This is a genomic window from Streptomyces sp. NPDC059092 (genome assembly GCF_042756365.1).
In the GTDB taxonomy this organism is placed as follows: domain Bacteria; phylum Actinomycetota; class Actinomycetes; order Streptomycetales; family Streptomycetaceae; genus Streptomyces.
In genome coordinates this window covers 1-55,820 of the sequence record NZ_JBHZEJ010000056.1, presented here as the reverse complement: position 1 = coordinate 55,820, position 55,820 = coordinate 1, and the positions used below count along the sequence as shown (strand labels likewise).

At 71.8% G+C, this 55,820-nt stretch carries 44 protein-coding genes; 24 read left to right on the top strand and 20 right to left on the bottom strand.

Going from position 1 to position 55,820, the window contains the following annotated elements; all coding sequences use genetic code 11:
- Positions 1-62: 62 nt before the first annotated feature.
- The gene (locus tag ACFXPL_RS27105) at positions 63-1,469 is read right to left on the bottom strand and encodes a hydrolase (RefSeq protein WP_384924423.1); all 1,407 of its coding nucleotides are present in this window, start codon (positions 1,467-1,469) and stop codon (positions 63-65) included.
- A gap of 281 nt (positions 1,470-1,750) precedes the next feature.
- On the opposite strand from ACFXPL_RS27105, the gene ACFXPL_RS27100 reads away from it, so the two are divergent.
- Positions 1,751-1,933 (top strand): hypothetical protein, encoded by a 183-nt coding sequence (locus tag ACFXPL_RS27100; RefSeq protein WP_384924421.1) that lies wholly within the window; start codon positions 1,751-1,753, stop codon positions 1,931-1,933.
- A gap of 100 nt (positions 1,934-2,033) precedes the next feature.
- On the opposite strand, the gene ACFXPL_RS27095 is transcribed toward ACFXPL_RS27100, so the two are convergent.
- Positions 2,034-2,837 carry a site-2 protease family protein gene (locus ACFXPL_RS27095; RefSeq protein ID WP_384924419.1) on the bottom strand — a complete coding sequence of 268 codons (804 nt, stop codon included), beginning with the start codon at positions 2,835-2,837 and terminating at the stop codon, positions 2,034-2,036.
- Between the two features lie 394 nt (positions 2,838-3,231).
- On the opposite strand from ACFXPL_RS27095, the gene ACFXPL_RS27090 reads away from it, so the two are divergent.
- The gene (locus ACFXPL_RS27090; RefSeq protein ID WP_384924431.1) at positions 3,232-6,780 is read left to right on the top strand and encodes a BTAD domain-containing putative transcriptional regulator; all 3,549 of its coding nucleotides are present in this window, start codon (positions 3,232-3,234) and stop codon (positions 6,778-6,780) included.
- An 18-nt stretch (positions 6,781-6,798) separates the two neighbouring features.
- Here the strand turns inward: ACFXPL_RS27090 and ACFXPL_RS27085 are convergent, their stop codons facing one another.
- From ACFXPL_RS27085 to panB, 3 genes are all read right to left on the bottom strand, one after another.
- Positions 6,799-7,710, bottom strand: coding sequence for an ABC transporter permease (locus tag ACFXPL_RS27085; RefSeq protein WP_384924417.1), 912 nt, complete (start codon positions 7,708-7,710; stop codon positions 6,799-6,801).
- Positions 7,707-8,750 (bottom strand): ATP-binding cassette domain-containing protein, encoded by a 1,044-nt coding sequence (locus tag ACFXPL_RS27080; RefSeq protein WP_384924415.1) that lies wholly within the window; start codon positions 8,748-8,750, stop codon positions 7,707-7,709. The genes ACFXPL_RS27085 and ACFXPL_RS27080 overlap by 4 nt, the downstream gene beginning before the upstream one ends.
- 177 nt (positions 8,751-8,927) lie before the next feature.
- Positions 8,928-9,782 carry a 3-methyl-2-oxobutanoate hydroxymethyltransferase gene (gene panB, locus ACFXPL_RS27075; RefSeq protein ID WP_384924413.1) on the bottom strand — a complete coding sequence of 285 codons (855 nt, stop codon included), beginning with the start codon at positions 9,780-9,782 and terminating at the stop codon, positions 8,928-8,930.
- Between the two features lie 175 nt (positions 9,783-9,957).
- On the opposite strand from panB, the gene ACFXPL_RS27070 reads away from it, so the two are divergent.
- The 4 genes from ACFXPL_RS27070 (at position 9,958) to ACFXPL_RS27055 (ending at position 15,261) form a co-directional block, all read left to right on the top strand.
- A complete protein-coding gene (locus ACFXPL_RS27070; RefSeq protein ID WP_384924411.1) occupies positions 9,958-11,598 on the top strand; it encodes an MFS transporter in 1,641 nt (546 codons plus the stop codon).
- A 97-nt stretch (positions 11,599-11,695) separates the two neighbouring features.
- On the top strand, positions 11,696-12,493 hold the full coding sequence (locus tag ACFXPL_RS27065) for a TetR/AcrR family transcriptional regulator (protein ID WP_384924429.1): 798 nt from the start codon (positions 11,696-11,698) through the stop codon (positions 12,491-12,493).
- Between the two features lie 232 nt (positions 12,494-12,725).
- On the top strand, positions 12,726-13,751 hold the full coding sequence (locus ACFXPL_RS27060; protein ID WP_384924409.1) for an endonuclease/exonuclease/phosphatase family protein: 1,026 nt from the start codon (positions 12,726-12,728) through the stop codon (positions 13,749-13,751).
- 259 nt (positions 13,752-14,010) lie between these two features.
- The gene (locus ACFXPL_RS27055; protein ID WP_384924407.1) at positions 14,011-15,261 is read left to right on the top strand and encodes an MFS transporter; all 1,251 of its coding nucleotides are present in this window, start codon (positions 14,011-14,013) and stop codon (positions 15,259-15,261) included.
- Between the two features lie 82 nt (positions 15,262-15,343).
- Here the strand turns inward: ACFXPL_RS27055 and ACFXPL_RS27050 are convergent, their stop codons facing one another.
- From ACFXPL_RS27050 to ACFXPL_RS27030, 5 genes are all read right to left on the bottom strand, one after another.
- The gene (locus ACFXPL_RS27050; RefSeq protein WP_384924405.1) at positions 15,344-17,098 is read right to left on the bottom strand and encodes an NAD+ synthase; all 1,755 of its coding nucleotides are present in this window, start codon (positions 17,096-17,098) and stop codon (positions 15,344-15,346) included.
- A 147-nt stretch (positions 17,099-17,245) separates the two neighbouring features.
- A complete protein-coding gene (locus ACFXPL_RS27045) occupies positions 17,246-17,665 on the bottom strand; it encodes a CBS domain-containing protein (protein WP_384924403.1) in 420 nt (139 codons plus the stop codon).
- Positions 17,666-17,847: 182 nt separating this feature from the next.
- Positions 17,848-18,534, bottom strand: a complete 687-nt coding sequence (locus tag ACFXPL_RS27040; RefSeq protein ID WP_384924401.1) for a DUF305 domain-containing protein — start codon at positions 18,532-18,534, stop codon at positions 17,848-17,850.
- 35 nt (positions 18,535-18,569) lie between these two features.
- On the bottom strand, positions 18,570-19,217 hold the full coding sequence (locus ACFXPL_RS27035; protein WP_384924399.1) for a DUF3105 domain-containing protein: 648 nt from the start codon (positions 19,215-19,217) through the stop codon (positions 18,570-18,572).
- Positions 19,218-19,310: 93 nt separating this feature from the next.
- Entirely contained in the window at positions 19,311-19,739 is a 429-nt protein-coding gene (locus tag ACFXPL_RS27030; RefSeq protein ID WP_384924397.1) for a hypothetical protein, read from the bottom strand.
- 157 nt (positions 19,740-19,896) lie between these two features.
- On the opposite strand from ACFXPL_RS27030, the gene ACFXPL_RS27025 reads away from it, so the two are divergent.
- The 4 genes from ACFXPL_RS27025 to ACFXPL_RS27010 all read left to right on the top strand — a co-directional run bounded on the left by ACFXPL_RS27025 (position 19,897) and on the right by ACFXPL_RS27010 (position 25,724).
- Positions 19,897-20,505, top strand: coding sequence for a MarR family winged helix-turn-helix transcriptional regulator (locus ACFXPL_RS27025; protein WP_384924395.1), 609 nt, complete (start codon positions 19,897-19,899; stop codon positions 20,503-20,505).
- A 260-nt stretch (positions 20,506-20,765) separates the two neighbouring features.
- On the top strand, positions 20,766-22,127 hold the full coding sequence (locus ACFXPL_RS27020; RefSeq protein ID WP_382888499.1) for a glutamine synthetase family protein: 1,362 nt from the start codon (positions 20,766-20,768) through the stop codon (positions 22,125-22,127).
- A 142-nt stretch (positions 22,128-22,269) separates the two neighbouring features.
- Positions 22,270-22,431, top strand: a complete 162-nt coding sequence (locus ACFXPL_RS27015; protein WP_384924392.1) for a hypothetical protein — start codon at positions 22,270-22,272, stop codon at positions 22,429-22,431.
- 191 nt (positions 22,432-22,622) lie between these two features.
- Positions 22,623-25,724, top strand: a complete 3,102-nt coding sequence (locus ACFXPL_RS27010; protein ID WP_384924390.1) for a bifunctional [glutamine synthetase] adenylyltransferase/[glutamine synthetase]-adenylyl-L-tyrosine phosphorylase — start codon at positions 22,623-22,625, stop codon at positions 25,722-25,724.
- Between the two features lie 96 nt (positions 25,725-25,820).
- Here ACFXPL_RS27010 and ACFXPL_RS27005 read toward each other — a convergent pair whose 3' ends face one another.
- On the bottom strand, positions 25,821-26,840 hold the full coding sequence (locus tag ACFXPL_RS27005) for a phosphatase PAP2 family protein (protein ID WP_384924388.1): 1,020 nt from the start codon (positions 26,838-26,840) through the stop codon (positions 25,821-25,823).
- Positions 26,841-26,915: 75 nt separating this feature from the next.
- The gene (locus tag ACFXPL_RS27000) at positions 26,916-27,971 is read right to left on the bottom strand and encodes a LacI family DNA-binding transcriptional regulator (RefSeq protein ID WP_384924386.1); all 1,056 of its coding nucleotides are present in this window, start codon (positions 27,969-27,971) and stop codon (positions 26,916-26,918) included.
- 324 nt (positions 27,972-28,295) lie between these two features.
- On the opposite strand from ACFXPL_RS27000, the gene ACFXPL_RS26995 reads away from it, so the two are divergent.
- The 8 genes from ACFXPL_RS26995 to ACFXPL_RS26960 all read left to right on the top strand — a co-directional run bounded on the left by ACFXPL_RS26995 (position 28,296) and on the right by ACFXPL_RS26960 (position 41,048).
- Positions 28,296-29,570, top strand: a complete 1,275-nt coding sequence (locus tag ACFXPL_RS26995) for an extracellular solute-binding protein (RefSeq protein WP_384924384.1) — start codon at positions 28,296-28,298, stop codon at positions 29,568-29,570.
- 20 nt (positions 29,571-29,590) lie between these two features.
- Positions 29,591-30,637, top strand: coding sequence for a carbohydrate ABC transporter permease (locus ACFXPL_RS26990; protein ID WP_384924382.1), 1,047 nt, complete (start codon positions 29,591-29,593; stop codon positions 30,635-30,637).
- Positions 30,638-30,720: 83 nt separating this feature from the next.
- Positions 30,721-31,548, top strand: a complete 828-nt coding sequence (locus tag ACFXPL_RS26985) for a sugar ABC transporter permease (protein WP_384924427.1) — start codon at positions 30,721-30,723, stop codon at positions 31,546-31,548.
- A gap of 101 nt (positions 31,549-31,649) precedes the next feature.
- A complete protein-coding gene (locus ACFXPL_RS26980; RefSeq protein WP_384924380.1) occupies positions 31,650-33,344 on the top strand; it encodes a glycoside hydrolase family 13 protein in 1,695 nt (564 codons plus the stop codon).
- Between the two features lie 148 nt (positions 33,345-33,492).
- Positions 33,493-35,205: a carbohydrate-binding module family 20 domain-containing protein gene (locus tag ACFXPL_RS26975; protein ID WP_384924378.1), complete on the top strand. Its 1,713-nt coding sequence runs from the start codon at positions 33,493-33,495 to the stop codon at positions 35,203-35,205.
- Between the two features lie 153 nt (positions 35,206-35,358).
- Positions 35,359-38,034, top strand: coding sequence for a pullulanase-type alpha-1,6-glucosidase (gene pulA / locus ACFXPL_RS26970; RefSeq protein WP_384924425.1), 2,676 nt, complete (start codon positions 35,359-35,361; stop codon positions 38,032-38,034).
- 143 nt (positions 38,035-38,177) lie between these two features.
- Positions 38,178-40,235, top strand: coding sequence for an ATP-binding protein (locus ACFXPL_RS26965; RefSeq protein ID WP_384924376.1), 2,058 nt, complete (start codon positions 38,178-38,180; stop codon positions 40,233-40,235).
- 90 nt (positions 40,236-40,325) lie between these two features.
- On the top strand, positions 40,326-41,048 hold the full coding sequence (locus tag ACFXPL_RS26960; protein WP_384924374.1) for a DUF4230 domain-containing protein: 723 nt from the start codon (positions 40,326-40,328) through the stop codon (positions 41,046-41,048).
- Here the strand turns inward: ACFXPL_RS26960 and ACFXPL_RS26955 are convergent.
- Positions 41,039-41,767 carry a TetR/AcrR family transcriptional regulator gene (locus tag ACFXPL_RS26955; RefSeq protein ID WP_384924372.1) on the bottom strand — a complete coding sequence of 243 codons (729 nt, stop codon included), beginning with the start codon at positions 41,765-41,767 and terminating at the stop codon, positions 41,039-41,041. The two genes, ACFXPL_RS26960 and ACFXPL_RS26955, sit on opposite strands and share 10 nt — an antisense overlap.
- 52 nt (positions 41,768-41,819) lie before the next feature.
- Between ACFXPL_RS26955 and ACFXPL_RS26950 the strand changes: the two genes are divergently transcribed.
- Positions 41,820-42,161 carry a hypothetical protein gene (locus ACFXPL_RS26950; RefSeq protein ID WP_384924370.1) on the top strand — a complete coding sequence of 114 codons (342 nt, stop codon included), beginning with the start codon at positions 41,820-41,822 and terminating at the stop codon, positions 42,159-42,161.
- 14 nt (positions 42,162-42,175) lie between these two features.
- Here ACFXPL_RS26950 and ACFXPL_RS26945 read toward each other — a convergent pair whose 3' ends face one another.
- Positions 42,176-44,278: a hypothetical protein gene (locus ACFXPL_RS26945; RefSeq protein WP_384924368.1), complete on the bottom strand. Its 2,103-nt coding sequence runs from the start codon at positions 44,276-44,278 to the stop codon at positions 42,176-42,178.
- A gap of 103 nt (positions 44,279-44,381) precedes the next feature.
- Here ACFXPL_RS26945 and ACFXPL_RS26940 point away from each other — a divergent pair, with 103 nt between their 5' ends.
- Positions 44,382-44,840 (top strand): hypothetical protein, encoded by a 459-nt coding sequence (locus tag ACFXPL_RS26940; protein WP_384924366.1) that lies wholly within the window; start codon positions 44,382-44,384, stop codon positions 44,838-44,840.
- Between the two features lie 145 nt (positions 44,841-44,985).
- Here ACFXPL_RS26940 and ACFXPL_RS26935 read toward each other — a convergent pair whose 3' ends face one another.
- The 3 genes from ACFXPL_RS26935 to ACFXPL_RS26925 form a co-directional block, all read right to left on the bottom strand.
- Positions 44,986-46,590 (bottom strand): DUF1996 domain-containing protein, encoded by a 1,605-nt coding sequence (locus ACFXPL_RS26935; protein ID WP_384924364.1) that lies wholly within the window; start codon positions 46,588-46,590, stop codon positions 44,986-44,988.
- A gap of 149 nt (positions 46,591-46,739) precedes the next feature.
- Positions 46,740-47,399, bottom strand: coding sequence for a LuxR C-terminal-related transcriptional regulator (locus ACFXPL_RS26930; protein WP_384924362.1), 660 nt, complete (start codon positions 47,397-47,399; stop codon positions 46,740-46,742).
- Positions 47,384-48,697 carry a sensor histidine kinase gene (locus ACFXPL_RS26925; protein WP_384924360.1) on the bottom strand — a complete coding sequence of 438 codons (1,314 nt, stop codon included), beginning with the start codon at positions 48,695-48,697 and terminating at the stop codon, positions 47,384-47,386. The genes ACFXPL_RS26930 and ACFXPL_RS26925 overlap by 16 nt, the downstream gene beginning before the upstream one ends.
- A 280-nt stretch (positions 48,698-48,977) precedes the next feature.
- Between ACFXPL_RS26925 and ACFXPL_RS26920 the strand changes: the two genes are divergently transcribed.
- Both ACFXPL_RS26920 and ACFXPL_RS26915 read left to right on the top strand, forming a co-directional pair.
- Complete coding sequence (locus ACFXPL_RS26920) at positions 48,978-49,802, top strand: hypothetical protein (RefSeq protein ID WP_384924358.1); 825 nt, start codon at positions 48,978-48,980, stop codon at positions 49,800-49,802.
- Between the two features lie 74 nt (positions 49,803-49,876).
- On the top strand, positions 49,877-51,388 hold the full coding sequence (locus ACFXPL_RS26915) for a PepSY-associated TM helix domain-containing protein (protein WP_384924356.1): 1,512 nt from the start codon (positions 49,877-49,879) through the stop codon (positions 51,386-51,388).
- Between the two features lie 105 nt (positions 51,389-51,493).
- Here the strand turns inward: ACFXPL_RS26915 and ACFXPL_RS26910 are convergent, their stop codons facing one another.
- Together ACFXPL_RS26910 and glnII are read right to left on the bottom strand one after the other, a co-directional pair.
- On the bottom strand, positions 51,494-52,096 hold the full coding sequence (locus ACFXPL_RS26910; RefSeq protein ID WP_384924354.1) for a winged helix-turn-helix domain-containing protein: 603 nt from the start codon (positions 52,094-52,096) through the stop codon (positions 51,494-51,496).
- 394 nt (positions 52,097-52,490) lie between these two features.
- Complete coding sequence (gene glnII / locus ACFXPL_RS26905) at positions 52,491-53,510, bottom strand: glutamine synthetase (RefSeq protein WP_384924352.1); 1,020 nt, start codon at positions 53,508-53,510, stop codon at positions 52,491-52,493.
- Positions 53,511-53,864: 354 nt separating this feature from the next.
- Between glnII and ACFXPL_RS26900 the strand changes: the two genes are divergently transcribed.
- Complete coding sequence (locus ACFXPL_RS26900) at positions 53,865-54,776, top strand: Gfo/Idh/MocA family protein (protein WP_384924350.1); 912 nt, start codon at positions 53,865-53,867, stop codon at positions 54,774-54,776.
- Positions 54,777-54,908: 132 nt separating this feature from the next.
- On the opposite strand, the gene ACFXPL_RS26895 is transcribed toward ACFXPL_RS26900, so the two are convergent.
- Entirely contained in the window at positions 54,909-55,268 is a 360-nt protein-coding gene (locus ACFXPL_RS26895; RefSeq protein WP_384924348.1) for an arsenate reductase family protein, read from the bottom strand.
- A gap of 143 nt (positions 55,269-55,411) precedes the next feature.
- On the opposite strand from ACFXPL_RS26895, the gene ACFXPL_RS26890 reads away from it, so the two are divergent.
- Complete coding sequence (locus ACFXPL_RS26890; RefSeq protein WP_384924346.1) at positions 55,412-55,768, top strand: hypothetical protein; 357 nt, start codon at positions 55,412-55,414, stop codon at positions 55,766-55,768.
- Positions 55,769-55,820: the final 52 nt, after the last annotated feature.

The following is a 55,820-nucleotide window of genomic DNA, read 5'->3' as shown; positions in this document are numbered from 1 at the left end:
GGGCCGGGCACCAGGCCCTCGGTTCTCGGTTCAGGCGGAGCGCCGGCGCCGGCTCCCCGCCGTCACACGATGAGCTTCAACGCCTCCAGCGCCAGATCCTTGCTCAGGGTCCCGCCGAACTTGTAGCTGCCGGGCTCGGAGCAGGCCTTCTCCTGCCACTCCTGGCTGTGGACCCGCGCGGTCACACAAACACTGCCCTCACCGACGCTGACCCCCAGCCCCCGCATGAACGCGTCTTTGTCCGGGGTGCCGATGTACAGGTCCTTCAGGTTCTCGACGCTCTTCCACGCCGGTTCCCAGTCCGTGTTCTCGATGAACCCGTTGGCGCTCACCCGTTCCGTGCCGGACACGGCGATGTTGATGCTCTCGATGGGCCGGTCCTGGCCTTCCGTACCCGAGGTGAGGCCGTCGCAGACCGGGTCCTGCCAGCCGGTGCCCCGTACGTAGGCCCGGTAGCAGATGTGCCGGCCCGGGGTCTGTTCGTTCAGCTTGGTCACGGCGACCGCCGCGGTGTTCTCCACCGGCTCGGTCTCCTCCTTCTCCTTCTCCTTCTCCTTGTCGCCGCCCGACCCCCCGGCGTCCTCCTCCGCGGGCCCGGCCGGCGGCGCCTCGGGCGTGCTGGGCGCGGGGGCGGGCGGTTCGGCCGAGGGCAGGCTCGGCGGCTTCGACGGCTCCGCGTCGGGTATCGCACGGGCCGCGACCGACGGGGCCTGCTCCCGGGCGAGGCTGCGCAGCCCGGGCTGATACGCGAACCAGAGCACGGCGAAGGTGATCGCCAGTGCGAGGAGGACGCTCGTCAGGGTGGCGAGCCACAGGGGCAGGAAGCCCCGCTGCACATAGGTCCCCTCCGTGTCGAGCTGAGCCGTTCCCGAGCGCTGGAGAGCCAGTGAGTACGGCCGTTCCTGCTTCTGGCCGAGCCAGATGATCTGCCGGGGCTTGAGCTTCGCGTCCACGAACGCGGCGCGGCCCGGCTCGATCCGCACACTGGCGGGTGCCACCTCGTAGGAGAGCGCGTCGCTGGTGTCGCTGCCGGAGAGGGAAGCGGTGAGGGGGGTGTTACCGAGGTTGTCGATGGCCAGCTTGGGCCGGCCGCGGAACCGTCCCTTCACGGTCGGCGGGACCAGTTCGGTCCGTACCTCCGTGAACGGGGTGAAGTTGATGTTGCCCTCGGCGACCGTGGTGGAGTCGGACTGCTCGGTCGGGACGACCTGCACCCCGTACGGATGCGGCCCGGCGGTCGCGTCCGGGGTACGGGGCGGCGCGAAGGTGAGCTGAAGGGTGCCCGTGGTCCCTGGGAAGAGGCGGATGGATGAGGGTTCGACGGTGACGTACGGGGCAACATCACCGACGGGAACGAAGTGGTATTCGTCGACGACATCACCGGTGTTGCGTATGCGCAACCGCACGGTGGTCGTGTCGCCAGGGGCCACCGTGGTGGACGCGGGCTCAAGAGAAGTCCAGAGGCTCACGCGCTGACGTTAGCGGGCGCGCGGGCGCCCGTCAGGTAGCGCACGGGCGAAGTATTCTGCCCCGGCGACCAAGGACTATGCCTTCCGTTCCCTGTCGTGCTGGGGTCGACAGCACCCGTACTCGTGAGTAGCCGCGCCGGTGGGCGGCCGGCGCGCGGACGGTGAGCGGCGGTACGGGTGGGGGTGTCCGTGCGCCGGCCGACGGCTCTGGGGGAGACTGGGACCGTACGACGCCCCCGGCCCCACCCGGCCGGGAAAGCCCCCGACAGGAGCCGACCCGCATGCCCCGCCTCGCTCTCTACGCCCTCGCCGTCTGCGTCCTGACCACGGCAGCGGCCGTGGTCTCCTTCGTCCAGGGCCAGTGGCTCGGTGTCGTGTGGGTGCTGCTCGCGGGGCTCTCGTCCAACATGGCCTGGTACTACGCCCGCAAGGCGAAGGCGGACCGGGCGGCGGCCCAGCCGTAGGGCCTGACGCCGTGGTGCTGCGACGCCGTGGCCGGTGGCAGTGTGGCCGGCGGTTTGCCGTTCTGTCGTTGCCCGACGGTCCCGTCGTCGGGCGGCGCCGCTATCCGGCGGTCCCGCAGACGAATTCCTGGCGGCTCGTCCAGAAGCTGTAGAGGTTCCGGCCGCAGTACGTCTCCAGCTCCGAGACGCCCAGCGTGCGCAGCAGTGCGTCGATGCCGTTGAAGAACGCGACGTTCACCTCGGGGATGAAGAGGATGACGAAGACGGCGAGCAGCCCGAACGGCGCGAACGGCTCCACCTGGCGGCGGACCTTGTGCGACAGCCAGGGCTCGATGATCCCGTACCCGTCCAGGCCCGGCACCGGCAGGAAGTTCAGCAGCGCCGCCGTCACCTGGAGCAGGGCGAGGAAGCCGAGCGCGTAACGGAAGCCCAGGGGGACGCCGGACAAGGCGTCCAGCCAGAACGGCGCCGTGCAGACGATCGCGAACAGCACGTTCGTCAGCGGCCCTGCCGCCGAGATCAGGCTGTGCTTCCAGCGCCCCTGGATCCGGCCCCGCTCGATGAAGACCGCCCCGCCCGGCAGCCCGATCCCGCCCATGATCACGAAGATGACGGGCAGCACGATGCTCAGCAGCGCGTGCGTGTACTTGAGCGGGTTGAGCGTCAGATAGCCCTTCGCGCCGATCGAGATGTCGCCGCTGTGCAGCGCGGTGCGGGCGTGCGCGTACTCGTGCAGGCAGAGCGAGGTGATCCAGGCGCCCGTGACGAAGAGGAAGACGCCGACCCTGAGGTCCGTCGCGAAGTCCGTCCACACCGCCCAGCCGGAGACCGCCGTGACGGCGACGATGCCCAGGAAGACGGGGGAGATCCGGCGGTCGCTGTGGCGGGAAGTGACGCTGCTCATAGGTGGGGCTCCGTGTCGTAGGTGGGGCTCCCCGGGAGGACGGGCTCGGCGGGCCGGGTGCGGCAGGACCGTACGGCCGGAGGCCTCCCCGACCGTACCGCCGACCTTCCCCGAACGTCCGACACGCGGAAAACGTCTCGCCCCCGGGCACGGTTCCGGGGAGGCTGGGCGCATGGCGCTGTGGACGATCCCGTACGACGACGGGCGACAGGACGAGCCGGGGGCAGAGGCCGGGGCGAAGGCCAAGGGCAAGGGAGACGGCAACGGCAACGGTGACGGTACGTGCGCGGCCGGTCGCCCGCCGCCGACGACCCGGGCCGCCCTCCGCCCTCCGCCTCCCGGCGCCACCGGATGCGAGGCGGTCCCGCTGAGCGCCGTCCCTGACAATGGGCCCATGCGCCCGCGCTACCGCATCCTCGGCCCCACCCTCGCCCAGCACGCCGACGGCACCCCCGCCGCGCTCGGCGGGGCCCGGCTGCGCGCGCTGCTGACCGTGCTGGCGTTGCGGCCCGGCCGTACCGTCCCGGTCGGTGTGCTCGTCGCGGAGGTCTGGGACGGCGATCCGCCCGCCGACGCGGTCGGCGCGCTCCAGGCGCTGGTCGGGCGGTTGCGACGGACCCTCGGGGCCCCGGCCGTGGCCTCGGAGAACGGCGGCTACCGGCTCTGCGCCCACGAGGACGACGTGGACCTCCACCGCTTCGGCGCTCTCGCCCGCGAGGGCGCGCAGGCGCTGGAGGCGGGCGACGCGGCCAAGGCCGCCGGTCTGCTGGACGACGCGCTCGCGCTCTGGCGGGGGCCCGCGCTGGCCGACCTCCCCGACCGCACGACGGAGGCGGCCCGCTGGGAGACCCGCCGCATGGAGGCCCGCAGGATCCGGCTGACGGCCGCGCTCGCGCTGGGCCTCGCGGAGGAGGCCCTGCCCGAACTGGTCGCGCTCTGCGGTGAGTTCCCGCTCGACGAACCCCTCCAGGCGCTACGGATCCGGGCGCTGCGCGACGCGTCGCGACCGGCGGCGGCGCTGGCGGCGTACGAGGAGGTGCGCCGCGCCCTCGCGGACCGGCTGGGCACCGACCCGGGCCCGGAGCTGCGCGCCCTGCACGGGGAGCTGCTGCGCGGCGGGAGTGGTGAGGCGAGCCGCGCCGGGGACGGCCCGCCGTCCGCGAACGGTGCGTGGGTGAACGGTGTACCGGCGAACGGCGCACCGGTGCCGGGGTACGCGGCCCCGCGCGCCCCGGAGATACCCACCGGCGCCGGACTCCCTGCCGCCGCCGGCGCCCGCACCCCCGGGCCCCGGCCCGGCAGCCCCGCTCCGCCGCACGCGCCCCGGCCCGCGCGCCCGGGGAACCTCCGCGCCCGGCTGACCAGCTTCGTCGGGCGCGAGGCCGACATCGAGGCGATACGGGGCGACCTCCGCGGCGCCCGGCTCGTCACCCTGCTCGGGGCCGGCGGGGCCGGGAAGACCCGGCTCTCGCAGGAGGCCGCCGAGCTGATGACCGGGGACTGGCCCGACGGCGTCTGGCTCGCCGAGCTGGCCCCCGTGGACGATCCGACGACGGTCCCCGAGGCCGTCCTCACCGCCCTCGGCGCGCGCGGGACCGTCCTGCGCGGCGCCGGGGCCGAGGAACTGCGCGCCGCCGACCGGCACGCCGGCGACCCGCTCGTCCGGCTGACCGAGCACTGCGCGCGCCGCCGCATGCTGCTCCTGCTCGACAACTGCGAGCACGTGATCGGCGCGGCGGCCTCGCTCGCGCACGAACTCCTCGCGCACTGCCCCGGGCTGACCGTCCTGGCGACCAGCCGGGAGGCGCTGGGGGTGCCGGGAGAGGTGGTGCGTCCGGTGGAGCCGCTGCCGCCGGACCCCGCGCACCGGCTGTTCGCGGAGCGCGGGCGCGCGGCGCGGCCGGCGTTCGACCCGGCGGACGACCCGGGGGCGGTGGCGGAGATCTGCCGCCGGCTGGACGGGCTGCCGCTGGCGATCGAGCTGGCGGCGGCGCGACTGCGCATGCTGACCCCGCGCCAGATAGCCGACCGGCTCGACGACCGCTTCCGTCTGCTGACGAGCGGGAGCAGGACCGTACTCCCGCGCCAGCAGACCCTGCGCGCCGTCGTGGACTGGTCCTGGGACCTGCTGGACGCGCGGGAACGCGCTGTGCTGCGACGGCTGTCCGTCTTCGCGGGCGGCTGCGGCCTCACGGCCGCCGAGGCGGTCTGCTCCGACGGCACCGGCACGGAAGCCGGCCTCGGGGCCCGCCCGTCGGTGCCCGCCGTCGACGCCCGGGACGTCGCCGGGCTGCTCGGCTCCCTCATCGACAAGTCCCTCGTCGTCGCCGGCCCCGCGCCGGACGGCACCATGCGGTACCGGCTGCTGGAGACCGTCGCGGAGTACACCGCGGAACGCCTCGACGAGGCCGACCGGTCCTGCGACGGCGGAGCGTCCGAGGGGCCCCGTGGCGGCGAGCGCGCGGCCACCGAGCGCCGTCATCTCGTCCACTTCCGGGAACTGGCCCGTACCACCGACAACGCGCTGCGCGGCCCCGGCCAGGGCACCGCGATCCGGCTGTTCCAGCAGGAGTACGAGAACCTGCGCACCGCCCTGCGCCGCGCCGTGGCCGGCGCCGACGAGCAGGAGACGCTCTGCCTCGTACTCTCCCTCGCCTGGTTCTGGCAGATGCTGGATCTGCGTTCCGACGCCCGCCAGTGGACGGAGGCCGCGGCGGCCCTCGGGCCCGATCCGTTCGCCCCGCCCGGGGAGCCGGCCCCGCCGGTCCTGTCGCGCTGCACGGACGCGCCGCCGCCGATGTCCCCCGACCTGCTCCAGGAGGCGCGGCGCCAGGTGCGGTTGATCGAGACGGTCAGCATGGACCACGACAAGGGCGACTGGCTCTCCCCGGAACGGCTCGCCTGGCTCGGCGTGGTGTCCACCGTCTACCGGCCGGGACTCCCGCAGACCTGCCGCTTCCCCGCCAACCTGTGGTTCTTCGCGATCATGCTCACCGGGAACGCCGAGAGCCTGCCGGTGGTGCTGAACGAGACCGTGCGCGCGTGCGAGGAGTTCGGTTACGAGTGGGAGCTGGCCGGCGCGCTCCAGATGCGGGCCAACGTGCTCGCCAACCGCGCCGAATGGGCGGGCGACGCGCGCGAGGACGCCGACCGCAGCCTGGAGATCTACGACCGGTTGGGTGACCGCTGGGGCGCCGCCGAGGCCCTGTCCGCCCGGGGCGAGGCCAGGGAGAAGCGCGGCGAGTTCGCCCTCGCCGCCGAGGACTACGCGGCGGCCGTCGGCCACGCCGAGGGGCTCGGCGCGCTCAGCCAGGTGACCCTGCTGCGCTCCCGGCTGGCGGGGACGCTGTTCGAGACGGGCCAGGGCGACGAGGGCGAGCGCATCCTCCGCGAGGTGCTGCTCGACGAGCGGGACGGCGGGCAGGAGTCGATGGCCGCCGCCCGGATCTTCCTCGCGCTGCGGCTGGGCCGTACCGGACGCCGCGACGAGGCCAGAGAACACATGCGTGTGCTGCTCGGCGTGTTCCGCAACGAGTCCCTGGACACGTTCGAGGGCTTCGTACGGAGCGGCCTGGCCTGGCTGGACTGTCAGGACGGCCGGTTCGCCGAGGCGCTGGAGGGCGTGCGCGCGGCCCTGGCGACGGCGCAGACCCCGCTGTCGCTGATGATCGCGCCCGAGATGGCCGTGGGGCATCTGCTGACGGCTGCCTGGGCGGTGGGCGGACTCCCCGGCGCCGAAGGGGGCCGGGGCAGGGACGCCGCCCGGCTGCTCGGCGCGTACGAGGCACTGCTCCCCGCCGCGCACTTCCGGAACTCCCTGGAGCGGGAGCAGTTCGCCGCCGCCGAGGCCGCCATCCGGGCCGTTCTCGACGGTCCCGCGTTCGACGCGGCGCGGGCCGAGGGCGCCGGCCTCTCCCTGGAGGAGGCCGCCGCCCTCGTCTGATCCGTGCCGCACCTCAGGTCACGACTTCTTACGGAACTTGGCCACCGCCAGGGGAGCCGTCACCGCCGTGATCGCCGCCGCCCACGCCAGCGTCATCCACACGGAGTGCGCCACCGGGCCCCCGTTGATCAGGTTGCGCGCGGCGTCCGCGAGGTTGGAGAGCGGGTTGTAGTCGGTGAACGCCTGGAGCCAGCCGGGCATCGTCGACGGCGGGGCGAAGATCGACGAACCGAACTGCATCGGCATCAGGACGAGCATGGCCACCCCCTGAACGGCCTGCGCCGTCTTCATGGTGAGTCCCAGCAGGATGAAGATCCACATCAGTGAGGCGCCGAACGCCAGGGAGAGACCGATGGCGGCGCCCAGGTCGAGCACCGACGTCTTGATCTCCATCCCGAGCAGGAAGCCCATGCCGAGCAGGATCGCTATGGCGACCAGCATGCGGCCGATCTCCACGACTATCTTCGCGATCAGTACGGAGGAGCGGGCGATCGGCATCGTACGGAACCGGTCCATGACCCCCTTGCGGAAGTCGTCGTTCACCCCCGAGCCGACGGCCATGGAGATGTTCATGCCCATCATCGCCATCAGACCGGGGACCACGTAGTTCACGTAGTCCTCGCGGCTGCCGCCGAGGCTCGCTCCCACCGAGCCGCCGAAGACGTACACGAACAGCAGCGTGAAGATGATCGGCATCAGCAGGACGTCGAACATCGACTCGGGGTCCTGCTTGATCTGCAGGGCGTTGCGGCGCACCAGCGCGCCGATGTGGCGCAGATTGGCGCGCAGCCCGATCCTGCCCTCGTCCGTGCCGGCGGCCGGAACGGCCCGGGAACCGGGGCCGCCGGAGGACGCGGAGGGTGCCGGGGCGCTCTTCGTGAGCCCGGGTCCGGAAGTGGGCGGTGTGGTGGCGGTGTTGGTCGTGCTCATGCCGCGACCTCCTCGGGCGTGGTGTCGGACGGGGTCGCGGAAGAGGACTTCTGGCCGGTGATGGCCAGGAACACCTCGTCCAGGCTGGGCAGATGGGTCCCTATGTGGGCGATGGCGAAGCCGCGCTCGGCCAGCAGGCCGATGACCGCGGTCAGTTGGCCGTCGCTCAGGATCGGCACGTACAGCAGCCCCTCGTCGGAGACGGACTGCGCGCCGGCTATCCCGTCGAGGCCGCTCTCGGTGACCGCCCGCGCCATGGCGGGGAGCTGGGCCGGATCCGCCGGCCTGATCTGGAGCGTACGGCCGCCGACCTTCGCCTTCAGCTCGTCCACCCCGCCGTTGGCGATGATCCGGCCGCGGTCGATGACCGTCAGCTCGTCGGCGAGCTGCTCGGCCTCCTCCATGTACTGGGTGGTGAGCAGGACGGTGGCCCCCTCGTCGACCATCCGCCGCACCTCGTCCCAGACCTCGTTACGCGTACGGGGGTCGAGCCCCGTCGTCGGCTCGTCCAGGTAGAGCACCGACGGCCGGCCGATCATCGACGCCGCCAGGTCGAGCCGGCGCCGCATCCCGCCCGAGTACTGCATCGCGGGCTTCTTCGCCGCCTCGGTGAGCGAGAAGCGCTCCAGCAGCTCGTCGGCGCGGCGCCGGGCGTCGGACCGGGAGAGGTCGAGCAGCCGCCCGATCATGTACAGGTTCTCCCAGCCGGAGAGCTTCTCGTCGACCGAGGCGTACTGGCCGGTGAGGCCGATCCTGCGGCGCAACTGGCGCGGCTGGCGCAGCACGTCGTACCCGGCGACCATGGCCGTGCCCGCGTCGGGCTCGACCAGCGTGGAGAGGATGCGGACGAGGGTGGTCTTGCCCGCGCCGTTGGGCCCGAGCACGCCGAGCACGGTGCCCTCGCGCACATCGAGGTCGACGCCGTCGAGAGCCCGGGTGCCCTGCGGTCCGCCGTACTGCTTGACCAGCCCCCGTACCTCGACGGCGTTGCCGGCCCGGCCGCCGTTGGGGTTCTTGCCGTATTTCGTCATGTGCCCCATCAGACCAGCTGCCACCGACAACCCGCCGACAGCCTGTGGATAACTCGTCGACAACCAGGTGGCGAGCGCTCGACAGCCCGCCGACGGGGGAAGATCGGCGGGCTGTCGTCGTGCGGGCAGTGGTCTTGGGGCCGTGCTCTCGGGCGCGGGGCCAGGACCGGGTCGGTCCTGGCCGGTCTAGTGGAAGGTGTGCTCCTCCTGAGGGAACGTTCCTCCGACGACCTCTTCGGCAAACTCCTTCGCCGCGTCCCCGAGGGCCTTCCGCAGGTTCGCGTACTGCTTCGAGAAGCGCGGCATCTTCCCGCTCGTCAGTCCGGCCATGTCGGTGTAGACGAGGACCTGCGCGTCCGTCTCCGCCCCGGCGCCGATCCCGATCGTCGGGATGTGCAGGACCCGTGTGACCTCGGCGGCCAGCTCGGCCGGCACCAGCTCCAGCACGACCGCGAAGGCGCCCGCGTCCTGCACGGCCTTCGCGTCGCGCAGCAACTGCTGCGCGGCCTCCTCGCCGCGTCCCTGGACCCGGTAGCCCAGGGTGTTCACGGACTGCGGGGTGAGCCCGATGTGTCCCATCACCGGGATGCCCGACCGCACCATCAGCTCGATCTGGCCGTGCGAGCGCTCGCCGCCCTCCAGCTTGACCGCGCCGACCCCGGCGTCCTTCACCAGCCGGGTGGCGCTGCGCAGCGCCTGTACGGGGCCTTCCTGGTACGAGCCGAACGGGAGGTCGCCGACGATCAGGGCGCGCTTGGTGCCCCGTACGACGGCGGCGGAGAGCATCGTCATCTCGTCGAGGGTGACGGGCACGGTGGTCTCGTACCCGAGGTGGCAGTTGCCCATCGAGTCGCCGACGAGCATGACCGGGATACCGGCCTCGTCGAAGACGGACGCGGTCGTCGCGTCGTAGGCGGTGAGCATGGGCCACTTCTCGCCGCGTTCCTTGGAAGCGGTGATGTCGTGGACGGAGATACGGCGGGAGATCTTGCCGCCGTAGAGCGCCAGTTGAGAACTCATGGCCGAAGGCCCTTTCGTCATCTCGAGGCACCCTGACGGTGTCCCCGGACCGCCTCCATGGTGGCATCCCCGGACCCGCACGGGAAGTGCGGCCCCATGGCGGCGGCCCGGGAGGGGCGGTCCCATGGTGCGGCTCTCGGTAAAAAGTTTCCAATACGAGACGGTCTCGTATCGAAACGCGTTTACGCTGTGCCCCATGTCCACACCGTCCGGCGCCCCAGGCGCCGCCTCCCGCATGCCCGCACACCGTGTACCCGAGGACATCCACCGCCGCCGGTGGGCCATCCTCGGTGTTCTGATGTTCAGCCTGCTCATCGTCGTGCTGGACAACTCGATCCTGAACGTGGCGGTCAGGACCATCGCGGCCCCCGCGCCCACCGGGCTCGGCGCCACCCAGAGCGAGCTGGAGTGGGCGATCAACTCCTACACGCTCGTCTTCGCCGGGCTCCTCTTCACCTCCGGCCTGCTCGGCGACCGGATCGGCCGCAAGAAGGTACTGCTCTTCGGGATCACCGTCTTCGGTCTCGGCTCCGCGCTCGCCGCGCTCTCCGGATCGCCCGCCGAACTCATCGGCTACCGCGCCCTGATGGGCTTCGGCGCCGCGTTCGTGATGCCCGCCACCCTCGCCGTACTGATGAACGTCTTCGAGCGGGACGAGCAGCCCAAGGCCATAGGCATATGGGCGGGCAGCGTGGGCCTCGGCATCGCGATCGGCCCGATCACCGGCGGCCTGCTCCTCGAACACTTCTGGTGGGGCTCGATCTTCCTGGTCAACGTCCCGGTCGCGGTCGTCGGGCTGATCGCGATGGTCCTGCTCGTACCGGACTCCAAGGACCCGGCGCCGGGCCGCGTCGACCCGCTGGGCGTCGTGCTCTCCATCGTCGGACTCGTCCTGCTGGTGTTCGGCATCATCCGCGGCGGCGAACTCGCCGACTTCACCGACACCACGGTGCTCATCTCGCTGCTCGGCGGGCTGGCCGTGCTCACCGCGTTCGTCCTGCACGAGAAGCGCAGCAGCCATCCGTCTATCGACATCGCGTATTTCAAGAAGCCCGCGTTCGCCGCGGCCGTCGCCGCCATCGCGCTGGTCTTCTTCGCGCTCATGGGTGTGACGTTCTTCTCGGCCTTCTACCTCCAGAGCGTGCGCGGCTACAGCGCGCTCCAGTCAGGGCTGCTGATCCTGCCGCTGGCCGCCGCGCAGATGGTCTTCGCGCCGCGCGCCCGGCTGGTCGTGGACCGGTTCGGCGCCCGTGCGGTCTGTACGGTCGGCATGCTGCTGGTCGCGGGCGGCCTCGCGGCGTTCGCGCTCTTCGACGCCGACACCCCGGTCTGGGTGCTCTGCCTGGTTTTCTTCGTCCAGGGCACCGGAATGGCGCACATCATGCCGCCGGTCACGGTCGCCGTCATGCAGGCGCTGCCCCGCGAGAAGGCCGGGTCCGGATCGGCGATCAACAACACCTTCCGCCAGGTCGGCGGCGCCCTGGGCATCGCCGTACTCGGCTCGGTGCTGTCGGCGACCTACCGGGGCGGTATCGAGGGGCACCTCGACGCCGTACCGGCCGCCGCGCGGGACGCCGCCGGCGAGTCCATCGAGGCCACCCTCGCCGTCGCGCAGAAGCTCGGCCCGGCGGGCCGGCCGCTGATCGGCTCCGCGTACGACGCCTTCCTGGACGCCATGCACGTCACGGCCCTCGGCTCGGCGGCCGTCGCGCTGGTCGGCGCCGTGGTGGTGGCGCTCTTCCTGCCGGGCAGGCCCCCGGCGGAGGAGACGGCGGACAGCGGCACGAGCGAGACCTCCGGCGCGGCCGAACCCGCGGGCGCCGCGAGCGGCGGTTAGGCAGAGCCCTGCCGGGTCCGTGCCGTGTACGAGAATCGACCGGGCGCGTACGCGGCGAACGGGCGCCGCGTACGGGCACGGCGGAGAGGCGGAACAGGTGCGGGAGCGGGACCACGGCGGGCACGGGGGCCACGGCAGCCACGGGGGTCACGGCAGCCACGGGGGCCGGGGCGGGCGCGGGGACCGCAGTGGCCACAGCGACCGCGGCGGCCACGGGGACGAGAAGGAGCCCCGGCGGGGCCGGCCGCGCAGTGAGGCGGTCGAGCGGGCGATCCTGGAAGCCGCCGTGGCCCTGCTGGAGGACGGTGTTCCGCTGGGCGGTCTCTCCATCGAGCGCATCGCGCGTACGGCGGGCGTCGGCAAGGCCACCATCTACCGCCGCTGGCCCGGCAAGGAAGCGCTCTTCCTCGACCTCCTGCGGGAGTTCGAGCCGCAGGACCCGGAACTCCCCGGCACCTCCGCGCTGGACGACCTCCGGGTCCTGCTGGAGTCGATGCGTCAACGCGGCCTCGCGCAGCGCTCCTCGGTGATCCTGCACAACGTCGTCGTCCAGATGAAGAGCCACCCCAAGCTCTGGGAGGAGTACCACCGTACGGTCGTGGCCCCCCGCCGCGCGTCCACGCTGGCCGTGGTCCGGCGGGGGATCGCCGACGGGGAGTTCCGTGCCGACCTGGACCCGGAGCTGGTCAACGACCTGATCACCGGGCCGATGCTGATGCGCACCCTGCACCGGCCCGGCGCGCCGCTCCCCGACGACCTGGCCGATCAGATCATCGGATCGGCGCTCCAGGGGGTCGGTCCGCACCCGCAGCCGTCGTCCCCGCGGCCCTCCGCCGATCCGTCGCCGCGCCCCTCCGTACAGCCGTCGCCGGGGCGCGAAACGCCCGGGCCGTGAGACCTGTCACACCCGTTCGGGCCCCGGGAGCGCGCGGTTCTCCGCCCTCCGTTCCATGACCGTTCTGTCACAGCTCCCGGTCATTCGTCCGCGACAGGAACTCGTGACGACGGCTCCTTCGTCCTTGTCCCCGTACGGTCGTCGAGGGACGGCGCGGAAAGGGCCCGTCCATCGCCTAGGGTCAGGGGCGGGCGTGCACGGGCAGGGCAGTAAGGCAGTGAGGGCGGCGGACATGACGCAGGAGTACACGGCGCAGTCGGTGGCGACGGACGGCGAGGACGACCGCTCCCGATCCCGTGTCAGGGACCTGCTCGACCGCTTGCGCCGGGATCCCGGCATCTGGCGGCGGGGCATCGTGCTGGCCCTTCTCGCCCTGCTGGCCGCCCTGCTGATGATCCTTCACTCGCACATCCCCAACACCATCGGCAACCTCGGCAGCCTCAACGAGACGTTCCTGCCCTGGCTGGGGCTGGTCATCCCGCTGGTCCTGGTCCTCGGCCTCGTGCGCCGTTCCGCCACCGCGCTGATCACCCTGCTGCTGCCCACCGTCGTCTGGGTCAACCTCTTCGGCGGCCTCATCACCGACAAGTCGGGTGGCGGCGGTGACCTCACCGTGGCCACGCACAACGTCAACGCGGACAACCCCGATCCGGAGGGCACGGCGGCCTCCCTGGCGCATTCGGGGGCGGACGTCATCGCGCTGGAGGAGCTGAAGGCCAGCGCCGTCGACACGTACGTGAAGGCGCTGGCCGGCACGTACAAGTACCACTCGGTGCAGGGCACGGTCGGGCTCTGGAGCAAGTACCCGATGTCCGCCACCAAGCCGGTCGACATCCGGCTCGGCTGGGTCCGCGCGATGCGCTCCACCGTCGCCACGCCGCACGGCCCGGTGGCCGTCTACGTGGCGCACATGCCGTCCGTACGGGTCAAACTGCACGCCGGGTTCACCGCCAACCAGCGCGACAAGAGCGCCGACGCGCTGGGCGAGGCCATCTCCCACGAACCGCTGGACCAGGTGATCCTGCTCGGCGACCTCAACGGCACCATGAACGACCGCTCCCTCAACGCCGTCACCGCCCAGATGCGCTCCACCCAGGGCGCGGCGGGCGACGGGTACGGCTTCTCCTGGCCGGCGGCGTTCCCGCTGGCCAGGATCGACCAGATCATGGTCAAGGGCGTCGAACCGACCTCGTCGTGGACCCTGCCCAGGACGGACAGCGACCATCTGCCGATAGCCGCACGGGTCGAACTGCGCTGAGCCGAAAGCGCCCCGGGGAACGGCCGCCCGCGGCCCGGAGCCGTCTGGATCCGGCCCGGACCCGCCGGGACCTGCCTGGATCCGCTTGGCCGGCGTCCGGCCGACGGCCGGGTGGGTCCCTGGTGGGTCCCTGGTGATGCATCGCACGCAATGCGGTGTTCACCTGCCGGAATACAGGGCCTGAGAGACTTTGTTCCGCAGGGGTACTAATGATCCTCCCGTACCCCGCGTGACCCCCCTTCGAAAGGTTGTCTCTCTCATGCCCCTGGCTCTGCTCGCTCTCGCTGTGAGCGCCTTCGGCATCGGTACCACCGAGTTCGTCATGATGGGCCTGCTGCCCAACGTCGCGGACGACCTGGGAACGTCCGTGCCCACCGCCGGCTACCTCGTGTCGGCGTACGCGATCGGCGTCGTCATCGGGGCCCCGCTGCTCACCGCCGTCGGCTCCCGTATCCCGCGCAAGCGGATGCTCCTGCTGCTGATGGGCCTCTTCATCGTCGGCAACCTCGCCTCCGCGCTCGCCCCCGGCTTCGGCTGGCTGCTGGCGGGCCGGGTCCTCGCGGGGCTGCCGCACGGCGCGTTCTTCGGCGTCGGCGCGGTCGTCGCCGCCCGGCTGGTCCACGAGGGCCGGCAGGCGCGCGCCGTGGCCACCATGTTCCTCGGCCTGACCGTCGCCAACATCGTCGGTGTCCCCGCCGCCACCCTGCTCGGCCAGCACCTCGGCTGGCGCGCCACCTTCCTCGTGGTGACCGTCATCGGCCTGGTCGCGCTCGCCGCGCTGGCCCGGCTCGTCCCGTACGTGCCGGTGGACGCCCAGCAGAGCGTGCGCCGCGAGATACGCGCCCTCGGCAACCGGCAGGTGCTGCTCGGCCTCGCCACCGCCGTCCTCGGCTTCGGCGGCGTCTTCGCCGTCTACTCCTACCTCGCCTCGATCACGACCGAGGTCATGGGCTTCGGGGAGTCCTCCGTCACCCTCGTCCTCGCCCTCTTCGGCATCGGCATGACGCTCGGCGCGCTGGCGGCCGGGCCGCTCACCGACCGGGCGCTGCGCCCCACCCTGTACGGGTCGCTCGCCACCCTCGCCCTGGTCCTGGTCGCGTTCCGCTTCACGGTGCACGTGCAGTGGGCGGCGCTGGTGACCGTCGTCATCCTCGGCGCGGTCGGCTTCATGACGACCACGCCCCTCCAGATGCTGGTCATGCAGAAGGCCAAGCACGCCCCCACGCTCGCCTCGGCCTCGAACCACTCGGCGTTCAACCTCGCCAACGCGGGCGGCGCCTGGCTCGGCGGCATGGCGATCGCGGCGGGCTGGGGCTGGATGTCCCCGACCCTGGTCGGCGCGGTCCTCGCCGTCCTCGGCCTGGCGGTCGCGGTCACGGCGGGCTTCCTCGACCGGGGTGGCAGGGGCGACCGGGGCGGCCGTGACCTGGCGCCGGAGGTCTCCCGCGTCGTCGCCTCGGGCGGCGCGCAGACCGAGCCGGCCGGGACCGGGGCGACGGAACGCGTCTGAGCCGGTCCCCGGGCCCGCCGGCCGGCGGTCCGGCCGGCCGGGGCCCGGTGTACGGCGTTGGACCGGGGCCCGGTGTACGGCCTCAGACCTGCTCGCGCCAGTGGTTCGTGATCGGCAGCCGCCGGTCCTTGCCGAAGCCCTTGGCCGAGATCTTGGTGCCCGGCGGGTACTGGCGCCGCTTGTACTCCGCCGTGTCCACCATCCGCAGCGTCCTCGCCACCAGCTCCGCGTCGAAGCCCGCCGCGACGATCGCGTCCATGCCCTGGTCGCGGTCGACGTACAGCTCCAGGATCCGGTCCAGCACGTCGTAGTCCGGCAGCGAGTCCGTGTCGACCTGGCCAGGCCGCAGCTCGGCGCTGGGCGGCTTCGAGATGGACGCCTCGGGGATCGGCGGGGTCTGGCCGCGCTCCTCGGCGGCGCGGTTGCGCCACCGGGCGAGCCGGAAGACCGACGTCTTGTAGACGTCCTTGATCGGGCCGTACGCGCCGACCGCGTCGCCGTACAGCGTCGAGTACCCCACCGCCAGCTCGGACTTGTTGCCCGGCGCGAGCACGATGTGCCCCTCCTGGTTGGAGAGGGCCATCAGCATCGTGCCGCGCAGCCGCGCCTGGAGGTTCTCCTCCGCGAGTCCGGTGAGCCCCAGCGACCCCATGTACGCGTCGAACATCGGCTCGATCGGGTGCGTACGGAAGTTGAGGCCGGTACGGTGCGCCAGCTCGGCCGCGTCGCCCTTGGAGTGGTCCGAGGAGTACTTCGACGGCATGGAGACCCCGTACACGTGCTGCGCGCCGAGCGCGTCGCACGCGAGGGCGGCCACCAGCGCCGAGTCGATCCCGCCGGAGAGCCCGATCAGGACGGAGCGGAAACCGTTCTTGGCGGCGTAGGCGCGCAGCCCCACCACCAGCGCCGAGTACACCTCCTCGTCGTCGTCCAGACGGTCCGCGTAGCCGCCGGTCAGCTCCGGCTCGTACGCCGGGAGCGGGTCCTCGGAGAGGACGACCCGGTCGATCCGCAGCCCGTCGTCCACGATGCCTTCCACCGGCTCCGCCGCGGCGGCCGGCAGGTCGAGGTCCAGGATGACCGAGCCCTCCGCGAACTGCGGGGCGCGTGCCACGACCTCGCCGTCCCTGTCGACGACGATCGAGTCACCGTCGAAGACCAGCTCGTCCTGGCCGCCGATCATCGCGAGGTACGCGGTGGTGCAGCCGGCCTCCTGGGCGCGCTTGCGCACCAGCTCCAGGCGGGTGTCGTCCTTCTCGCGCTCGTACGGCGAGGCGTTGACCGACAGGAGCAGCCCGGCCCCGGCGGACCGGGCGGCCGGCACGCGCCCGCCCTCCTGCCACAGGTCCTCGCAGATGGCGAGCGCGACGTCCACGCCGTGCACCCGGACGACGGGCATCGTGTCGCCCGGCACGAAGTACCGGAACTCGTCGAAGACGCCGTAGTTGGGCAGGTGGTGCTTGGCGAAGTTGAGCACCACCTCGCCGCGGTGCAGCACGGCGGCGGCGTTCCGCGGGGCGCCCGCGGGCTGCCCGTACCGCGGCTGCGCCGACTCCGAGCGGTCGAGGTAGCCGACGACGACGGGCACCTCCCCGAAGCCCTCCTCGGCGAGCCGCCCGGCGAGCGCGCGCACGGCGGCCCGGGACGCCTCGACGAAGGACGACCGCAGGGCGAGGTCCTCGACGGGGTAGCCGGTCAGCGCCATCTCGGGGAACGCGACGAGATGCGCTCCCTGCTCGGCGGCGTGCCGGGTCCAGTGCACGATCGCCTCGGCGTTCGCGGCGAGATCACCGACGGTCGAGTCGATCTGATTCAGAGCGAGGCGTAGTTGAGGCACGCGGCCCAGTGTAATCGTCTGTCTGACGCGATATCCGGGGGCCGGGATGTGGGGCGGGCCACTCGGGCGTCCCTCCGCGGTGTTCCCGAAGGCGCTCTTCCTGAAGGCGCTTTTCCTGGAGGCGGCTTTCTGAGGGGGCAGCCGTGGTCAGCGGTGCGCGTAGACCTGTTCCGCCCACGCGGCGATCTGGATCTCGGTGAGATGCCGGGCCAGATCGGCCTCACTGATCATCCCGACGAGGCGCTTGTCCTGGATCACCGGCAGCCGGCGGATCCGGTGGCTCTGCATCTCGCTCAGGACCTCCTCCACGTCCGCGTCCGAGTCGATCCAGCGCGGCGTGCCGTGCGCCATCTCGCCCGCCGTGGTCTGCGCGGGGTCGTGGCCGCGCGCCACACAGCCGACCACGATGTCGCGGTCGGTGAGAATGCCGGTCAGCCGCTCCTCGGAGTCGGCGATGGGCAGCGCGCCCACGTCCAGCTCGCGCATGAGCTGTGCGGCGCGGTCCAGGGTCTCGTGCGCCGGGATCCACCGGGCGCCGGAGTGCATGATGTCCTTGGCCGTGGTCATGGGTGCTCAGCCTCCTGTTGCCGTCCGCCCCGAGCCAGAACCATCATCGTGCGTACGTTCGGGTGACGCGACCGCAGTCACCCGAACGGGGGAGCCGGACGGCCCCCGCCGCCGGGTCGGACCGACCGTACGATCCGCCCCGGCGGCGGGAGTGCCTGAACCGCGCGCGTCGGAGACGCGCCTCAGGTACGGGCCTTCGCGCCGCGCTCCGCGAGCAGGTCCGCCATCAGGGCCAGCTCCGACTCCTGCGCGGCGACCATCCCCTCGGCGAGGCTCTTCTCCGTACCGTTGGCGCAGAGCCGGACGCAGCCCTGCGCCATGGAGACACCGCCCTTGTGGTGGTCGGTCATGAGCTGGAGGTAGAGGATCTCGGCCGCCTTGCCGCGGGCCTCGCGGAGCCGGTCCAGCTCCGACTTGGTGGCCATGCCCGGCATCAGCGAACCGTCGTGGGCCTCGTGGCCCGCGTCGCCGTGGTCCATCCCCTCCATCCCCTCCATGTCCCCCGTACCGTCCCCGTCCGCCATCCAGGCCATGGGATCGGTACCGGCCTCGACCTTGGGCAGCCCCCACAGGTCCAGCCACCCCATGAGCATGCCGCGCTGGTTCGCCTGGGTGTTGGCGATGTCGTACGCCAGCCGCCGCACGTCCTCGTCGTCCGTGCTGTCGCGCACGATGAAGGACATCTCCACGGCCTGCTGGTGGTGGACGGCCATGTCCCGGGCGAAGCCCGCGTCCGCGGACGCGGACGACGGCGTACGCGTTCCGGCCGCCGAGCCGTCGTCCCGCGCGGCGGAGGCCACCGTGGCGGTACCGGCGAAGACCAGCGCCAGCACGACGGCGGTGATCGCCGCCCACTGCGTACGCGTCACGGACCGCCGGGGGGTCCCGGCCGGGTCCGCCCCGCTCACTGCGCGCCCATTCCGCCCGTGCAGGCGGCGCCCGGCTCGGGGGTCTGCTCGCCCTGCACGTACTTGGTGAAGAACTGGTTGACGCGGGAGTCGGACGCGCTGTCCACCGTCACCTGCTTGCCCCAGGCGCTCAGCATGATCGCGCCGTCCTGGTCCTTGACCGGGCTCATCAGCGTGTACGGGGTCTTGCCGACCTTGTCGGCGAGCGTCTTCACGTCGTCGTCCGACGCCTTGTCGTTGTACGTGACCCAGACCGCGCCGTGCTCCAGCGAGTGCACCGCGTTGACGTCGGGGATCGCCTCCTTGTAGACGTCACCCTCGCAGTTCATCCAGACCTGGTTGTGGTCACCGCCCACCGGCGGCGTCATCGGGTACTTGACGGCCTCGGTGACATGGTTGCGGCCCAGCTTCTTGGCGTCCCAGGACTTCTCCGCCTTGACGGGCGCCGCGGCGGCGGCCTTCTCCGCGTCCTTCTTGTCGGACTCCTTGTTGAGCGCGTACGCGCCGAAGCCGACGAGACCGACCACGACGACGGCGCTCACCGTGATCGTGATGATGCGGCTGCGCCGCTCGCGGGCCCGCTCGGTGCGGCGCATCTCCTCTATTCGGGCCTTGCGGTCGGCTGACTGGGACTTGGAACCCATGATGTTTTCGTCCTTCTCGGGGATGGCTGCGGAATCGCGGAACGCTGCATGCTGAACGCGAGGCGTGGAACACGGTGCGGGGTGCTGGCCCGGCTACGTCCGCAGTACTTGAAGGACGTGAAGGTCCGGCGCGCGGGGGAACGCTCCGGAGCGGGGCGCCCGGCCGGTGGGGCGCGGCGGTTCGAGGCGCGCGTGCTGTACGGCGATGTCGGGCGCCGCGGCGGGCTGCGGCACGGTCAGTACGGCCGCGCCCAGGTGCGGGAAGAGCCCGCAGTCGCCGTGCCGGTACGGGCAGATGTACTGGGAGTCGCCGGCGTGCGGCGGTTCGGCCGCGCCGACGGCGAAGGTGCCCGCCGCCCCGGTGGTGACGGCGGCGCCGTCCCGCTGGTGGCCCGGAGCGGTCTCCGTATCGGTGCCCAGGCAGAGGAACAGCGCGGCCAGCAGCGTCGCCACGGCGCTCAGCAAGGCCGTAGGACGCGTGGTGCGTATGTGGCCGATGCGGCCGCGCGGCTGTCCCCCCATGGGGCCAGATCGTAGTGCGTGGCGCGCCGGAGCAGCAGTGCGGCGTCTCCGAGGGCGCCGTACGGCCCCGCCGGCCGCTGTGTCGTGGGCCTGTACCGCCGTCGATACGGTATGAAACGGTCCCGCTGAAACACGCACCGGCGCGATACAAAGAGACATGGCCGAACAAAGAGGCGGGGCCGGGCGTCCTCCTGCCGATGTCGACGCGGTGACCCACGCGGTACTGACCGCGTCCCGGCTGCTGGTCGCCATCTCCGCCCGTTCCCTCGCCGCGATGGGGGAGCGGGTCACGCTGCCCCAGTTCCGTCTTCTGGTGGTTCTCTCCACCCATGGCGACGCCAAGCTCGTCTCGCTCGCCGAACGGCTCGGCGTGAACCCGTCCACCGCCATGCGCATGCTCGACCGGCTGATCGCGGCGGGACTGGCGACCCGTGAGAGCAACCCCGGCAACCGCAGGGAGACGGTGCTCGCCCTCACCCCCGAGGGCCACACCCTGGTCGAGCGGGTCACGGCCGTACGCCACCGGGAGATCTCGGCGATCGTCGAGCGGCTCAGCCCCGAACAGCGCTCGGCCCTGGTCGAGGCGCTGACGGCGTTCACGGAGGCGGGCGGGGAGCCCGCCGTCCCGGGCGACGAGGGGGAGCCGTACCCGCTGGGCTGGTCCGACACCCACACGCGGTACCCGGCGGAGAACGCCCCCGACGGCGACGGCGACGGAGCCGGACGGGACGGGACGGGACGGGACGGGGCCGACCGTGACGGATGAAGGCTCAACCGGTGGCTGACAGTCGCCAGGAGTGATCTTCGTCGCGGGGGATTGCGGTCACCTGTTTCATGGGCACCACCTGGACAGGCACTATGGGCGTGTGCCCGTACAAGATGGGCGTGTGCCCGTACACGCGCACGTACCGGAGCGTTGGACGGGCGTTCGCAACGCGCCGGAAATCGTGTGGTGGGATGCTCGTGTGCCCCAACGTGCCCCGCGACATGGGAGCAGGTGGCCTGACCAGCAAGGATGGGTAGGATATGGATAAGCAGCAGGAATTCGTGCTCCGTACGCTGGAGGAGCGCGACATCCGCTTCGTGCGGCTCTGGTTCACCGATGTCCTCGGTTTCCTGAAGTCGGTCGCCGTCGCACCCGCGGAGCTGGAACAGGCCTTCGACGAAGGCATGGGCTTCGACGGCTCCGCGATCGAGGGCTTCGCCCGTGTCTACGAATCCGACATGATCGCCAAGCCCGATCCGGGCACCTTCCAGATCCTCCCCTGGCGCGCCGAGGCCCCGGGCACGGCGCGGATGTTCTGCGACATCCTCATGCCCGACGGCTCGCCGTCCTTCGCCGACCCGCGGTACGTCCTCAAGCGGATGCTCGCCAAGACCTCGGATCTGGGGTTCACCTTCTACACCCACCCCGAGATCGAGTTCTTCCTGCTGAAGGACAAGCCGGTCGACGGCACCCGGCCGACCCCGGCCGACAGCTCCGGCTACTTCGACCACACCCCGCAGAACGTGGGGATGGACTTCCGGCGCCAGGCGATCACGATGCTGGAATCCATGGGCATCTCGGTGGAGTTCAGCCACCACGAGGGCGCCCCCGGCCAGCAGGAGATCGACCTGCGGTACGCGGACGCGCTCTCCACGGCGGACAACATCATGACGTTCCGCCTCGTCATGAAGCAGGTCGCGCTGGAGCAGGGCGTCCAGGCGACGTTCATGCCGAAGCCGTTCTCGGAGTACCCGGGCTCGGGCATGCACACCCACCTCTCCCTCTTCGAGGGCGACCGCAACGCGTTCTACGAGTCGGGCGCGGAGTACCAGCTCTCGAAGGTCGGCCGCTCCTTCATCGCCGGGCTGCTCAAGCACGCCGCGGAGATCTCGGCCGTCACCAACCAGTGGGTCAACTCCTACAAGCGCATCTGGGGCGGCTCCACCCGCACCGCGGGCTCGGGCGGCGAGGCCCCCTCGTACATCTGCTGGGGCCACAACAACCGCTCCGCGCTGATCCGCGTCCCGATGTACAAGCCCGGCAAGACCGGCTCCGCCCGCGTCGAGGTCCGCTCCATCGACTCGGGCGCCAACCCGTACCTGACGTACGCGGTCCTGCTCGCCGCCGGCCTCAAGGGCATCGAGGAGGGCTACGAACTCCCGGCGGGCGCCGACGACGACGTCTGGGCCCTCTCCGACGCCGAACGCCGCGCGATGGGCATCGAGCCCCTGCCGCAGAACCTGGGCGAGGCGATCTCCCTGATGGAGCGCAGCGAGCTGGTGGCGGAGACGCTGGGCGAGCACGTCTTCGACTTCTTCCTCCGCAACAAGAAGCAGGAGTGGGAGGAGTACCGCTCCGAGGTCACCGCCTTCGAGCTGAAGAAGAACCTCCCGGTGCTGTAGCCGCGGACCGCCGGCTGCTCTCCGCGTCAACGACACACTTCGGGCCCGCACCACCACGGATGCCGTTGGTTCAACAGCATCCACCACGGTGCGGGCCCGAAGCCGTCGCGTACACATCCGGAACCGTGGCCTGGGGGGCTTCATGGGGGGACTCGACGTCAAGGTGCGCACCAAACCCTGCAAGTGGTGCGGCCGTCCACTGAAACAGGGCCGCTGGTGGCGCCCGAAGCGGTACTGCAACCGGTGGCACGCGGTGAAGTACCGGGTGGTGAGCGTGGTCGCGAACGTGCTGGACAGCATCTGATCCGTTCAGCGGCGCGACGGCCCCGGTCCACCGGGTGGCCGTGACCCGCCGCTCGTCGTGGCGCGAACGGTGACCCGCCGCTCGTCGTGGCGCGCGGCCGGGACTCGCGGCGGTCTTCCGCCGTCACCTGCGACTAGGCTCGATGCCTGGTGCTCGATCGCGCGGATGCCGAGCTGACAGGAGACGGCGAGATGACGATGCCGGGACGCAGGAGCAGTACGTTCACCCGACTGCTGCGGCACGGTTTCACCGATCCGTCCGCCGCCGAGCGGCTGCTCGACGTCCCCGAGATGGCGACCGTACGGGCCGATCCGCTGCTGCTCGACGCGCTCGGGCAGACCGCCGACCCCGATCTCGCGCTGCGCGGCCTCGTCCGGCTGGCCGAGGCCGCGCGGCCCGAGCGGCTGCGGCCGCTGCTCGACACCCTGATCACCGCGAAACCGCTGCGGGACCGGCTACTCGGGGTGCTCGGCGCGTCCGAGGCGCTCGGGGACCATCTCGCCAGACACCCCGAGGACTGGCGCGTCCTCGTCACCTACGAGCTGGCCGATCTGCACCCCGGCGTCGAGGAGTTCGAGCACGCCCTCGCCGAGGCGAAGGACCCCGTCTCGCTACGGATCGCCTACCGCCGCTGTCTGCTGGCCATAGCGGCCAGGGACGTCTGCGCCACGGCCGACGTCGCCCAGATCGCCGCCGAACTCGCGGACCTGGCGACCGCCACCCTCCGCGCCGCCCTCGCGATCGCCAAGGCCGCCGCGCCCGAGGACGCCGCCGCGTGCCGGCTCGCCGTCATCGCCATGGGCAAGTGCGGCGGCCACGAACTGAACTACGTCTCCGACGTGGACGTCATCTTCGTCGGCGAACCCCCCCTGGGCGCGGACGACCCCGACGGCACGAAGCGCGCCGTCCAGGCCGCCACCCGCCTCGCCTCCCACCTCATGCGGATCTGCTCCGAGACGACCTCCGAGGGGACCATCTGGCCCGTCGACGCCAACCTGCGCCCCGAGGGGCGGAACGGACCGCTCGTACGGACCCTCAGCAGCCATCTCGCGTACTACCAGCGCTGGGCGAAGACCTGGGAGTTCCAGGCGCTCCTCAAAGCCCGCCCCGTCGCCGGTGACCCGTCCCTCGGAGCCGAGTACATCGACGCCGTCTCCCCGCTGGTCTGGCAGGTCGCCGAGCGGGAACACTTCGTCCCCGACGTGCAGAAGATGCGCCGCCGCGTCATCGACAACATCCCCGCGGGACAGGCCGAACGCGAACTCAAACTCGGCCCCGGCGGGCTGCGGGACGTGGAGTTCGCCGTACAGCTCCTCCAGTTGGTGCACGGCCGCAGCGACGCCTCGCTGCACAGCGGCTCCACGCTCGAAGCCCTCGACGCACTCGCCGCCGGCGGGTACGTGGGCCGCGCGGACGCCCGGCAGCTCGACGAGGCGTACCGCTTCCTGCGCGCCATGGAACACCGCATCCAGCTCTACCGGCTGCGCCGCACCCACCTCGTCCCCGAGGGCGAGGCCGACCTGCGCCGCCTCGGCCGCTCCCTCGGGCTGCGCGGCGACCCCGTCGCCGAGCTCGACAGGGCCTGGCGCCGGCACGCCTCGGCCGTACGCCGGCTGCACGAGAAGCTCTTCTACCGGCCCCTGCTCGACGCGGTCGCCCAGCTCGCGCCCGGCGAGATCCGGCTCAGCGCCAAGGCGGCCGGGCAGCGGCTCGAAGCGCTCGGCTACGCGGACCCGGTGGCCGCGCTGCGCCACCTGGAGGCGCTGTCGTCCGGGGTGAGCCGCAAGGCGGCCATCCAGCGGACGCTGCTGCCGGTGCTGCTCGGCTGGTTCGCGGACTCCGCCGACCCCGACGCCGGGCTGCTCGGCTTCCGAAAGGTCTCGGACGCGCTCGGCAAGACCCCCTGGTACCTGCGGCTGCTGCGGGACGAGGGCGCCGCCGCCGAGAACCTGGCCCGCGTCCTGTCGGCCGGGCGGCTCGCCCCCGACCTGCTGCTGCGCGCCCCCGAGGCGGTGGCCATCCTCGGCGACCCGGGCGGGCTGACCCCGCGCGGCCGTGACCACCTCGAACAGGAGGTCCTGGCGGCGGTCGGCCGCGCCGACACCGCCGAGGGCGCGGTCACCTTCGCGCGCGGGGTGCGCAGGCGCGAGCTGTTCCGTACGGCCGCGGCCGACCTGATCGGCTCGTACGGTACGGAGGAGTCCCCGGCCGAGGAGGACCCCGGCGCCCTGGTCGACCGGGTCGGGAACGCCATCACCGACCTCAACGCGGCGACGCTCGCCGCGGCCCTGCGCGCCGTCGTGCGCGAGCAGTGGGGCGACACCCTGCCCACCAGGTTCGCGGTCATCGGGATGGGCCGCTTCGGCGGGCACGAACTGGGGTACGGCTCCGACGCGGACGTCCTGTTCGTCCACGAGCCGCGCGACGGCGTCAGCGAGCACGAGGCGGCGCGCGCCGCGAACGCCGTGGTCGCCGAGATGCGGCGGTTGCTTCAAGTCCCCACGTCCGACCCGCCGTTGATGATCGACGCGGATCTGCGCCCGGAGGGCAAGAGCGGTCCGATGGTCCGTACGCTCGCCTCCTACGCCGCGTACTACCGGCGCTGGTCGCTCGCGTGGGAGAGCCAGGCGCTGCTGCGCGCCGAGCCGATGGCGGGCGACGCGGAGCTGGGGCGCCGCTTCGTCGAACTGGTCGACCCGCTGCGGTATCCGCCGCGCGGTCTCGGCGAGGACGCGGTGCGGGAGATCCGCCGGCTCAAGGCGCGGATGGAGACGGAGCGGCTGCCGCGCGGCGCCGACCCGACGCTCCACACCAAGCTGGGCCGGGGCGGGCTCTCCGACGTCGAGTGGACGGTGCAGCTCTTCCAGATGCGGCACGGCTTCGAGGTGCCGGGGCTGCGGACGACGCGTACGCGCCGGGCGCTGGCGGCGGCGCACGAGGCGGGGCTGATCGGGGCGCAGGACGCGGCGGTCCTGGACGAGGCGTGGGTCCTGGCGACGCGGGTGCGCAACGGGGTGATGCTGGTACGGGGCAGGCCCGGCGACACCTTCCCCTCGGACAGCCGCGAGATGGGCGCGATGGGCCGCTACCTCGGCTACGCGCCAGGACCGGCCGTCGGGGCGGGCCCGGCAGGACCGGAACGGGGCGACCCGCAGAACGCGGCCGGCGGCCACAACGGCCACAACGGCGTCAACGGCTACGGAGGCGTCAGCGGCGGCATGCTGGACGACTACCGGAGGACGACCCGCAGGGCGCGGGCGGTGATGGAGGAGCTGTTCTACGGAGCGCCGTGAGCACCGCCCGTGACCACGGCCCGCGAGCACCGTCCGTGAGCGGGCGGGCGCGGGCGGGAGCCGTCGGTGGCGTCGGTGGCGTCGCGTTGTGGAAGCTCAGCGCGCCGCCGGGCGCTCCTCCTCCGCACGGCGGCGCGTCCGGCGCCGTACGAGGACACGCCGCGGGCGGCCGTCCTCGGCCACCCGGCGCGGCAGGCGGTGTGGTAGCACCCCGTACCAGAGGTACGAGAGCGTGAAGCCGAACGCCAGGCAGATCATCCCGCCCACCGCGTCCAGCCAGAAGTGGTTGGCCGTGGCGACGATGACCACCAGGGTGGCGGTGGGGTAGAGCAGGCCGAGGATCCTCGCCCAGGGCGCCGAGGCGAGCGCGAAGATCGTCAGGCCGCACCACAGGGACCAGCCGATGTGCATCGACGGCATCGCCGCGTACGGGTTCGACATGTTCTTCAGGTTGCCCGAGGCCATCGAACCCCAGGTCTCGTGGCGCACGACCGTGTCGATGAAGTGGCCGCCGGTCATCAGCCGCGGCGGCGCCAGCGGATACAGGTAGTAACCGATCAGGGCCACGGCGGTGGTCGCGAAGAGCGTCAGCCGGGCAGCCGCGTACCGCCCCGGATGGCTGCGGAAGAGCCAGACGAGCACACCGATCGTGACGACGAAGTGCAGGGTGGCGTAGTAGTAGTTCATGGCCACGATCAGCCAGGTCACCGAGTCGACGGCGTGGTTGACGCTCCGCTCGACGGCGATGCCGAGGGTCTGCTCCGTGTGCCAGATCCAGTCGGCGTTCTTCATCGCCTGGGTGCGCTGCTCCGGTACCGCGTTGCGGATGAGGGAGTACGTCCAGTAACTGACCGCGATCAGCAGGATCTCGAACCAGATGCGCGGGCGGCGCGGGGAGCGCAGCCGTCGCATCCGGCGGGGTCCGGTGGATTCCGCGGTCCCGGGGGTACGGTCCGCCCGCACCGTGGTCTCCCGCGGTGCCGTCGTGTCCGTGTCCGCCCGTGCGTCCGTGACCGCCTCCGTCGCCTCCGGGGCCGTTTCGTCCGGGGTGGGTGACGGCTCGGGGTACGGGGTGGCCGTCCGGCCTTCCTCTGCCTTCACCGTGGATTCACCCATGGGGCGAAAGTCTGCCAGATTCTTCACCTCCGACCGATCATCCCTCGGGCGGGTTCTGTGCGCACGCGCTCAGCCTCAAGGACTAGGCCGCGTCCCTGACATCCCCAGGGGGCCGGGGCCGGGACCCGAAGCTGTTGAACCGCGTACGACCAGTTCGGGCATGAACACGAACTCGCTGTGCGGGGCGGGCGTACCGCCGATCTCCTCCAGGAGCGTACGGACCGCCGCCTGGCCCATCGACGGCACCGGTTTGCGGATCGTCGTCAGGGGCGGATCCGTGAAGGCTATGAGCGGTGAGTCGTCGAAGCCGACCACCGACAGGTCGCGCGGCACGTCGAGACCGAGCCGGCGCGCGGCCCTGATCGCGCCGAGCGCCATCATGTCGCTCGCGCACACCACCGCCGTACAGCCGCGTTCGATCAGCGCGGAGGCCGCCGCCTGGCCGCCCTCCAGGGTGAACAGCGACTGCTGGATCAGCTCGTCGGTCTGGGCCCCGGACAGCCCCAGCAACTCCTGGACCGTGGCCCGGAATCCCTCGATCTTGCGGAGTACGGGCACGAACCGCTTGGGCCCGACGGCCAGTCCGATGCGCTGGTGGCCGAGCGAGACGAGGTGGGTCACCGCGAGCCGTACGGCCGCCCGGTCGTCCGGCGAGATGAACGGCGCCCTGACCTTCGGCGAGAAGCCGTCCACGAGGACGAACGGCACGCCCTGGGCGCCCAGTCTCTCGTACCGCCGCATGTCGGCGGAGGTGTCGGCGTGCAGCCCGGAGACGAAGATGATGCCGGAGACGTCGCGTTCGACCAGCATCTCCGTCAGCTCGTCCTCGGTCGAGCCGCCGGGCGTCTGGGTGGCCAGTACGGGGGTGTACCCCTGCCGGGTCAGCGCCTGCCCGATGACCTGCGCCAGCGCCGGGAAGATCGGGTTGTCCAGCTCCGGCGTGATCAGGCCGACGAGCCCCGCGCTGCGGCGCCGCAGCCGTACGGGACGTTCGTATCCGAGGACGTCGAGCGCGGCGAGTACGGACTCGCGGGTGGTCGCGGCAACACCGGGTTTGCCGTTCAGAACGCGGCTGACCGTCGCTTCGCTGACCCCCGCCTGAGTTGCGATATCGGCAAGCCGTGCGGTCATGGGAGTGGACTGTACCGGTCGGCTGTCGGATTGCCCACCACGCGGGTGAACCGAGCGGACGGCAAGTTCTTGCAAGATCTTGCGAAACCTTCCTGCGGTGCGGTCGACGTCCTCCTGGAGGGGTCTGGAACCCTTCCACCCCTAGGGGCTGGGGTAGGGGCGCGCCTCCCGGGTGAGCGGCGCGATCAGCAGGACACACACCGGTAACGATCGGCGCACCTTGCAGAAATCTTCCGCAAGGTCTTTCGGCCTTCTTGCATCGCTGTTACGTTCACGTCCGACCCGGCGCCGCGACGGAGCGGTACGGCAGTTGAAGGAGTTCGGATGCGACGTGGCATAACGGCCACCGCCCTGGCCGCGATCCTGGCCCTCGCGGCGACCGCTTGCGGTGGTGACGGGGGTTCGGGCGGCTCGAAGAGCGCGGGCGGCGAGCTGTCGGGGACGGTCACGTGGTGGGACACCTCGACCGTCGGCAGCGAGGACAAGGTCTTCAAGAAGCTCGCCGAGGGGTTCAAGGCGAAGCACCCGAAGGTCGACATCAAGTACGTCAACGTGCCGTTCGGGGACGCCCAGAACAAGTTCAAGAACGCCGCGCAGTCCGGCTCGGGCGCCCCCGACGTGATCCGCTCCGAGGTCGCCTGGACGCCCGAGTTCGCCGATCTCGGCTATCTCGCGCCGCTGGACGGCACGTCGGCGCTCAAGGACGAGAAGGACTTCCTGCCGCAGGCCGCCGCGTCCACGAAGTACGACGGCAAGGCGTACGCGGTGCCGCAGGTCATCGACTCCATGGGCATCTTCTACAACAAGAAGATCTTCAAGGACGCGGGCGTCGAAGTCCCCGAGACGGTCGCCGAGTTGAAGACCGTATCGAAGACGATCAAGGACAAGACCGGGAAGACCGGGCTCTACCTGCGCGGCGACGACGCGTACTGGTTCCTGTCGTTCCTGTACGGCGAGGGCGGCAACCTGGTCGACGCCGACTCCAAGACCGTCACCGTCGACAACGCGGCCGGCGTCAAGGCCATGACCGTCGTCAAGGACCTGGTCGACTCCGGCGCCGCCAAGACCGACGCCACCGACGGCTGGGAGAACATGCAGGCGTCGTTCAAGGACGGCGATGTCGCGATGATCATCAACGGCCCCTGGGCCGTGGCCGACACCTACGGCGGCGCGCAGTTCAAGGACAAGGCCAACCTGGGCATCGCCCCCGTACCGGCGGGCTCCGCCGAACAGGGCGCCCCGCAGGGCGGCCACAACCTCGCCGTGTACGCGGGCTCCAAGAACCTCGACGCCTCCTACGCGTTCGTCGAGTACATGACCGACGCGCAGAGCCAGGCGAGCGTCGCCGAGCAGCTCAGCCTGCTCCCGACCCGTACCTCCGTCTACGCGAAGCCGGGCGTCGCCGACAACGAGATCGTCGGCTTCTTCAAGCCTGTCGTCGACAAGGCCATCGAGCGCCCCTGGATCCCCGAGACCGGCAGCCTGTTCGCGCCGCTGGTCACCGAGTACACCAAGGTCCTCACCGGCCAGACCACCCCGGACAAGGGCGTCAAGACCACCGGTGACGCCTACCGCAAGCTGCTCAAGGGCTGGAAGTAGCAGGAAAGGAAGGCCGGCTGATGGCTGTCCACTCCGGCCAGTCGGTGGCGCGGGCCGCGGGCGACGAACTCGCCCGCGGCCGGGGCCGCGGCACTGGCACACCCCCCGGCGCGCCGGCCGGGACCCCGCCCGGGGGCCTGGCCGGCAGACTCCGGCGGGCACTCGCGACGCACTGGTACGCCTGGACCATGGTCACCCCGGTGGTCGTCGTCATCGGCGTGATCATCGGCTATCCGCTGGTCCGCGGCGTCTACCTGTCGCTCACCGACGCCAACGAGCGCAACGTCGAACGCAACATCGGCGTCAACCACCTGCCGGCCACCTACGAGTTCGTCGGACTCGACAACTACACCGCCGCCCTCACCGGCAGCCAGTTCCTCTCCACACTGGGCTGGACACTGGTGTGGACCGTCTCCTGCGTCAGCCTCACCTTCGCCCTCGGCCTGGCCCTCGCCAACATCCTCAACCGCCGCATCGCGGGCCGCTCCCTCTACCGGATGCTGCTGATCCTGCCCTGGGCCGTGCCCGGCTTCGTCTCCGTCTTCGCCTGGCGATTCCTCTACAACGAGGACCGCGGCTTCCTCAACAAGCTGCTGGCCGGCGGCGGCATCGACGCCGTGCCCTGGCTCAACGACCCGACCTGGGCCAAGTTCTCCGTCATCGCCGTCAACATCTGGCTCGGCGTGCCCTTCATGATGGTCGCGCTCCTCGGCGGACTCCAGTCCATCCCGGGGGAGATGTACGAGGCCGCCGAGATGGACGGCGCGGGCCCCTGGCAGCGGTTCCGCCACATCACCATGCCGGGGCTGCGCTCCGTCAGCACGACGGTGATCCTGCTCTCCACCATCTGGACCTTCAACATGTTCCCGGTGATCTTCCTGCTGACCAGGGGAGGACCCGGCGACGCCACCCAGATCCTGGTCACCCAGGCGTACAAGTTCTCCTTCGAGATCAGCCCGCGCGACTTCGCGCAGTCCTCCACCTGGGGCGTGCTGATCCTCGTCCTCCTGATGGCCTTCGCCGCGGTCTACCGGCGAGTCCTCCGCAAGCAGGGAGATACGTGGTGACCACAGCCCCGGCCACGCCCGCCGCCCCCGGCCCGACCACCGAGCCCGCCGCGCCCGCCGCGGTACCGGACGCCAACGCGCCGCTGCGCGGGCGCCGTTCACCCGCGGCCTCCGTCGCGCTGCACACCACCCTCACCGTGGCGTCGGTGATCGCGGTCTTCCCCGTGCTGTGGGTCCTGCTGACCTCGCTCAAGCCCGCGAGCTACGCGACCACCACGGACTTCTTCAAGGACACCACCTTCGAGAACTACACCAACCTGCTGCGGGACACCCCGTTCCTCACCTGGTTCGGCAACTCGCTGCTCATCGCGGGCCTCACCACCGTGCTCGGTGTCTTCGTCGCCGCCACCACCGGCTACGCCGTCAGCCGCTTCCGCTTCCCCGGCAAGCGCGGGCTGATGTGGACCCTGCTGATCACCCAGATGTTCCCGGTCGCCGTCCTCATCGTGCCGATCTACAACATCATGTCGGGCCTCGGACTCCTCAACAATCCGACCGGCCTCGTCATCACGTACCTCACCATCGCCGTGCCCTTCTGCGCCTGGATGATGAAGGGCTTCTTCGACACCATCCCCCGGGAGATCGACGAGTCCGGCATGGTGGACGGGCTCACGCCCTTCGGCACCTTCTTCCGGCTGATCCTGCCGCTGGCGAAGCCGGGGCTCGCGGTCACCGCCTTCTACTCCTTCATCACCGCGTGGGGCGAGGTCGCGTACGCCTCCGCCTTCATGGTCGGCGACGAGAACCTCACCCTCGCCGGCGGTCTCCAGAAGTTCGTCAACCAGTACGGCGCCCAATGGGGCCCGATGACCGCCGCGTCCGTACTGATCGCCATCCCGGCGGCCCTCGTCTTCCTCTTCGCCCAGCGCCACCTCGTCACCGGGATGTCCGCGGGCGCCGTCAAGGGCTGACGAGACCGGCGCCGGTGCGCCATCCCGATCCGGAACGGCGCAGGTGCGCCCATCCCGACCCGGAAACCCTCCGGGCCACCCCTCAGACCCCCAGGGACGACATGACCCAGCACCTCACTGCCCCTCTCTCCGGCACGTCCGACGACGCCCCGGGCCACCGCGACGGCTGGTGGCGGGACGCGGTGATCTACCAGGTCTATCCGCGGAGTTTCGCCGACGGCAACGGCGACGGAATGGGCGATCTCGACGGGGTGCGCCGCCGCCTCCCGTACCTCAGGGAACTGGGCGTCGACGCCGTCTGGCTCAGCCCCTTCTACGCGTCCCCGCAGGCCGACGCCGGCTACGACGTGGCCGACTACCGTGCCATCGACCCCATGTTCGGCACCCTGCTCGACGCCGACGCGCTGATCCACGACGCCCACGCGCTGGGGCTGCGCGTCATCGTCGACCTGGTGCCCAACCACTCCTCCGACGCGCACGACTGGTTCCGGCGTGCCCTGCGCGAGGGCCCGGGATCCGCGCTGCGCGAGCGTTACCACTTCCGCCCCGGAAAGGGCGCGCACGGCGAACTCCCTCCCAACGACTGGGAGTCCGTCTTCGGCGGCGCCGCGTGGACCCGTACCACCGACCCCGACGGCACCCCCGGCGACTGGTACCTGCACCTCTTCGCCCCCGAGCAGCCCGACTTCAACTGGGACCACCCGGCGGTCGCCGACGAGTTCCGCTCCATCCTGCGCTTCTGGCTCGACATGGGCGTCGACGGATTCCGCGTCGACGTCGCCCACGGCCTGGTCAAGGCGCCAGGACTGCCCGACATCGGCGACGGCGCCCGGCTCAGGCTGCTCGGCACCGCCGACGGCGGCACGCCCTTCTTCGACCAGGACGGCGTCCACGAGATCTACCGCCAGTGGCGCACCATCCTCGACGAGTACCCCGGCGAACGCATCGCCGTGGCCGAGGCATGGACCCCGACCGTCGAGCGCACCGCCCACTACGTACGCCCCGACGAGCTGCACCAGGCCTTCAACTTCCAGTACCTGGCCACCTCGTGGGAGGGCGAGGCGCTGCGCGAGGTCATCGACCTCTCCCTCGCCGCGATGCGCCCCGTCGGCGCCCCCGCCACCTGGGTGCTCTCCAACCACGACGTCACCCGGCACGCCACCCGTTTCGCCGGCCCGCCCGGCGTCGGCACCCAGACCCGGGAGCCCGGCGACCGTACGCTCGGACTGCGCCGGGCCCGCGCGGCGACGCTGCTGATGCTGGCCCTTCCCGGCTCCGCCTACGTCTACCAGGGCGAGGAGCTGGGGCTCCCCGACGTCACCGACCTGCCCGACGAGGCCCGGCAGGACCCGTCGTACTTCCGCGCCGAGGGCCAGGACGGCTTCCGCGACGGCTGCCGCGTGCCCATCCCCTGGACGCGCGAGGGGAGTTCGTACGGCTTCGGCGCGGGCGGGAGCTGGCTGCCGCAGCCGGACCACTGGGGCGGGCTGTCCGTCGAGGCGCAGACCGGGGACCCCGGCTCCACGCTGGAGCTGTACCGGGCGGCGCTGAGCGTGCGCAAGGAGCACCCGGGGCTCGGCGGGGGCGTCGCCGTGGAGTGGTGGGACGCGCCCGAGGGCGTACTGATCTTCGCCAGGACCGGCTTCGTCTGCACCGTCAACACGACGGACACGGCGGTACGGATCCCCGCGCCGGGCGAACTGCTGCTCGCGAGCGGCCCGGTGAAGGCGGGGGACGCCGCCCCGGGCACGGAGTTCGAGCTGCCGGCCGACACCACGGTGTGGTGGTCGGCCTGAGCACCGCCCACGACCGTGCGGTGGTCGGTCCGAGCGCCGCCCGCCGCTGAACGGCGCCCTCCCCAGAGACGCACCACCCGTACCACCCGCACCACCAGAACCTTGAACCGTCACCCGCACCTCCCCCACCAGTGCTGTTGGAGGAATCATGGCTCGCAGACCCCTGGCAGCCGCGCTCGCCCTCGTGGCGGGCGCGGCAGCCGCCCTCACGGTCCCCGCCGGGACCGCGCAGGCGGCACCGCCCGGATCCAAGGACGTCACCGCCGTACTCTTCGAGTGGAAGTTCGACTCCATAGCCAAGGCGTGCACGGACACCCTCGGCCCCGCCGGCTACGGCTACGTACAGGTGTCGCCGCCCCAGGAGCACATCCAGGGCGGCCAGTGGTGGACCTCGTACCAGCCCGTCAGCTACAAGATCGCGGGCCGTCTCGGGGACCGCGCCGCCTTCTCCGCCATGGTGAACACCTGCCACGCGGCGGGCGTCAAGGTCGTCGCCGACAGCGTCATCAACCACATGGCCGCGGGCGACGGCACCGGCACCGGCGGCACCTCGTACACCAAGTACAACTACCCGGGCATCTACTCGGGCGCCGACATGGACGACTGCCGCTCCACCATCAGCAACTACGGTGACCGCGCCAACGTCCAGAACTGCGAACTGGTCGGCCTCGCCGACCTGGACACCGGCGAGGAGTACGTACGCGGCCGGATCGCGGCGTACCTCAACGACCTGCTCTCCCTCGGCGTGGACGGCTTCCGCATCGACGCGGCCAAGCACATGCCCGCCGGCGACCTCGCCAACATCAAGAGCAGGCTGACCAATCCGGGTGCCTACTGGAAGCAGGAGGCGATCTACGGAGCGGGCGAGGCCGTCTCGCCCGGCGAGTACCTCTCCACCGGGGACGTCCAGGAGTTCCGCTACGCCCGGGACCTCAAGCGGATGTTCAACAACGAGAACCTCGCCTCGCTGAAGAACTTCGGTGAGAGCTGGGGGTACATGGAGTCGGGCAGGTCCGCCGTCTTCGTCGACAACCACGACACCGAGCGCGGCGGCGACACCCTCAGCTACAAGGACGGCGCGAACTACACCCTGGCCAACGTGTTCATGCTGGCCTGGCCGTACGGCTCGCCAGACGTGCACTCGGGGTACGAGTACACCGACCGCGACGCGGGCCCGCCCAACGGCGGCACGGTCAACGCCTGTTACAGCGACGGCTGGAAGTGCCAGCACGCCTGGCGCGAGATCTCGTCCATGGTCGGCTTCCGCAACACCACCCGGGGCCAGGCCGTCACCAACTGGTGGGACAACGGCGGCGACCAGATCGCCTTCGGCCGGGGCTCGGCCGGATACGTGGCCGTCAACCACGAGGGCTCCGCGCTCACCCGTACGTTCCAGACGTCCCTGCCGGGCGGCGCCTACTGCGACGTACAGACCGGCAACGCGGTGACGGTCAACGGCTCGGGACAGTTCACCGCGACCCTCGGCGCGAACACGGCGCTCGCGCTGCACACCGGCGCCCGTACCTGCTCGGGGAGCGGTGGCGGCGGTACGGAGCCGCAGCCGGGTGCGTCGGGGGCGTCCTTCGGCGTCAACGCCACGACGACGCTCGGACAGAACATCTATGTCACCGGTAACCAGTCCGCCCTGGCGAACTGGAACACCGGCGGCGCGCTGAAGCTCGACCCGGCGTCCTACCCGGTGTGGAAGCTCGACGTGGCGCTCCCCGCGGGCACGACGTTCGAGTACAAGTACCTCCGCAAGGACGCGGCGGGCGCGGTGACGTGGGAGAGCGGCGCCAACCGCACGGCCACGGTGCCCGCGTCTGGCAAGGTCACCCTGAACGACACCTGGCGGAGCTAGCTCCCCGAAGGCCGGCGTCACCGAGCGCCGGACGGGCCGCGCGCAGCGCCCGTCCGGCGTCCTTCTCGCGTACCCGCGTACGCCCGCACACTCCCCCCTTTGCCACCCCGTCATCCCGTCATCCCGAGGAGCCCTCGCGTGATACGCCCGTCCCTGCGCGCCGCGGTGACCACCGTCGTTGCCGCAGCCCTGTGCGCGGTGCTCGCGCCCGCACCGGCCACCGCCGCGCCCGTCCCCCTCCCCGCGTCCGAGTCCATGGCGGCTTCCGCCTCCGCGCAGGCCCCCACCGCCGCCGAGGCCCAGTGGATCGACGCGGGCACCGTCGTCTGGAAGGTGGCCACCATCCCCGGGGCCCGTCAGGAACTGGCCTACGGAGACGGCGGCGACGGGCGGCTGCGGCTCGCGCCCGGCCGCCTCACCGGCGCGCAGGCCGCCAAGTTCCCGCACCTCAAGGAGTATCCGGCCTTCACCGTGGACGTACGGGACCGCGCCCGCGCCCGTACGGCGCTGCGCGGGCCGGTCACCGCCACCCAGCGCGCCGCCGACGGGACCGCCTCCGCCACCACCGGCGTCCAGATCCAGGGCGTCCTGGACGACCTCTACGGCGCCCGCGCGGTCAAGGCGTCGCTCGGCCCCGTCTTCGCGGCGGGCCGCCCCACCCTCTCCGTCTGGGCGCCGACCGCCCGCACCGTCTCCCTCGAACTGGGCGACGGCGCCGACGCGCGTACGGTTCCGATGCGGCGCGACGACGCCTCCGGCGTCTGGTCGGTGCGCGGCCCCGCGTCCTGGGCGGGCGCTTCGTACCGGTACGCCGTGACCGTCTGGGCGCCCAGCGTCGGCAGAACCGTCACCAACAAGGTCACCGACCCCTACTCGACCGCGCTCACCACCGACTCGGCGCGCAGCCTCGTCGTGGACCTCGCCGACCCCCGGCTCGCGCCCGCCGGCTGGTCCACCCTGCGCAAGCCGAAGGCCGTACCGCTGCGCGACGCGCAGATCCAGGAACTGCACATCCGCGACTTCTCCGTCGCCGACCGCACCGCACGCCACCCCGGCGGATACCTGGCCTTCACCGACACCGGGTCCGCCGGCATGCGCCACCTGCGCGCGCTGGCCGCCTCGGGCACCTCGTACGTCCATCTCCTCCCGGCCTTCGACATCGGCACCATCCCGGAACGGAAGTCCGAACAGGACCGACCCGCCTGTGACATGCAGGTGTACGCGCCCGACTCGGACCAGCAGCAGGCGTGCGTCGCGCGCGGCGCGGCCAGGGACGCCTACAACTGGGGGTACGACCCGCTGCACTACACGGTCCCCGAGGGCTCGTACGCCTCCGACCCCGAAGGGACCCCGCGTACCGTCGAGTTCCGGCGGATGGTGCAGTCGCTGAACGCCGGCGGGCTGCGCACGGTCATGGACGTCGTCTACAACCACACCGTGGCGAGCGGCCAGGACGAGAAGTCCGTCCTCGACCGGATCGTGCCCGGCTACTACCAGCGGCTCCTCGCGGACGGCACCGTCGCCACCTCCACCTGCTGCGCCAACACCGCGCCCGAGAACGCCATGATGGGCAAGCTCGTCGTCGACTCGGTGGTCACCTGGGCCAGGCAGTACAAGGTCGACGGCTTCCGCTTCGACCTGATGGGACACCACCCCAAGGCGAACATCCTCGCCGTGCGGAAGGCGCTCGACGCGCTGACCCTCGCGAAGGACGGCGTCGACGGCCGCGCGATCGTCCTGTACGGCGAGGGCTGGAACTTCGGCGAGATCGCCGACGACGTCCGCTTCGTCCAGGCGACCCAGCACAACATGGCGGGCACCGGCATCGCCACCTTCTCCGACCGGGCCCGCGACGCGGTGCGCGGCGGCAGCCCCTTCGACGCCGACCCGGGCGTCCAGGGCTTCGCCTCCGGTCTCTACACCGACCCCAACCCCTCTCCCGCCAACGGGAGTCGTGAGGAGCAGCGGAACCGGCTGCTGCACTACCAGGACCTGGTCAAGGTGGGGCTGTCCGGCAGCCTCGCGGGGTACCGGTTCACGGACACGGCCGGGGCCGAGGTCCGGGGCGCCGAGGTCGACTACAACGGCTCCCCGGCCGGGTACGCGGCCGTCCCCGGCGACGCCCTGGCCTACGCGGACGCCCACGACAACGAATCCCTCTACGACGCGCTCGCGTTCAAGCTGCCTCCGTCGACGTCCGCCGCCGACCGCTCCCGCATGCAGGTGCTGGCGCTGGCCACCGCCGCGCTCTCGCAGGGGCCCGCGCTCTCCCAGGCGGGAACGGACCTGCTGCGCTCCAAGTCCCTGGACCGCAACTCCTACGACAGCGGTGACTGGTTCAACGCGATCCAGTGGGACTGCCGGGACGGCAACGGCTTCGGCCGTGGGCTGCCGCCCGCCGCCGACAACGCGGACAAGTGGCCCTACGCCAGGCCCCTGTTGACCAATCCCACCCTGACACCCGGCTGTGCGGAGATCAACGGCACCTCCGCCGCCTACCGTGACCTGCTCCGTATCCGCACCACGGAGCCGGCCTTCGGCCTCGCCTCCACGGCCGCCGTCCAGTCCGCGCTGTCCTTCCCGCTCTCCGGCCCCGACGAGACCCCCGGCGTCATCACGATGCGCCTCGGCGATCTGGTCGTGGTCTTCAACGCCACGCCGTCGGCGCGGAGCCAGCGGGTGACGGAGCTGGCGGGACGCCCGTACGCGCTGCACCGCGTCCAGGCCGGGGGAGCGGACCGTACGGTCAGGTCCGCCGCGTACGAGCGGACGTCCGGCACCTTCACCGTGCCGGCGCGCACGGTCGCGGTCTTCGACGCGATCTCCTGAGCCGCGCGGGAGTCTAGCCAATCGACTAATAGTCAACGGTAATTGACCGGAAAATAGCATCTGACGGTTGTTTCTGACCGTTTCCCACCACGGGTGTCGGTCCTGGGCCCGAACTGGTCCAGACTGTCCCCGTGGTGGGGAACATGCCCGAAGAGACGACCAGCTTCGTAGGGCGCAGGACCGAACTGACCCGGGTGGAAAGCGCACTCGAAGAGCACCGGCTGACCACGCTGACCGGCAGCGGCGGCGTGGGCAAGAGCAGACTCGCCCTGCGTGCCGCCGAACGCGCGTGCGAAGCCGAACGGTACCCCGACGGCGTCTGGTGGGCCGACCTCTCGCCCCTCCACGGCGAACGGATGCTGCTCATCACCGTCTCCGACGCCGTCGGACTCTCCGACCACTCCCTGCGCATGCCCATCGACGCCCTCTGTGAATGGCTCGCCCACCGCTGTCTCCTGCTCGTCCTCGACTCCTGCGAGCGGATGGCCGACGCCTGCGGCCGTCTCGTCGACGTCCTCCTCGGCGCCGTCCCCGGCCTCACCGTCCTCACCACCAGCAGGCAGCCCCTCGGCATCCCCGCCGAGCACCTGCTCGACGTACCCCCGCTGCCCCTCGACGGCGACCACGGCGACGACGAGGTCCTGCGACTCTTCCGCGACCGCGCCGCACGCTCCGCGCCCCTGCTCTCCTTCGACGACCCCGGCACCGTCGCCTCCGCCGCACAGATCTGCCACCGCCTCGAAGGCATCCCGCTCGCCGTCGAACTCGCCTGCGCCCGCCTCGACAAGAACTCCGTCGACCAGATCGCCCTCCTGCTCGAATCCCGCCTCGACACCCTCACCCACCCGACCGGCTGGCCCCAGCGCCACCGCGCCCTGCGCACCGCCATCGGCTGGAGCCACGAACTCTGCGCGCCCCTGGAACGGCTGCTCTGGGCCCGGCTCTCCGTCTTCCGCGGCGAGATCGACGGGGACGACGCGCGCGCCGTCTGCGCCGGAGGGCCGCTCACCGCCGACGGCGTCACACAGGCCCTCGACGGGCTCGCCCGCCAGTCCGTCCTGCGCCGGGAACCCGCCGGTCCCGACGGCCGCGCCCGCTACCGGATGCTCGACACCATCCGCGAGTACGGCACGATGTGGCTCGCCGAACTCGGCGAGGAGAAACTGCTCGCCGACCGCCACGCGGCCCACTTCGCAGGCATCGCCCGCGCCGCCCACGCCGGCTGGCCCGGCGGCGAGCAGATCGCCTGGTACCGCCGCATCACCGACACCCACGCCGACCTGTGCGCCGCGCTCAACCACCTGCTCGCCGACGACCCCGCCACCGCCGTGGAGATGACCGGCCGCGTCGCCTTCTTCTGGACCTGCTGCGGCCACCTCCACGAGGCCAGGATCTACCTGGAACGTGCCCTCGACGCCGCCCCCGCCCCCGGGCCCGACCGCACCCGCGCCCTGTGGGCCCTCGGCGTCACCGTCATGCTCCAGGGCGACCACGAGGGCGCGCACCGGCTCGGGGAGCGCTGCACCACCGCCGCCTGGCACGACCAGGACCCCGAATCCATGCTCTCCGCGGCCTACCTCCTCAGCCTCACCTGCCTGATGATGGGCCGCGCCCAGGCCTCGTACACCGTCGCCGACCGCGCCCTGCGCACCCACCCCGGCGACTTCTTCGACTCGCCGTCACAGCTCCGCTGCCGCCTGGTCCGCGTCTTCGCGCTCACCGCACTCGGCCGGTTCGACGAATCGCGCGACGAGGCCACGGAGCTGCGCCGCGTCTGCTCGGACCGCGGCGAGTGCTGGACCAGGTCGTACGCGGACTACCAACTCGCCCTGGTCTTCCTCCTCCAGGGCATGCCGTACGAGGCCGAGGCCCACGCACGCTCGATGGTCGCCGGCAAGGAGGAACTGGGCGACAGCTTCGGCATCGCCCTCGGCCTCGACCTCCTCGCCGCCGCGATCGCCGCCCAGGGCGACGGCGAGCGGGCCGCGCACGCCTACGGCACAGGACAGGCGTTCTGGCGCATGGTCGGCCATCCGCAGCGCGGCACACCGGAGTTGGCGCAGGTCCGCGACGAGTGCGAGCGGCAGGCGCGCGCGGCGGCCGGGAACCCGGCGTACGAGAACGCCTTCCACCGGGGCCTGGTCGACGACGGCCAAGGCGGTCTCACCCGCGCGCTCAGAGGCCATCTTCCGGAGGAATGAACCGAGTTGGCGGCCGGCCCGAGCGAACCACCGAAGGCAAAGCTTTCCTTGTGACCGTGTGAACGCGGCCGGGCTGGACATCCGACAGGTATGACGTCCACCGACGCGAAACGGGAAGAGAACCCGGCAGAGAACCGGGGTGACCGGGGTGACCGGAAGGACCAGGACGGGGCGCGCCCCGCGCGGCTCTCCCGCTGGGCCAAAGTGCCCCTCGCACTCGTCGTCGTGGCCGCGCTGCTCTTCCTCGGCAGCCGGCTCGATCTGCTCCCCGGATTCGGTGGTCTCTTCGGCGAGGAGACCCACGACCGCACGGGACCGACCCTGCTCCAGTCGATCCAGGACCTCGACCGCTACGAGGCCGCGTCCGGCAACTTCCAGGTCGTCGTGGACCTGGAGAAGGACACCAAGTACCTCCCGGACGCGATCCGTGGCTCCAGGACCCTCTTCGTGGGGGCGGGCACGGTCAGCTCGTACGTGGACTTCGGCTCCATCAGCGACGGAAACGTCCAGGTCGACGAGGATCGCACCGCCGCCACGATCACCCTGCCGCACGCCCGGCTCGGCAGCCCCGCCATGGACGCGGACCGCTCGTACGCCGTGTCCAAGCAGCGCGGGCTCCTCGACCGGCTCGGCGACCTCTTCTCCGACAACCCCGCCGACGAACGCGCCGTGAACCGGCTGGCCGCCCGGCACATCGGCGACGCCGCCAAGGACAGCGAACTCACCGGCCGCGCGGAGAAGAACACCACGGCCATGCTCCAGGGCCTGCTGCACTCGCTGGGCTTCACCGAGGTGAAGGTCACCTACACCTGACGGCTCTGCTCCGGCAGCGTGACCGCGCCGGCGCCCAGCCGTACGAGCCGGCCGACGAGATCGGCGAAGGCACCGTCGGCCGGCTCGTCCGCGAGGATCTTCAGCAGGATCCCGGCCATCTCCTCGTCGTACGCGGCGCTCACGGCGGACAGCGCGGCGAAGTCGTGGACGAGCTGCCACTCCAGCTCCTGGCGCGGGATCCGCCGCCCGTCCAGCCAGAGCAGCGCCTTCGACTCCGCGAGCGACACCCACGACCGTACGACCAACTCCAGCCGTGCGGGCGGCTCCTGGACCCCGAGATGGGCCAGGATCTGCTCGTACGCGGCCTGCCGCACCCCGTCGATCAGCGCGACCGTGGCCGTCCCCGAACCGGCGGCCGGGCCGCCCCGCATGAGCGCGGAGAACCCGGTGCCGTGCTCGTCGACGAAGTCGAAGAAGCGTTCCATGACCCGGTGCAGCCGCGCCCCGAGCGGTCCTTCGTGCGGCTCCAGGAACCGCGCGGCCAGCTCGTCGGCCGCCCGCCGCAACGCGGCCTCGTACAGGCTCTGCTTACCGGGAAAGTAGTGGTAGACCAGCGGCCGGGATATGCCGGCCGCCGCCGCGATGTCGTCGATCGACACATCCTCGGGGGAGCGGTGGCTGAACAGCTCCAGCGCGACCCCGATGAGCTGCCGCTTCCGCTCCTCGACGCCCATTCTTCGGCGCACCCCGGTCGTCATGCGCACAGCCTAACCGGCTGCTTCCGTGAGATGTCGGTTACGCTCCCGGCATATGAGCACATCCGACGAGGCCGCCCCCGCCCCACTCCCGGGCCCCACCCCGGACGATCCCACCACCTCGGACGACGCACTCCGCACGGAACTGACGCCCCGTCAGGCCCGCTTGCTCCGCATCACCGTGGCCTCGGCCCTGCTGCTCACCCTGGCGACCCTGCTCGCGATCCGCCTGGCGGAACGCACGTCGGTCCTCGTCGTGGGCGTCTACGGCCTGGCGATGATCCTCTGCGGTGTGGTGATCGAACTCAGCCGCCACGGCCGCACCCGCCTCTCCACCTGGCTCCTGGCCACCGGCCTCCTCGCGGCCCTGGCGGCGGACTGGCTCCTGCTGCCGTAGCCCCGCCCCGCTCATCAGCGGAGTGCGGTCACCTCCGTGCCGTCCGTCGACCGGGCGTGGAGTTCCGCGAGGGTGTCCTGGCGGGCCCGGAGCGCGAGGGTGTTGGTCCCGGACGTGCCTGTTGCTCCGCCCGTGGCGGTGAGGGCGCGGAGGTTCGGGGTGCCCGCTGCCAGGAGGTACCAGTGGCCCGCTCGGGACTTCCACAGGACGCCTGCCAGGGCGCTCGGGTCGCGGGTGCCGCAGGCCGGGGAGTCCGCCGCTCGCGCCGCGAGTGCGGACGGGGTGGCGGGGTCGGGGGACGGGGCCTGGAAGTGGGCCAGTACGCGGCTCCCCGGGCCTCGCCAGGTCTCGGCGCGGGTGCAGAGCCAGGCGGCTGTGCCGTTGGACTCGGGGAGGGGCTGACGGGCGTACTCCCAGGAGTTCACGGAGCGTACGCCGTGCGCCCGGACCGCGGGGAGCAGGCAGGCCGTGCGGGCCCAGGCCGTTCGCTCCGCGGGCGTCGCGATGTCCCCGGGGGAGTCCGGCGGGCCTGAGGTCAGGCGCGCCGGGGTCAGTTCGCCCAGGTCGGTGAGGAGCCGAGTCGGGCCGGGGGCGGCGTGCACCTCCAGGGTGTCCCAGGAGCGGCAGGCCCCGGGAGGCGTCGCCGGGCTCGGCAGCGGGTCCGTGACGCCGTCCGCGTCCCGGTGCAGCGGGCGCGCCGGGGCGGCCGGGGTGAGCAGGTCGCGTACGGACGTGCCGGTCACCCAAGGCGCGGTCAGGTAGCGGACGTTGTCGTCCGTGCGGCCGATGACCAGGGCCTCCGAGGCCGCCTGGTCCGCGCCGTCCGTGCGGGCGAAGTCCAGCGCCGCGAGTCCGCCGGTGACGGTCTCCGCGTAGCGCACCACCCGCAGGCCGTCGTGGAGGAGCACCACGCGCACCCCGTCGACCTCACCGGCGTAGAGGAGCTGGGGCGAACCCATCGGTGGCCCCGTCGGTGTCGCCGGGGTGGCCGAGAGATGGACGGCGTCGCCCGGCCGGGCCCAGACCGTCAACGCCCGTCGCAGCAGGCCGGTGTCGCGGATCAGGGGGCCGCGCGCGGGCCAGACCGAGAAGTCGGTACGGGGTGCGGTCCGCCACGCGGCCGGTGCGATCCGCCGTACCTCGGCCGGGTCGAGGGCCGACTCCGCCGCCGGGTTCCCGGCGTACGCGGGGGCCGCCGGGCCGTTCGGGCCCCAGCCGCCGGGCAGCCAGAACAGGGCTCCGCAGACGAGCGCGCCGGTGGTGGCGGCGAGCGCGGCCCCGCGGTACTGGCGGCGGCGCATCAGGTCGGTGGGCCTGGCCTGGAGCGAGCAGGGGTCGAACTCGGTGGAGCGGAGGAGGGCGTCCGTGTCGGTGGCCTTCTCCGGCGCGGCGGACGCCGGCGCGGGGAGGGCCGGGGCATCGGACGCCGGCGCGGGGGTCGCCCGGCCGTGGGCCGCCGGGCCCTGGGGAGCCGGCGCCCGGAGGGCCGGGCCGGGGGACGCCGCCGCTGTGGCCGCCGCGAGCGCGGTGTCCGTGTCGTCCGCCCCGGCCGCGCCGAGGAGGTCCCGTACCTCCTGGTCCGCGAGAGCTTCGAGCCCGCGCAGCACGAACGCCGCCCGCGCCGGGCCCGACAAGGTGGACAGCCGCCGGTCCAGGGCGAGTTCGTCGGCGCCGCCGGAACGCGGGAAGAGCCGCAGCCCCCATACGCGGGGGAGGAGCGGCGGCAGCTGGGCGCGGCAGGGCCACGCGAAGCGGCGCAACGGGCGCCCGGCCTCCAGCGCTTGGCGCAGCACCTGGACCCGTAGGTACGCGTAGCCGGCCTGCCGGGCCGCCGTGCCGTTCACGCCGGCCCCGCGGCGCTGCCCCGGGATCCGGGCGACGCCCGGCGCCGTACGGCCACGTGGCAGCGACCGCTGCACCAGCGCGTGCGCGGTCAGCACGCGCCGGTTGCGGCCGAGGGAGGGCGGCAGCACGAGGTAGGCGATGCGCACGAGTCGGGGGTAGTGCTCCACGAGCGCCGCTTCGGCCTGTTCCAGCCCGACGGGGGTGAGCGGGGCGACGGGGGGCGCGGCTGCGGGCGCCGGCGCGGAGGCGGGTGCGGCTTTGTCTGGGGGCACGTGGAGCAGAACGATCGATGGGTCCGATGGTCACCCGCCCGCCCCGGCCGCGGAGTTCACGGTTCCCCCACACGACCCTCCGGTCACAGGGGACGATGGACGTATGCGTAAGGACCGAATTTCCGTACTATTCGCCGCCCCCGCCCTCGCCCTCTCCGTGGCGCTGACGGCGGGTTGCGGCTCGAACGACGAAAAGGCTCCCGAGGAGCCGAAGACGGTCACCGGGAGCCTGGAGGAGATCGCCTCGAAGGCGGAGTGCGACCCGGACGTACAGCACCCCAACGAGGAACTGCAGCAGGCCAACTGCGCGACGGACGACGGGAAGTACGTGCTGGTCACCTTCGCGACCGATCGCGGACTGCGCGAGTGGATCAACGAGGCGAAGCCGTACGGCGGTTCGTACCTCGTCGGCAGGAAGTGGGTCGCGGTCGGCGACGCGAAGGTGACGGAAGCGCTGCGCGGCCGGCTCGGCGGGACCGTGGAGACCGGCTCGTCGCACCACTCTGGGGGCAGTGGTGACGATGGGGGGAACGAGGGCCACTCGGGTCACGACATGAGCTGACCGCGCAGCGCGGGTCTGGGGGTGGGGGGACCGGTGGTGGTACGGGGAGGGCGGACCCTCCCCGTACCACCGGACTACCGGCGGCTCACGCGCGTACGCGCGGCACGCGAGCGAGGTGAGTGACGTGAGTGAGGTGAGCGCGTGCTCACTTGCACTTCTTGCCGGTGTTGATGCAGTTGACCATGGTGTTCATCAGGTTCTCGTCGAAGACGTTGATGAAGTCGCCGTGGTCGGTGACGGGCTTGTGGAGCTGCTCCGGGAAGGAGTCCACCGCGAAGCCCGGGCCCGGCGGGACGTCGTAGACGATCCGCTGCTGGAGCTGCGGGATGGCCTTGAAGCCGTTGCCGCAGTTGCCGTTGCCGTCGGCGAACGCCACGTGGGTGCGGTGGTTGGCGCTGTCCGCGTTCACACCGTCCCAGCAGCTCTGGAACTTGAACGTACGCACGACCTGGCTGCCTTCGGGGCAGATCGGGTACTTGTCCTTGAGCTGGCGGTCCTCGAAGCCGGTGCAGCTCCAGGAGGCGTTGGCGTTGGCCGTACCGTTCACGAACGCCTTGGCGTCACCGGTGATGATCCGCATGAGGCGGGGCATCGCCGTGACCTTCGCCTTGGAGCTGCCCACGAAGGTGTTGGTGACCTGCGACGGCGTCTGGATGATGCCGACGTTGCCTTCCTTGCCACCGCCGTCGGAGTTGGCGTCGGCCTCTTCCTGGCCGTTCTGGAGCCGGAGCACCGGCCAGAAGTACGAGGACTTGTCACCCTGGTTCGAACAGGTGGTCTCGGCCGCGGCCAGGCTCTCGTCGGTCGCGAAGGCGTCGTTGGCCTGGTTGCCGATGTAGTCGTGGAAGTGGTGGGCGCCGTTGGTCACACCCGGGGCGACGATGACATTGTCCGAGTTGAACAGACCGGCCTCGTTGCGGCCGCACTCGGTGGAGAAGGTGCCCTTCGATCCGCCGCGGCCGTTACGGGCCTTCTGGGCGTTGGGCTGGACGGTCGTGATGTCGACGAAGTCGGAGGCTTCGGGGCCGTTACCAGCCTGGCCGCCGCCCGCACCGCCATTCTGGCCGCCGTCCTGACCTTGGTCCTGACCGCCATTCTGACCGCCGTTCTGGCCCTGGTCCTGGCCGCCGGCGCCGTTCTGGCCGCCGTTCTGACCCTGGTCCTGGCCGCCGTTCTGACCGTTGCCCTGGCCGCCGTTCTGGCCGCCGTTCTGGCCGTTCTGTCCGTTGCCCTGGCCGCCGCCGTTCTGGCCGCCGCCCCGCCCGCCGCCGTTGCCCGCGTTGGCGTTGTTGTCGGCGCGCAGCGTGCAGTTGGAGAGTGCCTCCAGCCCCTGCGGCTTGGTGCCCACCCGGCCCATCGCGATCGAGATCCGGTCGAGCGCCGCGAACCGCTTCGCCTTCAGCGGGCTCAGAATGGCGTTGTTGGCGTATCCCGAGTCCTGCTCTATCGCTCTCTTCTCGCTGGCGAACCGCGCGTAGGCCTCGGTGATCTGGGTGTCCATCTTGGCCAGTTCGCGGTCGACCTCGGCCCGGGCCGCCTCAGGGACCTGCGTCAGCTTGGTCGACGGGTCCGGGCAACTGATGGTCGACCATGACTGAGCCACGTTCTGGTTCGCCTGCGAGGACTTGCCCTCGCCCGCCGATGCGTAGACATTGACCGCTGCCAGACCACCCCCGCCCAGGAGCAGGGCAGCCCCGGCGACGATCGCCCGGTTCGCCACTGTGGAGCGTTTTCTCGATGTGCGTGACATGGAACTCCTCAAGCTTCGTTGCCGATTACAGGAAAATCGCGGCAGGGGGAGAAGCGAAGCGCTCCGTTCCATACGGGCCTCAAACGCGAGGTGTTCAGCGGCCCGTGGAATTCATAGAAACCTCCATCGACAAACCGGGCGGATGCCCCTCATCCGGACCTTCGGCCGCCTTCCAGATAGGCGAGGACCGCGAGCACCCGCCGGTTGTCGTCGTCCGACACCGGCAGATCGAGCTTCGCGAAGATGTTCGACGTGTGTTTGGCCACCGCCCTCTCGGTGACGAAGAGTTGGCCCGCGATCGCGGCGTTCGAACGCCCCTGTGCCACCAGCTCCATGACCTCGCGCTCGCGCGGCGTCAGCCCGCCGATCGGCTCGTCCCGGGAGTGCCGGGAGAGCAGCCGCGAGATCACCTGCGGATCCATCGCCGTACCGCCCGCGGCGACCCGGCGTACCGCGTCGATGAACTGCTCCGCGTCGAAGACCCGGTCCTTCAGCAGGTATCCGACCCCGCCGTTACCGTCCGCCAGCAGCTCCCGCGCGTACAACTGCTCGACGTGCTGCGAGAGTACGAGGACGGGCAGCCCGGGGCGCGCCCGCCGCGCGGCGAGCGCGCACTGGAGGCCCTCGTCCGTGTGGGACGGCGGGAGCCGGACGTCGACGACAGCGACGTCCGGCTCCAACTCGGCGAGCGCGGTGGTGAGTTCGGGGCCGCTCTCCACCGCGGCCACGATCTCGAACCCGAACGCCTCCAGCATCCGGACGAGGCCGTCGCGGAGCAGGAAGAGATCTTCGGCTAGGACAACGCGCAAGGAAGCTCCATGGTCACCATGGTGGGACCGCCCGCGGGGCTGCTGACGGCCAGGACACCGTCGAATGTACCGAGCCGCCGTTCCAGACCGCTCAGCCCCGACCCCCGGCCGATCTCCGCGCCGCCGCGGCCGTTGTCGGTGACCGCGACCCGCAGCATGCCCTCGGCATACGAGATGTCCACCCACACCCGGTCGGCGTCCGCGTGCTTGACGACATTGGTCAGCGCCTCGCTCACCGCGAAGTACGCGGCCGACTCGACCGGCGCGTCGGCGCGGCCCGGCAGCTCCACATCGACCTCGGGCTCCAGCGGCAGCGGCAGCCGCAGCGCCAACTCCTTCACGGCGTCGCCGAGTCCGCGTTCGGCCAGCACCGGCGGATGGATCCCGCGCACGAGGTCACGCAGCTCGGTGAGGGCGTCCGCCGAGGACTGCCGCGCCTTGCTGATCAGCTCCTTCGCCTTGGCGGGATCCTTCTCGATGAGCGCCTCCACGGTGCCCAGGTCCATGCCCACGGCGACCAGCCGGGCCTGCGCCCCGTCGTGCAGATCACGTTCGATACGGCGCAGCTCGGCGGCCGAGTTGTCCACGGCGTCGTGCCGGGTCTCCGTGAGCCGCTCGATCCGCTCGGCCAGCGCCTGGCCGGGGGCGGGGGCCAGCAGCGCGGCGGTCAGCCGGAAGTGCAGGCGCAGCAGATCGGGGCAGTAGCGCAGACCGACGCCGAACAGCACCAGGCCGACCGCCGCGGCGGCGAGACCGGTCGACTGGCTGCTGACGCGGACGAATGTGTACCAGTACCCGTTGTCGACGAAGACCCGCCACAGCCCCGCGCCAAGGACGAACCCCTCCACCGGGTAGATCAGCAGGACGGCCGTCAGCAGCGAGGTGAAGAAGCCGGCCGTCATGTCGACGAGCAGCCACTGGATGTCGCGCCAGGTCGCCGGGTCCTTGAGCATCAGCGTGCAGCGCTCCACCTGCCCCGTGATCCCGGTCCGCAGGTCCGGTGGGAAGGGGCGGTACGGGACCGGGATCCGTACGTCGGACCAGGTGGCCGCGAGCAGCCGGCGCTGATTGGCGTAGGCGCGGAGCCCGGTCAGCACGGCGGGGGTGGTGAAGACGCCGACCCCCAGGACGATGAAGACGATCGAGACCACGGTCACCACGAAGAAGACGATCGACACCGGCAGGCCCACGACGGCCAGCACCAGTCCACGCCCGGCCGCCAGCGCCGCCTCACGAGGCCGTGACCTGCTTGCCGGCCCGGCCCCGTCGCCCGGACCGCCGGCTGTGACGCTGTTCATGGCTCGTTCGCCCCTTTCCCGGCCGGAAGGACCCGAAGGCATCGACGGCCTCGATGGCTCCCGACGGCTCGGATGTTCCGGTCTCCCCGGTACGACTGCGTATACGACTACGCGTACGACTACGTGTACGACTACGTGTACGACCACCAGTCTGACCGGAGGGAGAAGGAGGGGGTAGCCGGTCCGCACCCGGCCCGGGGTGTACCCAGCACCACCTCCGGGGAGTCGCGGCTTTTGGGCTCTGCCGTCTTCCGCTTCGGGGTGACACCATGTGCGGACCATGACAGAGACCGGATCGCCACTCCGCGCCCTGCGCGCCGCCGCCTTCGCGGCCGTGTGCGTGACGCTGACGGCGGTGGGGCACGCGCTCGCCTCGGCCGGGTCAGGTTCCGGCTCCGGGCCAGGTTCCGGTACGCGGGGCGCGTCCGGCGCGGCGGAGGGCCACGAGCTCTCGTTGACGGTCCTGCTGGCGGCGTTCGCGGTGACCGCGGGCGCCGCCTGGCTCGCGGGCGGGCGGCGCCGGGGCGCCCTGTCGATCGGCACCGGGCTGCTCACCGTCCAGGTCCTGCTGCACCTGGTCTTCGCCGGGGCGCTGCCGTACGGACCCACCGCGTCCCGGCACGCACCGCACACCGGTACGGGCACGGGCGCCGGTTCCGGTTCCGGCGTCGACATGAGTGGCGGCATGGGATTCGGCATGGGCGCGGGCGCGGGCATAGGCATGGAGACGGCGGCGGAACCGGAGGCCGGGCCGGCGCTGGGGCTGAGGCTCGCGCTGGAAGAGCTGTTCGGCGGATCCCCCGCCATGCTCGCCGCCCACCTCCTCGCGGCGGTCGTCTGCGCCCTCTGGCTCGCCCAGGGCGAGGCCGCGCTCTTCCGCCTCGCGCACGCCGTCGGGGCCCTCGCCTTCACCCCGCTCCGGCTGCTGCTCACCGCCGTGACGCCGCCCGCCGCGCCCCGGCTGATCCGGCCCCGACCCGGCACGTCGTCCCGGGCCCGCCGACTCCGGGGCGTCGTCCTCGCGCACACGGTCTCCCGCCGGGGGCCGCCCGCGCGCCGTGCACCTCGCGCCACGGCCCCGGGAGCCGCCGCCACCGCTGTCTGACGCGGAGGGGACGGCCGGGGTTCCTTCAGGCCCATCCGGCCTTCCCCATGCCGAATCCAACGCCTAGGACAGTCATGGCCATTGACGACCCCGCACAGGGGACGGACACGTCCGACAGAACCCCGGACGCCACCCCGACCACCCCCGACCCAGCCCCGACCACGCCCGCCCCAGCCCCGACCTCCCCGTGGGGTGCCCTGCGCCCCCTCGTGCTGCGGCTCCACTTCTACGCGGGCCTGCTGATAGCCCCGCTCCTGCTGGTCGCCGCCACCACCGGCCTCCTCTACTCCCTCTCCTACCAGGCGGAGAAGGTCATCTACCGCCATGAGCTGCGGGCCCCGGTCGGCGACCGTACGGTCCCGCTCTCCGACCAGCTCGACGCCGCCCGTGCCGCCCACCCGGAGGGCACCGTCACCTCCGTACGCCTCCCGTCGGAGGAGGGCGCGACCACCCGGGTCCTCATGTCCACGCCCGACAGTGAGGAGTTCAAGTCCCTCGCTGTCTTCGTCGACCCGTACACGGCGGAGGTACGTGGCGCCCTCACCAGTTACGGCAGTTCGGGCGCACTGCCGGTGCGTACCTGGCTCTCCGAGGTGCACCGCCACCTCCAGCTCGGCGAGCCGGGCCGCGTCTACAGCGAACTCGCCGCGAGCTGGCTGTGGGTGGTGGCCCTCGGCGGGCTGCTGCTCTGGGTCGGCCGCAAGCGCGCTTCGAAACGCGCGCTGGTGGTGCCCGAGCGCGGCGCCACCGGCCGGCGCAGGACACTGTCGCTGCACGGCTCGCTCGGGATGGTGGCCGTGACCGGACTGGTGCTGCTCTCCGCCACGGGGCTGACATGGTCGGCGTACGCGGGCGAGAACATCACCGCGATCAAGGACCAGCTCGGCTCGGCCACCCCCGTCGTCTCCGCGGCGCTCGACAGCGGCGCGGACGCCGGCACGGGGGCGGGTACGGGCGGCGGACACGAAGGCCACGAGTCCATGCCCGGTATGGAAGGCATGGAGGGAATGGAGGGCGTGCACGGCAAGGGCGGTACCGACATCGGCGTCGACCTCGCCGTGGTCGCCGCCCGCCAGGCCGGTCTCGACGGGCCGATCGCGGTGACCCTGCCGACCGAGGGCACGGGCTATGTCGTCGCGCAGACGGACAACCAGTTCCCGGTCCGGCTCGACTCGGTCTCCGTCGACCCCGCCGGCGGCATGATCATGGACGAACTGCGGTTCGCCGACCACCCGGTGCTCGCCCAGCTCACCCGCGTCGGGATCGACGCGCACATGGGTCTCTTCCTCGGCCTCGCCAACCAGCTCCTGCTGGCGGCCCTGGCCCTCGCCCTGATCCTGCTCATCGTCTGGGGCTACCGCATGTGGTGGCTGCGCCGCCCCACCAAGGAGCGGCGGCTGAGCGCGGGCCGGCCCATGGCGCGCGGCGCCTGGCGGAAGGTGCCGCTGCGCCTGCTGCTGCCGCTCGGGGTGGCCGCGGCGCTGATCGGCTGGTTCCTGCCGCTGCTCGGCATCAGCCTGCTGGTGTTCCTCGCGCTGGACGCCGCGCTGGGCCTGCGGACCCGCGCACGGGCGGCCCGTACCTGATCCGTACCTGACCCGTAGGGGGTCTCCGTACCCGCACCCGTACGTCGAGGAGCCCCGCCGTTCCGGTTCGCCGACCGGACCGGCGGGGCTCCCGTGCTCCGCGGATCAGGGAATGTACTTGTAGCCGACGCGCCGTACGGTCTGGATCGTACGGCGGTGGTCCGCGCCCAGCTTGCGGCGCAGCCGCGCCACATGGACGTCGACGGTCCGCCCGTCGCCCACGTGTCCGTACCCCCAGACCGTGGTCACCAACTGGTCGCGGCTGTGCACCCGGTGGGGGTGCGCCACGAGATGGGCGAGGAGTTCGAATTCGAGATACGTGAGATCGAGCGGCCGGCCGTCCACGACGGCGGTCCGCCGCACGCCGTCGACCAGCACGGGCCCGCCGCCCGCCGGGGTCTGCGCCGGGGCCGTACCCGGAGCGGCGGCGAGAGCGGGGGACAGGGCGGGCGTGAAGGCCCCGGCCGGATGCTGGTCGGCCGGGACGAGCACGAGGTAGCCGATCATCGGCGGCTGTCCCGGCAGCGAGGGCAGGGTGTGCTGGGGCGCGGGCAGCCAGGTCGCGCCCGGCGGCAGGAAGTCCGCCACCTGACCAGCGGGGACGCCCACGGAGACGCCGGGCGTCTCGTCGTTGTCGACGGCCCGGAGCCGGTGACGGCCGGGCGAGGAGAAGGAGGAACCGGGAAGGGAGGAAAGGGAGTTCGCCATGAGGGGTCAGCTCTTTCGCGCGGAGGACTCGTCGGATCGTCGAGTCGACGAGGACGGACGGGACGTACGTCTGCGCGGCGGCCGAAGGCCAGAAGAATGGCTTTAGAGGGCCGGCGCGTTCCTCACGCGGCAACACACCCGGTCGAAGTCGTGATGCTGCCGGGACGGCCAGAACGGCTCCAGGTCGAAGAGACCCCTCGCGGTGTACTGGAAGCTGGCCATGACCCCATTGAAGCAGATGTCGCAGGAGCGCAGCAGCCTCCTCACCTCAATCCTGACGACGGAGGGGGCGGGCGCCCGTACGGCACCCGCCCCCTCCGCGAAATCCGGGAGACCTCAGGGGAGACCCCCGGGGGAGACCCCGGAAAGACCTGCCCTCGACCCGGACCCGGACCTAGACCTGACCGGCCTTCTCCAGCGCGGTGCAGCACGTGTCCACGATCAGCCGCGTGACCACGTACGGGTCGACGTTGGCGTTGGGGCGGCGGTCCTCGATGTAGCCCTTGCCGTCCTTCTCGACCTGCCACGGGATACGGACCGAGGCGCCGCGGTCCGAGACGCCGTAGCTGTACTCGTTCCACGGGGCGGTCTCGTGCAGACCGGTCAGGCGGTCGTCGATGCCCGCGCCGTAGTTCTTCACGTGGTCCAGCGGCTTCGAGCCCTCGCCCAGGGACTCGCACGCGGTGATGATCGCCTCGTACCCCTCGCGCATCGCCTTGGTCGAGAAGTTCGTGTGCGCGCCCGCGCCGTTCCAGTCGCCCTTCACCGGCTTCGGGTCGAGCGTCGCGGAGACGCCGAAGTCCTCGGCGGTGCGGTAGAGCAGCCAGCGCGCCACCCAGAGCTGGTCCGAGACCTCCAGCGGCGTCAGCGGGCCGACCTGGAACTCCCACTGACCCGGCATGACCTCGGCGTTGATCCCGGAGAGGCCGAGACCCGCCGTGAGGCAGTTGTCCAGGTGCGCCTCGACGACGTCACGGCCGAAGATCTCGTCCGAGCCGACGCCGCAGTAGTAGCCGCCCTGCGCGGCAGGGAAGCCGCCCTCGGGGAAGCCGAGCGGGCGGGCGCCCTTGAAGAAGGTGTACTCCTGCTCGATGCCGAAGATCGACTCCTGGGCGGCGAACTTCTCCGCGACCTCCGCCAGCGCCGCACGCGTGTTGGACTCGTGCGGCGTCATGTCGATGTTGAGGACCTCGCACAGGACGAGGACGTCGTCCCCGCCGCGGATCGGGTCGGGACAGGAGAAGACCGGCTTGAGTACGCGGTCGGAGGCGTGGCCCTCGGCCTGGTTGGTGCTCGACCCGTCGAAGCCCCAGATGGGCAGCTCGGCGCCGTCGCTGAGGATCTTCGTCTTCGAGCGCAGCTTCGCGGTCGGCTCGGTACCGTCGATCCAGATGTACTCAGCCTTGAACGTCACGGGGCCTCATCCTTTGCGGGTGCAGCAGGTTTGACCCGAAGCCTCGCAATGTGCGGTTTCCCTGCCGTTGCCCTTCTGTGAACCGCGTGTTACTCAGGCTTGTTCTGTGGCGTTTTGCTCCGCGCCTGCCACGCTGCCTTACGGCCGACCGCGTGTGCCCTGCGCAGCGAACAGAACCCGGCGGTCCCGACCGGCCGCAGCGGCTCGACGTCCGTGGTCCGGAGCGTCTCGGCCGTACGCCCCGGATGCCGGTCGTGCGCCACCGGCCGGCTGACGCGACGTAACACCGAGGGCTCCCCGCCCCGCCACCGGTTTTCTTCCCTCCGGCCGGGCTCACGGGTCACACTGGCCCGCATGGACAAGCTACGTATCGGACTCCTCGGCACGGGCCCGTGGGCGGAGCACACGCACGCCCCCGCGCTGGCCGCCCACGCCGAAATCGAATTCAGCGGCGTCTGGGGGCGGCGCCCCGAGGCCGCCGCCGCGCTCGCCGCGGCCCACTCCACCACCGCCCACTCCGGCGAGGTCGGCCTCGACGCGCTCTTCGCCGCGAGCGACGCCGTCGCCTTCGCCCTGCCGCCGGACGTACAGGCGCCGCTGGCGGCCCGCGCGGCGGCGGCCGGATGCCACCTCCTGCTGGACAAGCCGGTCGCGACGACGGTACGGGACGCCCGCGAGGTCGCGGACGCGGTGGCCGCCGCCAGGGTGGCGTCCGTGGTCTTCTGCACGCTGCGGTTCGCGCGCGGTACCGCCGGCTGGGTGGACGAACAGGCCGCGAAGGGCGGCTGGTTCACGGCCCACGCGCAGTGGCTCGGCGCGCTCTACGCGCCGGGGGGGACGAGCCCGTACGCCGAGTCCCCGTGGCGCCGCGAGAAGGGGGGACTGTGGGACGTCGGCCCGCACGCGCTGTCCGCGCTGCTCCCGACGCTGGGCGACGTGGCATCGGTGACGGCCGTACGGTCGGAGCCGGACCTCACCCATCTCGTCCTGCGCCACGTGTCCGGGGCTGCCAGCACGGTGACGCTCAGCCTGAGCGCACCGAGGGCGGGCGCGGGTACGGGGGTGGAACTGAGGGGTGAGCACGGCATCGCGGTGCTCCCGGGCGACTGGGGCAACCCGGTGGACTCCTTCGGGACGGCGATCGACGCCCTGCTGGAGTCGGCCCGCACGGGCGCGCCGCACGCGTGCGACGTACGGTTCGGCCTCCGGCTGACGGAGATCCTTGCCGAGGCGGAAGCACAGGTGGAAGCGGAGGCGGGAGCGTAGGCGGAGACGTAAACGAGGGCGCGGGCGTAGGCGGGGACGTCAGGCGGGGACGTCAGGTGGGGACATGGTCAAGGGCGCGCCCCGGGGCCACGGCATGGTTCGCCCTCCGGAGCGGCGGCTGCGGCGGCCCGCTCACCGGGCCAGGGCGTCCCGTACCGCCTCGTCGGTGCGCGCCACCACGGCCGTACCGTCGTCCGCCGTGATGATCGGCCGCTGGATCAGCTTCGGGTGCGCGGCGAGCGCGGCGATCCAGCGCTCCCGCGAACCGGCGTCCCGCGCCCACTCGTTGACGCCCAGCTCCTTCGCCTCGGCTTCCTGGGTCCGCGTGATGTCCCACGGTTCGAGCCCGAGGCGGCCGAGCACCGCCCGGATCTCGTCCTCGGACGGCACGTCCTCCAGGTACCGGCGGACGGTGTACGAGGCACCCTCCTCGTCGAGCAGGGTGAGCGCGCCGCGGCACTTGGAACAGGCGGGATTGATCCAGATCTCCATGGTCCCGAGCCTACCCCCGGGCGCCCTCTCCCCCATCCGTTCCCCGCCCGTCAAACCGGGTCTGGCCAGGGGCGATTGTCAGTGGTGGGCGGTAAAATGGAGGGAGTTCGTGAGGGTCCCACCACCACGCCGGGAGGCTGACGATGGCTGTTGCCACCATCACGGAGAAGTCCTTCGAAACCGCCCCGACTCCACCCGCCCCGTCCGTCAGGTCCGCTGCTTCCGCCCGGTCCGCAGCGTCCACCGCGTCCACCAAGTCCGCTCCTTCCGCTCCGTCCGTCGTCAAGCGCAAGCCGCTGCCCGCAGGCCGGCCCCGGGAGTGGTACGAGAGCCACAACCGCCGGCTCAAGGCCATGCGCCTCGCCATCGCCCTGCTCGACTCGGGCGTGTATCAGCCGGGGAGCGCGCCCAACCGCCGGATACGGAGCACGGCGGCCCGGATCGGGATCCACCCGCCGTCCAACACCACCTGCCGCATGGTGCGCGAGCTGATCGGCTGACGGATCGGCCGGCCGATCGGCCCCGGCCCGCGCCCGCGCCGCTCCCTCCGTC

Excerpts from the sequence above, each read along its gene's own strand:
- ACFXPL_RS26990 (WP_384924382.1), top strand. The coding sequence starts at position 29,591 with ATGGCTGTCCACTCCGGCCAGTCGGTGGCGCGGGCCGCGGGCGACGAA.
- ACFXPL_RS27045 (WP_384924403.1), bottom strand. The coding sequence starts at position 17,665 with ATGACCACGGCCAAGGACATCATGCACTCCGGCGCCCGGTGGATCCCG.
- ACFXPL_RS26955 (WP_384924372.1), bottom strand. The coding sequence starts at position 41,767 with ATGACGACCGGGGTGCGCCGAAGAATGGGCGTCGAGGAGCGGAAGCGG.
- panB (WP_384924413.1), bottom strand. The coding sequence starts at position 9,782 with ATGACGAAAGGGCCTTCGGCCATGAGTTCTCAACTGGCGCTCTACGGC.
- ACFXPL_RS27035 (WP_384924399.1), bottom strand. The coding sequence starts at position 19,217 with ATGGGTTCCAAGTCCCAGTCAGCCGACCGCAAGGCCCGAATAGAGGAG.
- ACFXPL_RS27055 (WP_384924407.1), top strand. The coding sequence starts at position 14,011 with ATGCCCCTGGCTCTGCTCGCTCTCGCTGTGAGCGCCTTCGGCATCGGT.
- ACFXPL_RS27085 (WP_384924417.1), bottom strand. The coding sequence starts at position 7,710 with ATGAGCACGACCAACACCGCCACCACACCGCCCACTTCCGGACCCGGG.
- ACFXPL_RS26995 (WP_384924384.1), top strand. The coding sequence starts at position 28,296 with ATGCGACGTGGCATAACGGCCACCGCCCTGGCCGCGATCCTGGCCCTC.
- ACFXPL_RS27095 (WP_384924419.1), bottom strand. The coding sequence starts at position 2,837 with ATGAGCAGCGTCACTTCCCGCCACAGCGACCGCCGGATCTCCCCCGTC.
- ACFXPL_RS26915 (WP_384924356.1), top strand. The coding sequence starts at position 49,877 with ATGGCCATTGACGACCCCGCACAGGGGACGGACACGTCCGACAGAACC.
- ACFXPL_RS26920 (WP_384924358.1), top strand. The coding sequence starts at position 48,978 with ATGACAGAGACCGGATCGCCACTCCGCGCCCTGCGCGCCGCCGCCTTC.
- ACFXPL_RS26965 (WP_384924376.1), top strand. The coding sequence starts at position 38,178 with ATGCCCGAAGAGACGACCAGCTTCGTAGGGCGCAGGACCGAACTGACC.
- ACFXPL_RS27005 (WP_384924388.1), bottom strand. The coding sequence starts at position 26,840 with ATGGGTGAATCCACGGTGAAGGCAGAGGAAGGCCGGACGGCCACCCCG.
- ACFXPL_RS27030 (WP_384924397.1), bottom strand. The coding sequence starts at position 19,739 with ATGGGGGGACAGCCGCGCGGCCGCATCGGCCACATACGCACCACGCGT.
- ACFXPL_RS26960 (WP_384924374.1), top strand. The coding sequence starts at position 40,326 with ATGACGTCCACCGACGCGAAACGGGAAGAGAACCCGGCAGAGAACCGG.
- ACFXPL_RS27000 (WP_384924386.1), bottom strand. The coding sequence starts at position 27,971 with ATGACCGCACGGCTTGCCGATATCGCAACTCAGGCGGGGGTCAGCGAA.
- ACFXPL_RS27070 (WP_384924411.1), top strand. The coding sequence starts at position 9,958 with ATGTCCACACCGTCCGGCGCCCCAGGCGCCGCCTCCCGCATGCCCGCA.
- ACFXPL_RS26910 (WP_384924354.1), bottom strand. The coding sequence starts at position 52,096 with ATGGCGAACTCCCTTTCCTCCCTTCCCGGTTCCTCCTTCTCCTCGCCC.
- ACFXPL_RS26890 (WP_384924346.1), top strand. The coding sequence starts at position 55,412 with ATGGCTGTTGCCACCATCACGGAGAAGTCCTTCGAAACCGCCCCGACT.
- ACFXPL_RS26925 (WP_384924360.1), bottom strand. The coding sequence starts at position 48,697 with ATGAACAGCGTCACAGCCGGCGGTCCGGGCGACGGGGCCGGGCCGGCA.
- ACFXPL_RS26895 (WP_384924348.1), bottom strand. The coding sequence starts at position 55,268 with ATGGAGATCTGGATCAATCCCGCCTGTTCCAAGTGCCGCGGCGCGCTC.
- ACFXPL_RS26975 (WP_384924378.1), top strand. The coding sequence starts at position 33,493 with ATGGCTCGCAGACCCCTGGCAGCCGCGCTCGCCCTCGTGGCGGGCGCG.
- ACFXPL_RS26950 (WP_384924370.1), top strand. The coding sequence starts at position 41,820 with ATGAGCACATCCGACGAGGCCGCCCCCGCCCCACTCCCGGGCCCCACC.
- ACFXPL_RS27025 (WP_384924395.1), top strand. The coding sequence starts at position 19,897 with ATGGCCGAACAAAGAGGCGGGGCCGGGCGTCCTCCTGCCGATGTCGAC.
- ACFXPL_RS27100 (WP_384924421.1), top strand. The coding sequence starts at position 1,751 with ATGCCCCGCCTCGCTCTCTACGCCCTCGCCGTCTGCGTCCTGACCACG.
- ACFXPL_RS26935 (WP_384924364.1), bottom strand. The coding sequence starts at position 46,590 with ATGTCACGCACATCGAGAAAACGCTCCACAGTGGCGAACCGGGCGATC.
- ACFXPL_RS27060 (WP_384924409.1), top strand. The coding sequence starts at position 12,726 with ATGACGCAGGAGTACACGGCGCAGTCGGTGGCGACGGACGGCGAGGAC.
- ACFXPL_RS27010 (WP_384924390.1), top strand. The coding sequence starts at position 22,623 with ATGACGATGCCGGGACGCAGGAGCAGTACGTTCACCCGACTGCTGCGG.
- ACFXPL_RS27020 (WP_382888499.1), top strand. The coding sequence starts at position 20,766 with ATGGATAAGCAGCAGGAATTCGTGCTCCGTACGCTGGAGGAGCGCGAC.
- ACFXPL_RS26980 (WP_384924380.1), top strand. The coding sequence starts at position 31,650 with ATGACCCAGCACCTCACTGCCCCTCTCTCCGGCACGTCCGACGACGCC.
- ACFXPL_RS27090 (WP_384924431.1), top strand. The coding sequence starts at position 3,232 with ATGCGCCCGCGCTACCGCATCCTCGGCCCCACCCTCGCCCAGCACGCC.
- ACFXPL_RS26900 (WP_384924350.1), top strand. The coding sequence starts at position 53,865 with ATGGACAAGCTACGTATCGGACTCCTCGGCACGGGCCCGTGGGCGGAG.
- ACFXPL_RS27015 (WP_384924392.1), top strand. The coding sequence starts at position 22,270 with ATGGGGGGACTCGACGTCAAGGTGCGCACCAAACCCTGCAAGTGGTGC.
- ACFXPL_RS27080 (WP_384924415.1), bottom strand. The coding sequence starts at position 8,750 with ATGGGGCACATGACGAAATACGGCAAGAACCCCAACGGCGGCCGGGCC.
- ACFXPL_RS26940 (WP_384924366.1), top strand. The coding sequence starts at position 44,382 with ATGCGTAAGGACCGAATTTCCGTACTATTCGCCGCCCCCGCCCTCGCC.